The sequence below is a fragment of the Streptomyces sodiiphilus genome, from assembly GCF_039529215.1.
GTDB lineage: Bacteria > Actinomycetota > Actinomycetes > Streptomycetales > Streptomycetaceae > Streptomyces > Streptomyces sodiiphilus.
This window is the reverse complement of the sequence record NZ_BAAAMJ010000012.1, coordinates 65890-122136: the sequence shown is the minus strand read 5'-3', so window position 1 is coordinate 122136 and position 56247 is coordinate 65890. Positions and strand designations below refer to the sequence as shown.

General features: G+C 73.0%; 49 protein-coding genes and 1 pseudogene (1 of these 50 only partly in view). 25 read left to right on the top strand and 25 right to left on the bottom strand.

What is annotated here, in order from left to right; all coding sequences use genetic code 11:
- On the bottom strand, window positions 1-1445 hold the 5' portion of the coding sequence (locus ABD299_RS08430) for a hypothetical protein (protein ID WP_344259969.1). The gene continues 949 nt to the left of window position 1, outside the view; only the first 1445 of its 2394 coding nucleotides appear in the window; its start codon is at window positions 1443-1445; the stop codon falls past the left edge of the window.
- A gap of 207 nt (window positions 1446-1652) precedes the next feature.
- Here ABD299_RS08430 and ABD299_RS08425 point away from each other — a divergent pair, with 207 nt between their 5' ends.
- Window positions 1653-2471: a DeoR/GlpR family DNA-binding transcription regulator gene (locus ABD299_RS08425; protein ID WP_344259967.1), complete on the top strand. Its 819-nt coding sequence runs from the start codon at window positions 1653-1655 to the stop codon at window positions 2469-2471.
- Between the two features lie 17 nt (window positions 2472-2488).
- On the opposite strand, the gene cds1 is transcribed toward ABD299_RS08425, so the two are convergent.
- The 3 genes and pseudogenes from cds1 to ABD299_RS08410 form a co-directional block, all read right to left on the bottom strand.
- On the bottom strand, window positions 2489-3637 hold the full coding sequence (gene cds1, locus ABD299_RS08420; protein WP_425581284.1) for an L-cysteine desulfhydrase Cds1: 1149 nt from the start codon (window positions 3635-3637) through the stop codon (window positions 2489-2491).
- A gap of 95 nt (window positions 3638-3732) precedes the next feature.
- Window positions 3733-4947, bottom strand: coding sequence for an ROK family protein (locus ABD299_RS08415; protein WP_344259965.1), 1215 nt, complete (start codon window positions 4945-4947; stop codon window positions 3733-3735).
- An 81-nt stretch (window positions 4948-5028) separates the two neighbouring features.
- A pseudogene (locus ABD299_RS08410) lies at window positions 5029-6320 on the bottom strand (geranylgeranyl reductase family protein).
- A 111-nt stretch (window positions 6321-6431) separates the two neighbouring features.
- Between ABD299_RS08410 and ABD299_RS08405 the strand changes: the two are divergent.
- Window positions 6432-7811, top strand: a complete 1380-nt coding sequence (locus tag ABD299_RS08405) for a dipeptidase (protein ID WP_344259963.1) — start codon at window positions 6432-6434, stop codon at window positions 7809-7811.
- A gap of 36 nt (window positions 7812-7847) precedes the next feature.
- Here ABD299_RS08405 and ABD299_RS08400 read toward each other — a convergent pair whose 3' ends face one another.
- Window positions 7848-8867: an NUDIX hydrolase gene (locus tag ABD299_RS08400; RefSeq protein ID WP_344260019.1), complete on the bottom strand. Its 1020-nt coding sequence runs from the start codon at window positions 8865-8867 to the stop codon at window positions 7848-7850.
- 29 nt (window positions 8868-8896) lie between these two features.
- On the bottom strand, window positions 8897-9862 hold the full coding sequence (locus tag ABD299_RS08395) for an ROK family protein (RefSeq protein WP_344259961.1): 966 nt from the start codon (window positions 9860-9862) through the stop codon (window positions 8897-8899).
- Window positions 9863-10196: 334 nt separating this feature from the next.
- Between ABD299_RS08395 and ABD299_RS08390 the strand changes: the two genes are divergently transcribed.
- Window positions 10197-10415: a hypothetical protein gene (locus ABD299_RS08390; RefSeq protein WP_344259959.1), complete on the top strand. Its 219-nt coding sequence runs from the start codon at window positions 10197-10199 to the stop codon at window positions 10413-10415.
- A gap of 41 nt (window positions 10416-10456) precedes the next feature.
- On the opposite strand, the gene ABD299_RS08385 is transcribed toward ABD299_RS08390, so the two are convergent.
- The gene (locus tag ABD299_RS08385; RefSeq protein WP_344259957.1) at window positions 10457-11419 is read right to left on the bottom strand and encodes an electron transfer flavoprotein subunit alpha/FixB family protein; all 963 of its coding nucleotides are present in this window, start codon (window positions 11417-11419) and stop codon (window positions 10457-10459) included.
- A gap of 61 nt (window positions 11420-11480) precedes the next feature.
- The gene (locus tag ABD299_RS08380; protein ID WP_344259955.1) at window positions 11481-12266 is read right to left on the bottom strand and encodes an electron transfer flavoprotein subunit beta/FixA family protein; all 786 of its coding nucleotides are present in this window, start codon (window positions 12264-12266) and stop codon (window positions 11481-11483) included.
- A 479-nt stretch (window positions 12267-12745) separates the two neighbouring features.
- Between ABD299_RS08380 and ABD299_RS08375 the strand changes: the two genes are divergently transcribed.
- On the top strand, window positions 12746-13456 hold the full coding sequence (locus ABD299_RS08375) for a lysophospholipid acyltransferase family protein (RefSeq protein ID WP_344259953.1): 711 nt from the start codon (window positions 12746-12748) through the stop codon (window positions 13454-13456).
- Window positions 13457-13466: 10 nt separating this feature from the next.
- Here ABD299_RS08375 and ABD299_RS08370 read toward each other — a convergent pair whose 3' ends face one another.
- The 3 genes from ABD299_RS08370 to ABD299_RS08360 all read right to left on the bottom strand — a co-directional run bounded on the left by ABD299_RS08370 (window position 13467) and on the right by ABD299_RS08360 (window position 16787).
- A complete protein-coding gene (locus ABD299_RS08370) occupies window positions 13467-14546 on the bottom strand; it encodes a threonine aldolase family protein (RefSeq protein ID WP_344259951.1) in 1080 nt (359 codons plus the stop codon).
- On the bottom strand, window positions 14525-15295 hold the full coding sequence (locus ABD299_RS08365) for an SDR family NAD(P)-dependent oxidoreductase (protein WP_344259949.1): 771 nt from the start codon (window positions 15293-15295) through the stop codon (window positions 14525-14527). The genes ABD299_RS08370 and ABD299_RS08365 overlap by 22 nt, the downstream gene beginning before the upstream one ends.
- A gap of 97 nt (window positions 15296-15392) precedes the next feature.
- Complete coding sequence (locus ABD299_RS08360; RefSeq protein WP_344259947.1) at window positions 15393-16787, bottom strand: DUF6421 family protein; 1395 nt, start codon at window positions 16785-16787, stop codon at window positions 15393-15395.
- Window positions 16788-16999: 212 nt separating this feature from the next.
- On the opposite strand from ABD299_RS08360, the gene ABD299_RS08355 reads away from it, so the two are divergent.
- The 5 genes from ABD299_RS08355 (at window position 17000) to ABD299_RS08335 (ending at window position 20951) form a co-directional block, all read left to right on the top strand.
- Complete coding sequence (locus tag ABD299_RS08355; protein WP_344259945.1) at window positions 17000-17680, top strand: glycerophosphodiester phosphodiesterase; 681 nt, start codon at window positions 17000-17002, stop codon at window positions 17678-17680.
- Between the two features lie 140 nt (window positions 17681-17820).
- The gene (locus tag ABD299_RS08350) at window positions 17821-18333 is read left to right on the top strand and encodes a DUF5134 domain-containing protein (protein WP_344260017.1); all 513 of its coding nucleotides are present in this window, start codon (window positions 17821-17823) and stop codon (window positions 18331-18333) included.
- Between the two features lie 65 nt (window positions 18334-18398).
- Entirely contained in the window at window positions 18399-19346 is a 948-nt protein-coding gene (locus tag ABD299_RS08345; protein WP_344259943.1) for a M56 family metallopeptidase, read from the top strand.
- Between the two features lie 79 nt (window positions 19347-19425).
- Window positions 19426-20178, top strand: a complete 753-nt coding sequence (locus tag ABD299_RS08340) for an HAD family hydrolase (protein ID WP_344259941.1) — start codon at window positions 19426-19428, stop codon at window positions 20176-20178.
- Between the two features lie 86 nt (window positions 20179-20264).
- Entirely contained in the window at window positions 20265-20951 is a 687-nt protein-coding gene (locus ABD299_RS08335; RefSeq protein WP_344259939.1) for a TetR/AcrR family transcriptional regulator, read from the top strand.
- On the opposite strand, the gene ABD299_RS08330 is transcribed toward ABD299_RS08335, so the two are convergent.
- Complete coding sequence (locus ABD299_RS08330) at window positions 20890-21477, bottom strand: DUF6214 family protein (RefSeq protein WP_344259937.1); 588 nt, start codon at window positions 21475-21477, stop codon at window positions 20890-20892. The genes ABD299_RS08335 and ABD299_RS08330 overlap by 62 nt on opposite strands.
- 152 nt (window positions 21478-21629) lie before the next feature.
- Between ABD299_RS08330 and ABD299_RS08325 the strand changes: the two genes are divergently transcribed.
- From ABD299_RS08325 to ABD299_RS08305, 5 genes are all read left to right on the top strand, one after another.
- Window positions 21630-22982 carry an FAD-dependent oxidoreductase gene (locus tag ABD299_RS08325; protein ID WP_344259935.1) on the top strand — a complete coding sequence of 451 codons (1353 nt, stop codon included), beginning with the start codon at window positions 21630-21632 and terminating at the stop codon, window positions 22980-22982.
- A gap of 117 nt (window positions 22983-23099) precedes the next feature.
- Window positions 23100-24203: a WD40/YVTN/BNR-like repeat-containing protein gene (locus tag ABD299_RS08320; RefSeq protein ID WP_344259933.1), complete on the top strand. Its 1104-nt coding sequence runs from the start codon at window positions 23100-23102 to the stop codon at window positions 24201-24203.
- An 84-nt stretch (window positions 24204-24287) separates the two neighbouring features.
- Window positions 24288-24965 (top strand): uracil-DNA glycosylase, encoded by a 678-nt coding sequence (locus ABD299_RS08315; RefSeq protein WP_344259931.1) that lies wholly within the window; start codon window positions 24288-24290, stop codon window positions 24963-24965.
- Window positions 24962-25954 (top strand): N-acetylglucosamine kinase, encoded by a 993-nt coding sequence (locus ABD299_RS08310; RefSeq protein ID WP_344259929.1) that lies wholly within the window; start codon window positions 24962-24964, stop codon window positions 25952-25954. The genes ABD299_RS08315 and ABD299_RS08310 overlap by 4 nt, the downstream gene beginning before the upstream one ends.
- Before the next feature lie 141 nt (window positions 25955-26095).
- On the top strand, window positions 26096-26986 hold the full coding sequence (locus tag ABD299_RS08305) for a hypothetical protein (protein WP_344259927.1): 891 nt from the start codon (window positions 26096-26098) through the stop codon (window positions 26984-26986).
- Between the two features lie 7 nt (window positions 26987-26993).
- On the opposite strand, the gene ABD299_RS08300 is transcribed toward ABD299_RS08305, so the two are convergent.
- Together ABD299_RS08300 and ABD299_RS08295 are read right to left on the bottom strand one after the other, a co-directional pair.
- Window positions 26994-28037, bottom strand: a complete 1044-nt coding sequence (locus ABD299_RS08300; RefSeq protein ID WP_344259925.1) for a lactonase family protein — start codon at window positions 28035-28037, stop codon at window positions 26994-26996.
- 322 nt (window positions 28038-28359) lie between these two features.
- Window positions 28360-31356 carry a DEAD/DEAH box helicase gene (locus ABD299_RS08295; RefSeq protein ID WP_344259923.1) on the bottom strand — a complete coding sequence of 999 codons (2997 nt, stop codon included), beginning with the start codon at window positions 31354-31356 and terminating at the stop codon, window positions 28360-28362.
- A 125-nt stretch (window positions 31357-31481) separates the two neighbouring features.
- Between ABD299_RS08295 and ABD299_RS08290 the strand changes: the two genes are divergently transcribed.
- On the top strand, window positions 31482-34103 hold the full coding sequence (locus ABD299_RS08290) for an SNF2-related protein (RefSeq protein ID WP_344259921.1): 2622 nt from the start codon (window positions 31482-31484) through the stop codon (window positions 34101-34103).
- A 679-nt stretch (window positions 34104-34782) separates the two neighbouring features.
- Here ABD299_RS08290 and ABD299_RS08285 read toward each other — a convergent pair.
- The 5 genes from ABD299_RS08285 to ABD299_RS08265 form a co-directional block, all read right to left on the bottom strand.
- Window positions 34783-35001 (bottom strand): hypothetical protein, encoded by a 219-nt coding sequence (locus ABD299_RS08285; protein ID WP_344259919.1) that lies wholly within the window; start codon window positions 34999-35001, stop codon window positions 34783-34785.
- Window positions 35002-35057: 56 nt separating this feature from the next.
- Window positions 35058-35402: a DUF6247 family protein gene (locus ABD299_RS08280; protein ID WP_344259917.1), complete on the bottom strand. Its 345-nt coding sequence runs from the start codon at window positions 35400-35402 to the stop codon at window positions 35058-35060.
- 18 nt (window positions 35403-35420) lie between these two features.
- Window positions 35421-35855, bottom strand: a complete 435-nt coding sequence (locus ABD299_RS08275) for a hypothetical protein (protein ID WP_344259915.1) — start codon at window positions 35853-35855, stop codon at window positions 35421-35423.
- Window positions 35856-36123: 268 nt separating this feature from the next.
- Window positions 36124-36546, bottom strand: a complete 423-nt coding sequence (locus ABD299_RS08270) for a YjbQ family protein (protein ID WP_344259913.1) — start codon at window positions 36544-36546, stop codon at window positions 36124-36126.
- 11 nt (window positions 36547-36557) lie between these two features.
- Window positions 36558-37607 (bottom strand): LacI family DNA-binding transcriptional regulator, encoded by a 1050-nt coding sequence (locus ABD299_RS08265; protein ID WP_344259911.1) that lies wholly within the window; start codon window positions 37605-37607, stop codon window positions 36558-36560.
- A gap of 430 nt (window positions 37608-38037) precedes the next feature.
- On the opposite strand from ABD299_RS08265, the gene ABD299_RS08260 reads away from it, so the two are divergent.
- From ABD299_RS08260 to ABD299_RS08245, 4 genes are read left to right on the top strand one after another with little or no spacing between them, the layout of a single operon-like run.
- Window positions 38038-38760, top strand: coding sequence for a (Fe-S)-binding protein (locus ABD299_RS08260; RefSeq protein WP_344259910.1), 723 nt, complete (start codon window positions 38038-38040; stop codon window positions 38758-38760).
- Window positions 38757-40256 (top strand): lactate utilization protein B, encoded by a 1500-nt coding sequence (locus ABD299_RS08255; RefSeq protein WP_344259908.1) that lies wholly within the window; start codon window positions 38757-38759, stop codon window positions 40254-40256. Before ABD299_RS08260 ends, ABD299_RS08255 begins: the two co-directional genes overlap by 4 nt.
- Window positions 40253-40936, top strand: coding sequence for a LutC/YkgG family protein (locus ABD299_RS08250; protein ID WP_344259906.1), 684 nt, complete (start codon window positions 40253-40255; stop codon window positions 40934-40936). Before ABD299_RS08255 ends, ABD299_RS08250 begins: the two co-directional genes overlap by 4 nt.
- Window positions 40937-40975: 39 nt before the next feature.
- The gene (locus ABD299_RS08245; protein ID WP_344259904.1) at window positions 40976-41539 is read left to right on the top strand and encodes a TIGR03086 family metal-binding protein; all 564 of its coding nucleotides are present in this window, start codon (window positions 40976-40978) and stop codon (window positions 41537-41539) included.
- 28 nt (window positions 41540-41567) lie between these two features.
- Here the strand turns inward: ABD299_RS08245 and ABD299_RS08240 are convergent, their stop codons facing one another.
- Window positions 41568-42539, bottom strand: a complete 972-nt coding sequence (locus ABD299_RS08240) for an aldo/keto reductase (protein WP_425581286.1) — start codon at window positions 42537-42539, stop codon at window positions 41568-41570.
- A 78-nt stretch (window positions 42540-42617) separates the two neighbouring features.
- On the bottom strand, window positions 42618-43304 hold the full coding sequence (locus tag ABD299_RS08235) for a ThuA domain-containing protein (RefSeq protein ID WP_344259900.1): 687 nt from the start codon (window positions 43302-43304) through the stop codon (window positions 42618-42620).
- A 136-nt stretch (window positions 43305-43440) separates the two neighbouring features.
- Between ABD299_RS08235 and ABD299_RS08230 the strand changes: the two genes are divergently transcribed.
- The 4 genes from ABD299_RS08230 (at window position 43441) to ABD299_RS08215 (ending at window position 46001) form a co-directional block, all read left to right on the top strand.
- On the top strand, window positions 43441-44526 hold the full coding sequence (locus tag ABD299_RS08230) for a DUF2332 domain-containing protein (RefSeq protein WP_344259898.1): 1086 nt from the start codon (window positions 43441-43443) through the stop codon (window positions 44524-44526).
- 120 nt (window positions 44527-44646) lie between these two features.
- Complete coding sequence (locus tag ABD299_RS08225; protein WP_344259897.1) at window positions 44647-45075, top strand: PPOX class F420-dependent oxidoreductase; 429 nt, start codon at window positions 44647-44649, stop codon at window positions 45073-45075.
- Window positions 45076-45162: 87 nt separating this feature from the next.
- Window positions 45163-45552, top strand: coding sequence for a VOC family protein (locus tag ABD299_RS08220; RefSeq protein ID WP_344259896.1), 390 nt, complete (start codon window positions 45163-45165; stop codon window positions 45550-45552).
- Between the two features lie 47 nt (window positions 45553-45599).
- Window positions 45600-46001, top strand: coding sequence for an NUDIX hydrolase (locus ABD299_RS08215; RefSeq protein ID WP_344259895.1), 402 nt, complete (start codon window positions 45600-45602; stop codon window positions 45999-46001).
- 34 nt (window positions 46002-46035) lie between these two features.
- On the opposite strand, the gene ABD299_RS08210 is transcribed toward ABD299_RS08215, so the two are convergent.
- Window positions 46036-47844 (bottom strand): ABC transporter ATP-binding protein, encoded by a 1809-nt coding sequence (locus tag ABD299_RS08210; RefSeq protein ID WP_344259893.1) that lies wholly within the window; start codon window positions 47842-47844, stop codon window positions 46036-46038.
- A gap of 224 nt (window positions 47845-48068) precedes the next feature.
- On the opposite strand from ABD299_RS08210, the gene ABD299_RS08205 reads away from it, so the two are divergent.
- The gene (locus tag ABD299_RS08205) at window positions 48069-49619 is read left to right on the top strand and encodes a phytoene desaturase family protein (RefSeq protein WP_344259891.1); all 1551 of its coding nucleotides are present in this window, start codon (window positions 48069-48071) and stop codon (window positions 49617-49619) included.
- 206 nt (window positions 49620-49825) lie between these two features.
- Here the strand turns inward: ABD299_RS08205 and ABD299_RS08200 are convergent, their stop codons facing one another.
- Window positions 49826-50770: a ribose-phosphate diphosphokinase gene (locus ABD299_RS08200; RefSeq protein ID WP_344259889.1), complete on the bottom strand. Its 945-nt coding sequence runs from the start codon at window positions 50768-50770 to the stop codon at window positions 49826-49828.
- 226 nt (window positions 50771-50996) lie between these two features.
- Between ABD299_RS08200 and ABD299_RS08195 the strand changes: the two genes are divergently transcribed.
- Entirely contained in the window at window positions 50997-51590 is a 594-nt protein-coding gene (locus ABD299_RS08195; protein WP_344259888.1) for a lytic polysaccharide monooxygenase auxiliary activity family 9 protein, read from the top strand.
- A gap of 128 nt (window positions 51591-51718) precedes the next feature.
- Here the strand turns inward: ABD299_RS08195 and ABD299_RS08190 are convergent, their stop codons facing one another.
- Window positions 51719-53470: an ABC transporter ATP-binding protein gene (locus tag ABD299_RS08190; protein WP_344259886.1), complete on the bottom strand. Its 1752-nt coding sequence runs from the start codon at window positions 53468-53470 to the stop codon at window positions 51719-51721.
- Window positions 53467-55233, bottom strand: coding sequence for an ABC transporter ATP-binding protein/permease (locus tag ABD299_RS08185; RefSeq protein ID WP_344259884.1), 1767 nt, complete (start codon window positions 55231-55233; stop codon window positions 53467-53469). Before ABD299_RS08185 ends, ABD299_RS08190 begins: the two co-directional genes overlap by 4 nt.
- Window positions 55234-56247 lie beyond the last annotated feature (1014 nt).

The following is a 56247-nucleotide window of genomic DNA, read 5'->3' as shown; positions in this document are numbered from 1 at the left end:
TCCGGGTAGGCGTCCGGTACCAGCGGCGCCCGCTTCCGGCTCCGGCGGTACACCCCGACGGCCGCCAGCAGTCCGGCCACCAGCGCCACCCCCAGCAGCGAGGGCAGCGCCGCCGCCTGCCAGCTCAGTAGCAGCGGCGGACCGGGTATGGGGCCGTCGAGCCCGCCGGCCACCGCCCCGGGGGCGAGCCAGTCGGCGAAGCGCTGTACGACGCCGCCGGTCAGCACGCCGCCCAGCGCGCAGCCGAGCAACGCCACGGCCGCCCCGCCGAGCCCGGCGAGTGCCCCGCGCTCGCCGGCGGGAACCGAGCGGTGCATCCGGTGCGCCGTCAGGGCCAGGACCACCACCAGCACACCCTGGAGCACGCTGATGAACGGAAAGATCCAGCCTGCCGGGAGCTGTCCGGAACTCTCCCAGCCTGGCCGCTCCCAGGCGGCGTACACCGCGGAGAGCACCAGCAGCCCACCGGCCCCCCACGGCAGCAGACGCACCGGGCGGGGGACGGGCTTCTCGTCCATCTCGGTCTCGGTCCTCCCGTGCCGGGTGACCAGGACGATCACGGCCAGGCCGCCGGCGGCGGCCAGCCCGGTCAGCAGACCGCCGAGGAGGGCCGGCACCGGCCCGCCGGCCTCCCGGTCGTGGGGTCCGGCGGCGGTGAGCAGAGCGACCGTCACGGTGAGCAGACCGGCCGCGGTGTGCGCGGCACGGAGCCTGGAGACGATGCCCCGTCCGTACCAGAAGCCGGGCAGGCTGAGCAGCGCGGAGGCCTGCTCCCCGGTCCGGGCACGGACCGGCGGGGAGGCCGACTCGTACGCGCTCCAGGTGCGCCGGGAGAGCCAGAACAGCAGCATGGTCAAGGACACCGGCAGCACGGCCGCCAGCACCATCCGGCGCCCCGGGTGCTCCCATCCGCCCTCCTCGGCGGCCATGAACGCCAGCCAGGAAGTGTTCCGCGCACACGCGGGATCTCCGCCGCACTGCCAGGCGACCAGGTCGAGGGAGACCGCACAGGCACCCGAGACGAGCAGCACGGTGAGCGAGAGGGCGATCAGCCGCACCAGCCTGTCGAAGAGCTCATGGGCACGCCGGCGACCGCGGGCCGCGGGCCGCATCCAGTGCGCCACGTTGGCGATCATGAAGGGCAGGAGCAGCAGCCATAAGGCGCGCGCGCCGTTGCCGGAGGTGAGGTTGGACCAGGAGTAGGCCTCCCGCACCGGTCGCCGTTCGTCGAGGGGACGGTCCGGGGCGTCATCGGTGCGCCGGCGGATGCCGGCGGTACCGTCGCCGGTCACCCGGACCGTGCGCGGATCCTCCAGCATGTCCTGCGGTGTCGCACCACCCACCCCGTGCACGAGGAGTTCCATGGCGGGCTCCGCGGTCGCTTCCGTCCCCTCCGCGGTCCTGGGGTCCGGCTCCCGCGGTGTGCTCGTGCTTCCTGCCGTCATGGGCTGCGCCTCCCCGGGTCCCCACGCCTCACAGGCCGCCTCGCGCGCCCGCTGCCCGCATCCTTCCCTGCGATTGCCCGTTTCCCCCGTCCGGCAGGGCCGATGCGGCGGAGAGTAGCCGAATCGTGACAGGCCCTGCTCCGGGTGGCAACGCCGTGCGAGGATGGCGCGCACGGATGATCGCAGGTCGAAAGGACGGACCTCCCGGTGAGCGACAATCAGAATCTGCTGGCGGGACAGCGGCGCGCGCTCATCCTGGACGAGGTCCGCAGACGGGGCGGGGCGCGGGTCAGCGAACTCACCAGGCTGCTGCAGGTCTCGGACATGACGGTGCGCCGCGACCTGGACGTACTGGCCCGCGAGGGCGCGCTGCAGAAGGTGCACGGCGGAGCGGTGCCGGTTTCCGAAGGGCTGACGCACGAACCGGGCTTCGAGGCGAAGTCGGGGCTGGAAACGTCCGCGAAGAACGACATCGCTGCGGCGGCCGCCGCGCTCGCCTCCCCGGGGAGCGCGGTGGCCCTCTCCGGCGGCACGACCACCTTCGCCGTGGCACGGCGGCTGCTGGAAGTACCGGGGCTGACCGTCGTCACCAACTCGGTGCGGGTGGCGGACGTGTTCCACACCGCTGCGGCCGGCCCGGAGCCCGCCGCGGGAGGCACGACGGTGGTGCTCACCGGCGGGGTGCGGACCCCGTCGGACGCCCTGGTGGGCCCGGTGGCCGACGCGGCGATTTCCTCCCTCCACTTCGACCTGCTCTTTCTGGGGGCGCACGGCATCTCGGTGGAGGCCGGGCTCTCGACGCCGAACCTTGCCGAGGCGGAGACCAACCGGCACTTCATCCGCTCGGCGCGACGGCTGGTTGTCGTCGCCGATCACACCAAGTGGGGCAAGACGGGGCTGAGTTCCTTCGCCTCACTGGAGGAGGCGGACACCCTGGTGACGGACGGGGGCCTGCCCGCGTCCGCCCGGCAGCAGCTGGCCGAGCTGGTCCCCGAGCTCATCGTCGCCCCGGCGTCCGCGGGCTGACCCGGCCGCGGCGGCGGTCAGGCGGCCCAGCGGCCGGTGGCCAGAAAGCCGTCGATCACGGCCGCGTGCGGGGTGATGTCCAGCCCCTGACCGGCCAGCCAGGCGTCCGAGTAGTACTTGTCGAGGTAGCGGTCCCCGGAATCGCACAGCAGAGTGACGACCGAACCGGTCCGGCCCTCGGCCACCATCTCCGCCACGATCTTCAGCGCGCTCCACAGCCCGGTGCCGGTGGAGCCGCCCGCCTTCCGGCCGATGGCCTGCTCCAGCGCCCGCGCGGCGGCCACACTGGCGGCGTCGGGAACCTTCATCATGCGGTCGATCGCACCGGGCACGAAGCTCGGTTCCATCCGGGGACGTCCGATGCCCTCGATACGGGAGGCGCAGTCGCTGGCCGCGTCCGGGTCCGAGGTCACCCAGCCGTCGAAGAAGCAGGAGTTCTCCGGGTCGGCGACACACACCCGGGTGTCGTACTGCATGTAGTGGACGTAGCGGGCGATGGTGGCGGACGTGCCGCCGGTGCCCGCGGTGGCCACGATCCAGGCGGGCTCGGGATACCGCTCCAGCCGGAGCTGGCCGTAGACGGACTCGGCGATGTTGTTGTTGCCGCGCCAGTCGGTCGCCCGCTCGGCATAGGTGAACTGGTCCATGTAGTGCCCGCCGGTCTCCCGGGCGAGGCGGGCGGACACCTCGTAGACCGTGTGCGGATCGTCCACCAGATGGCAGCGGCCGCCGTGGAACTCGATGAGCCGGGTCTTCTCCGCACTGGTGGTGCGCGGCATGACCGCGATGAAGGGAACGCCGATCAGCGCGGCGAAGTACGCCTCGGAGACCGCCGTGGAACCGCTGGACGCCTCGATGACCGGCCGCCCCGGCCGGATCCAGCCGTTGCACAGCCCGTAGAGGAACAGCGAGCGGGCCAGCCGGTGCTTCAGGCTCCCCGTCGGGTGGGTGGACTCGTCCTTCAGGTAGAGGTCGATGCCCCAGTGCTCGGGCAGCGGGAACCGCAGCAGGTGGGTGTCGGCGCTGCGCCGGGCCTCCGCCTGGATCTTGCGCACGGCGTCCTTGAGCCAGCGCCGGTAGGCCGGATCGCTGCGGTCGACGTCCGGCGTTCCGGCGGCCGGGACGGCCGTGGCCTGGGAACCGGGGCGTGCCTGCGAAGTGCTCACCCAGCGATGATAGGCCGACCGGCCGGCCCGGGGCCCGTCTCCGGCGCGGAGCCGGACCGGCCGCGGGCCCCCGGCCCTCCGGCACCGGGCCGCCGCTACCCGGCCGTCACGGCCAGGGCCAGCGGATCGTCCAGGACCGGCTGCCAGGCCAGTTCGGCCGCCCCGACCAGGCTGCCGTGGTCCAGCGTGCACGGCAGGATCGCCACGCTTCCCCCGCGCCCCCACAGGCTGCGCTCCGCCACGACCGCGCGCAGCCGCGGGGCGTCCGCCAGCAGCAGGGCCCGGTGCAGGCCGCCGAGAACGATGCGATCCGGGTTGAGGATGTTCACCAGACCGGCCAGCCCCAGCCCCAGGCGGTCGATCAGCTGCCGGGTCGCGTCGCGCACCGCGTCGTCCGTCGGGTACTCCGCCCCGATGAGGGCGCCTGCCTGGTCCAGCAGCGAGCCTTCCGGCCCGGGCCGGCGGCCGGCCGCCTCCAGCAGGGCCAGCGGATCCGTCTCCACGTCCAGGCAGCCGCGGCTGCCGCAGTGGCAGGGGCGCCCCTGGGGGTCGACCGTCAGGTGTCCTACCTCCAGTGCCAGTCCCGAACTGCCGGTGTGCAGGCGGCCGTCGAGCACCAGCGCACCGCCGACCCCACGGTGGCCGGTGGCCACGCACAACAGGTGAGCCGCCCCCTGCCCGGCGCCGTGCCGGTGCTCGGCCAGCGCGGAGAGATTGACGTCGTTTCCGCAGTGCCCCTCGACCGGGACGCCGGCCTCCGTCAGGCAGCGGTTGAAGATCTCCCGGACCGGCGCGCCCGCCGGCCAGGGCAGGTGGAGCGGGTTCAGTGCGGTGCCCTCCGGTTCGGCCACCGCGGAGGGCACCGCGAGACCGGCGCCGATGCAGCGCCGGCCGGTCTCCCTCAGCAGCCCGGCGCCCGCGGCGACGACTTCGCCGAGAACCTGGGCGGGGTCCGGGTCGACGGCTTCACAGGCCGGCGCGGTGGCCACGATGCGACCGCCGAGTCCGACCAGGGCGGCCCGGTAACCGTCGGTGTGCACCTGCGCGGCCAGGGCGACCGGACCGTCCTCGGCGACGGCCAGCCGGTGCGAGGGGCGGCCCTGGGAGCCGGTCGCCGTCCCCGGGCGCGGGTCCACTGTGATCAGTCCGAGGGTCGCCAGTTCGGTGGCGACGGCACCGGCGGTGGCACGGGTCACCCCGAGCTCGGTGGTCAGCACGGCGCGGGTGGGCGCCCGGCCGGTGTGGACGAGCTCCAGCGCGGGTCCGAGGGCGTTGCGGCCTCTGTCCAGCCTGCTACGAGTGTGGGTCACCGTGCCATTCTCGCTTTGTGACGCCCGTGAACAAATCCGGTCACCGGCTTCCCGTCCCGGAGCACCCCGGAGGACGCGGTCTCACGACGGGTTCTGCTGCTGTTCCTGGGGTTCCAGAGCGGCCAGCGCGCGACGCGCCGCCGGGGAGGTGCGCATGATGCCCGCCAGCGTGCTCGACCCCTGGGTGATCTGGGTGAACGCGGACCAGACAGGCCGGAAGCCGATCATCGCCGTGTGCATCAGCCGCGGACGGCTTGCGAAGGCGGCCAGCATCCGGCGGCCGACCCCCATCTCCACGCCCAGTCCCGACTTGATGGCGAAGGTGTAGTTCAGCGCCTGACGCCGGGCGTCCACCGCGTCGGGGGCCTCGGCCAGGCGGACCGCCCACTGCCCGGCGAGCCGGCCCGAACGCAGAGCGAAGGAGATACCTTCGCGGGTCAGTGGCTCCAGCAGCCCGGCCGCGTCCCCGCAGACCAGGACCCGACCGCGGGACAGCGGGGAGTCCTCGGTGCGGCAGCGGGTGAGATGGCCCGAGGAGATGGCCGGCTCGAAGCCGGCCAGCCCCAGCCGGCCGGTGAAGTCCTCCAGATAGCGCTTGGTCGCGGCCCCGTCACCACGGGCGGAGATCACTCCGACGGTGAGGGTGTCGCCCTTGGGGAAGACCCAGCCGTAGGAGCCGGGCATCGGCCCCCAGTCGATGAGCACCCGCCCGGACCAGTCGGCGGCGACCTCCGGCGGGACGGGAATCTCCGCCTCCAGGCCCAGGTCCACCTGCTCCACGCGGACCCCGACATGGGCTCCTATCCGGCTGGCGCTGCCGTCCGCACCGACCACCGCGCGGGTCAGCAGCGTCTCGCCGCCGGCCAGCACCACTGCCACCGTGCGCCGGTCCGGCACCGCCGGACCGTGCTGCTCCACCCGGGAGACGGCCGCCCCGGTCCGGACCTCTGCTCCGGCCCGCACCGCCGCCTCGACCAGCCCTTGGTCGAACTCGGGACGGTTGACCAGACCGAAGAGCATCCGCCGGGAGCGGCGGGTGCGGGTCATCCTGCCGTTCAGCGAGAAGGTCACCGCGTGGACCCGGTCCCGCAGCGGGAGTTCGAAGCCGGGCGGCAGCGCGTCCCGGGAGGGGCCGATGATGCCGCCGCCGCAGGTCTTGTAGCGCGGCAGCTCGGATTTCTCCAGCAGCAGCACCCGACGGCCCGCCNCCCCGCCTCGGCGCCCGCCCGGGCGGCGGAGGCCCCGGCGGGCCCCGCCCCCACGACCACGACGTCCCACACCACGCCCTCCCCGGGGTTCCGGGCTCCGCTGTCGCTGCTCACGATGTGCTGTCGCTCCCGCTGCCTGCTCGTCCTTCGGCCACCGCACGGCATCCTACGGCGCGACGGGGGCGCGAACCCCGTTGTGGGATGATCGGCGGCACCCCGAATTCCCGCGCACCTGCCCGCAGGTGTGCGACACGCCGCGCCCACGAGGAGCGTTCCATGCAGGACACAGCCGAGGCCTCCGCCGTCGCCGCCACCGTCGCGTCGCTCATGCCCAGGGCCCGCGAGGAGCTCGCGGAGCTGGTGGCGTTCCGGTCGGTGGCCGACCCCGAGCAGTTCCCGGTCGAGGAGTGCGAGGCGGCCGCCGCCTGGGTGGCCGCCGCCCTGCGCGCCGAGGGCTTCGCCGAGGTCTCCCTGCTGGACACCCCTGACGGGACGACCTCGGTCTACGGCCACCTGCCCGGGCCCGAGGGTGCGCCCACGGTGCTTCTCTACTCGCACTACGACGTCCAGCCCCCGCTGGACGAGGCGGCGTGGACCTCGCCGCCCTTCGAACTGACCGAGCGGGACGGCCGCTGGTACGGCCGCGGCGCCGCGGACTGCAAGGGCAGCGTCATCATGCACCTGCTGGCGCTGCGGGCCCTGCGGGCGGGCGGCGGAGTGCCCGTCGGCGTCAAGGTGATCGCCGAGGGGTCCGAGGAACAGGGCACCGGGGGCCTGGAACGGTACGCCGAGCAGCACCCCGGTCTGCTGACCGCCGACACCATTGTCATCGGTGACACGGGCAACTTCCAGGCGGGCCGGCCGACGGTCACCGCCGTGCTCCGCGGCATGACAGCCGTCCGGGTCCGGGTGGACACCCTGGCGGGCAACCTGCACTCGGGGGCGTTCGGTGGTGCCGCGCCCGACGCACTGGCGGCCCTGGTGCGCATCCTCGGCTCGCTGCACGCCGCGGACGGCTCCACCACGGTGGACGGTCTGCCGGCCGACGGCACCTGGGAGGGCACGGCGTACCCGGACAAGCAGTTCCGGCAGGACGCCCGGGTGCTCGACGGCGTCGGCCTGATGGGGTCGGGGTCGGTGGCCGACCGGGTCTGGGCGCGCCCGGCCGCCACGGTACTCGGCATCGACTGCCCGCCGGTGGTGGGAGCCACCCCCTCGGTGCAGGCGAGCGCCCGTGCCCTGGTGAGCCTGCGGGTGCCGCCGGGCATGGACGCCGAGGAGGCGGGACGGCTGCTGGCGGCGCACCTGGAGTCCCGCGCCCCCTGGGGAGCGCGGGTGACCGTGGAACCGGTGGGGTCGGGCCAGCCGTTCCGGGCGGACACCGGCAGTCCCGCGTACGTGTCGATGGCGGCCGCGATGCGCCGGGCCTACGACGGCGCGGAGATGGAGGTCATCGGACAGGGCGGGTCGATCCCGCTGACCAGCACGCTGGCCGGGCTCTATCCGGAGGCGGAGATCCTGCTGATCGGACTGAGCGACCCCGCCGCGCAGATCCACGCGGTGGACGAGAGCGTCGACCCGGGGGAACTGGAGCGGATGGCGGTGACCGAGGCGCTGTTCCTGCGCGAGTACGCGGCCTCGGCGAGCCGCCGCTGAGCCCTCCTGGCGGGCGGGACCCGGCGGGGGTGCCGGTCAGCCGACGGGCCCCCCCGCCTCCAGGTTGAGGGCCCGGCCCTGCTCCCGGGCACGCAGCGCCCACTGCAGCCGGGCGAACCGGCCCGGCGAGAGCATACCGGCGGCCTCGTCCTCGCGGGCGAAGCGCCAGCCCCGAAGCTCGTCGCCGGGCAGCAGGACCTGCGCCAGCCGTTCGCGTTCCAGCCGGCCGCCGTCGAAGAGCAGCCGCAGACCTCCCACTCTCGGCGGCCGCGGCGGCTCCCAGTCCACGATCAGCAGGGCCGGCTCCTGCTCCAGGTCGAGCCCGAGTTCCTCGGCGACCTCCCGGACGGCGGCCCGGGCAGGGGGTTCACCGGCCTCCACCACCCCGCCGGGAAACTCCCAGCCGGGTTTGTAGGTCGGGTCCACCAGCAGCACCCGGTCCCGGTCGTCGAAGAGCAGGACCCCGGCGGCCAGGGTCTGGGCCCTGGGCGCGGGGGTCTGCACGATCTCGCACGTCGCATCGCCGGTCTCGGCGACGGCCGCCAGCCGCTCGGCGGTCTGCCGGGGGGTGAGACGGGTCGTCTCCACGGTGCAGGCATCCGCCGTGAGCCACGGCAGGGCCGCGGTGTACTCCGGCAGGCGTGCCAGGCACCAGCTGCGCACGGCCTCGCCGTCGGAGCCTGTCCTGGCATCGATGCGCTCGCGGAGGAACGTTTCTTCCACATGCAGCAGGAAGTGCTGCACCGGAATACCGCGGGCGGCGAGTCCTCCGAAGATCTCGTCCCGGTACTCCTGGCGCAGCAGCGTCATGGGAGCGATGAGGGGGCCGGGAATCTCTCCCAGCAGCGCGGCGGCGGTGTCGACCACCAGCCTCCGCCAGGCCGGGAGGTCCTGGCAGTCGTCCACCTCGGCCAGCCTCTCCTTGGTGAGCATCAGCCGCAGCCCGGCGCCCACCAGCCCCGGATCGTAGAGCGTGCTGCCCGGCAACAGGTCCAGCAGCTCCCGGGCCGCGGTGGATTTCCCGGCGCCGAATGCGCCGTTGAGCCAGATGATCACGAATTCCCCCTCCTCCATCCGCACGTGAGTCAGTTGCCCGCTGCACCCCTCACCGAAAACGTGTCCGGTTCGCTCCAGCCGGCGGCAGCGGCTCCCACGAGACCGGCATCGGTACCGAGTCCGGCCACCAGAACCTCCACTCCCCGGACGAACGGCAAGGTCGCGTACTCCCCCAGAGCCCGGCGCAGCGGCGCGAACAGCACCTCGCCCGCCAGGCTCACCCCGCCGCCGATCACCACCGCCTCGATCTCCACCAGTGCCGCGGTCGCGGCGATCCCGGCGGCCAGCGCCCGGGCGGACCGTTCGAAGGCGGCAAGCGGGACGGGCTCCCCCCGGCGAGCCGCCCTCGCCACCCCCGCGGCTCCGGCGTCCCGGTCCGCCCCTGCCGGGCGCCAGCCCTCCTCACGGGCCCAGCGGGCGATGTTCGTACCGCTGGCGATGCGCTCGACGCAGCCGCGGCTTCCGCAGGGGCACCGGTCGCCGTCGAGGTCCACACTGATGTGACCGATGTGGCCGGCATTCCCGGTCGGCCCCGGGCGCAACCGTCCGTCGAGGATCAGCCCGCCGCCGACCCCGGTGGAGACCACCATGCACAGCACGTTGTCCCGGCCCCTGGCGGCGCCGCGCCAGTGCTCCCCGGCGGCGATCGCCGCGCCGTCCCCGACCAGCGTCACCGGCAGCCCTCCGGTGGCCTCGCGCACCCTCTCCACCAGAGGGAAGTCCCTCCAGTGCGGGATGTTCACCGGGCTCACCGTTCCGGCGCGGGCATCCACCGGACCGGCGCTCCCGATCCCGACCGCTGTCACCCGCGGCCACAGCGGGCCCGCGGCCAGTTCCGCGACCGCGTCCGTCACCGTCCCGAGAACCCGCTCGGCGGGCTCACGGGCCGGAGTGGGGCGCTGCACGCGCTCCAGGATTTCTCCGCCGCGGCCGACCAGAGCCGCCGCGGTTTTCGTACCGCCGATGTCCACGGCGGCGACAAGATCAGTGGCCATGGACACGCAGCCTTGCCCGCACCGCTCCCCTTGTCCAGCCCTCCGGCCCTCGGCGGTACCTGCCGGGCCCACCCCGCCGGAGCCCCCGATGCGGACCGGCCCGGTCCCGGTGAAGCCGGTGACGTCGGCCTCGCGGAGGCGCGTTCGGCACTCCGTGGCACCGACGCCGACTCACGGCCACGTGGGACGTCTCGGGGGATCCGTCATCACCTGTTCACCGTCCGCGGGCAAAGAGCCACGCGGGTGTGACGGACGGGCAAAGGGGACGTCATGTCCGCACCGGAAGCTGATGGCCGGGCGGCGCCGCTGCCCAACGATGATCCGGGAGGACACCATGGACCACTTCTCGCTGCTCGCCGCGCTCACCGCCGAAGGCCTCCGGCCGGATCTGGGCATCGGCCCCCCGCCGCCGGTGCCCGGACACGAGTCGGACCGGCTGGCGAGCCTGGCACGGAGCGAGCCCGGGCCCCTGCCCGCCTCCGGTGCCGCACCGCGCCGGCGCCGCGGGCTGGTGCGCCGCGTACGCCGGGCGGCACCCGTCGCAGCCGCCTGAGGGCGGGCGACGGGTGCCGCGGGAAGGACCGGGGCTCCGGCTCAGCCCTTGCGGGCCTTGACCTCCTCGGTCAGGGCCGGGACGACCTCGAAGAGGTCGCCGACGACGCCGTAGTCGACCAGTTCGAAGATCGGGGCCTCGGCGTCCTTGTTGATGGCCACGATGGTCTTCGAGGTCTGCATGCCGGCCCGGTGCTGGATGGCACCGGAGATGCCGGCCGCGATGTACAGCTGGGGGGAGACCGTCTTGCCGGTCTGGCCCACCTGGCTGGAGTGCGGGTACCAGCCGGCGTCCACGGCGGCGCGGGACGCGCCGACCGCTGCGCCGAGCGAGTCGGCGAGAGCCTCGATGAGCGGGAAGTTCTCCGCGCCGTTGACGCCGCGCCCGCCGGAGACGACGATCGCCGCCTCGGTCAGGTCGGGGCGCCCGGTGGACTCGCGCGGGGTCCGGGAGACGATCCGGGTCCCGGTCGCCTGCTCGCCGAAGGAGACCTCGAGCTGCTCGACGGCCACGTCGACCGGGGCGGCCTCCGGAGCGGTGGCGTTCGGCTTGACCGTGATCACCGGGACGCCGCGGCTGACCCGCGAGCGGGTGGTGTAGGAGGCGGCGAACACCGACTGGGTCGCGACCGGCCCCTCCTCGCCGGCGGTCAGGTCGACGGCGTCGGTGATGATGCCCGAGCCCAGCCGGACCGCGAGGCGGGCGGCGATCTCCTTGCCCTCCGCGGAGGAGGGCACCAGGACGGCGGCCGGGGACACCGCGCCGGCGGCGGCCTGCAGCCCGTCGACCTTGGGCACCACCAGGTAGTCGGCGAACTCGGGTGCGTCGGCCGCCAGGATCTTCACCGCGCCGTACTCGGCGAGCACCGGCGCGGCGGTCTCGGCCCCGGGGCCCAGGTGCACGGCCACCGGGTCGCCCAGGCGGCGGGCAAGGGTCAACAGCTCCAGGGTCGGCTTGCGGACGGTTCCGTCCACGTGATCGACGTAGACAAGGACTTCAGCCATGGGGATCGGATCTCCTGCGAAAGAGTTGAGGACGGCTTGGGGGTGACGGGCCGGCCGGCCCTCAGATGAACTTCTGGCCCGCGAGGAACGCGGCGAGCTGCTTGCCGCCCTCGCCCTCGTCCGTGACGATCTCGCCCGCGGTGCGCGGGGGGCGCTTGGTGGCGTCCTCGACCGCGGTCCAGGCGCCCTCCAGGCCGACCTCCTCGGCGTCGATGCCCAGGTCGTCCAGGTCCAGCGACTCCACCGGCTTCTTCTTCGCGGCCATGATCCCCTTGAAGGAGGGATAGCGCGCCTCGCCGGACTGGTCGGTGACCGAGATCACGGCGGGCAGCGCGGCCTGCAGCTGCTCGGAGGCGGTGTCGCCGTCGCGGCGGCCGCTGACGGTTCCGTCGGCGACGGAGAGCTCGGAGAGCAGGGTGACCTGAGGCACACCCAGCCGCTCGGCCAGCATCGCCGGGAGCACCCCCATGACGCCGTCGGTGGAGGCCATGCCGCAGACCACCAGGTCGTAGCCCACGTGCTCGACGGCCTTGGCCAGCACCAGCGAGGTGCCCACCGCGTCGGTGCCGTGCAGGTCGTCGTCCTCCACGTGCACGGCCTTGTCGGCCCCCATCGACAGCGCCTTGCGCAGCGCGTCGTTGGCGTCCTCCGGGCCCACGGTCACCACGGTGACCTCGGCGTCGTCGGCATTCTCGGCGATCTGCAGCGCCTGCTCGACGGCGTACTCGTCGAGCTCCGACAGCAGCCCGTCCACGGCGTCCCGGTCGGTCGTCAGGTCATCGGCGAACTGCCGGTCGCCGGTGGCGTCGGGTACGTACTTCACACAGACAACGATCCTCAGGCTCACGCCGGCTCTCCTACTGCTATCGGTCCATGACTCGGCTGCCTTGCTCAGGCAGCATATGCGGCCTGACCAGCTGGCTCCGGGCGGCAGCGCGCGGCGGGCCCGCCCGACGTGTTACTCGTCAGTACACCCAGTCTATTCCCTGGCCCGGGGCTCCCCGCACTGTGAGCTTCCCTACTCCGCGCCGAGCGGATGTCCGCGCCGGCAGCGGGTAGCAGGTCCGGCCGGGGCGCGAAGGGCGGGCCCGTCCCGCCAGGGTACGTGCCCGCCTCCGGGGCGGGCTCCCGGGGATGCCGGCGCGTGGAGCCCGTGCGGCGTGACGAGGATCTCCCCGGACACCGCGCCCGGGGGTAGCCGCCGACGGCGCTTTGGGGCACGATGCGCAGGCGCGGGAAGTTACGGTGACGTAGGTTCGGGAAGCCTCGGCCGGGCAGCCCAGTCCCCGGCCGACGCATGAAGCAGAAGGAAGAGAGTCCCCCCGTATGGCAGAGCTTGTGTACCCGCCGGTCATCGGAGCGGCCCGCACCCTGTTCAAGGTGCTGGACCTCCGGTTCGACATCGCCGGCACCGAGCACATCCCGCGGACCGGCGGTGCCGTGCTGGTCAGCAACCACATCGGTTACCTCGACTTCGTCTTCGCCGGCCTCACCGCCCGTCCCGCGAAGCGGCTGGTGCGCTTCATGGCAAAGGAGTCGGTCTTCCGGCACAAGGTGTCGGGGCCCCTGATGCGCGCCATGAAGCACATTCCGGTGGACCGCGCCCAGGGCGAGGACGCCTTCCGGCACGCGCTGACCTCGCTGCGTTCGGGGGAGATCATCGGCGTCTTCCCCGAGGCGACGATCTCCCAGTCCTTCACCCTCAAGAAGTTCAAGACCGGCGCCGCCCGGATGGCGCAGGAGGCCGGTGTCCCGCTGCTGCCCGTGGCGCTGTGGGGCACCCAGCGGCTGTGGACGAAGGGGCACAAGAGGAACTTCGGGCGCAATCACTTCCCGATCACCGTGCGGGTCGGCGAGCCGATGCCCGCCGACCCCCAGGAGTCCGCCGCCACGCTCACGAGCCGGCTGCGGGAGCGGATGCAGGACCTCCTGGAGGCGGCTCAGCGCGCCTACCCGGACAAGCCGAAGGGCCCCGAGGACGCCTGGTGGCTGCCCGCCCACCTCGGCGGTACGGCGCCCCCGGCCCCCGCGGTGTAGTTCCCGCGGGTCAGCCGGCCATCTCCTCACGCAGCGCGGCGACGAAGCCGTCGACGTCCGCCTCGGTCGTGTCGAACGAACACATCCAGCGGACCTCGGCGGCCGCCTCGTCCCAGAAGTAGAACGGGTAGCGCTTCTGCAGGCGCTCCCCCGCCTCCTTCGGAAGCCGGGCGAAGACCGCGTTGGCCTGCACCGGGTGCAGGATCTGCACGCCCTCCACCGCCCCGGCCCCCTCTGCCAGCCGGCGTGCCATGGTGTTGGCGTGGCGCGCGCTGCGCAGCCACAGGTCCCCGGACAGGAGGGCCTCCAGTTGCACGGAGACGAACCGCATCTTGGAGGCCAGCTGCATGGACATCTTCCGCAGGTGCTTCATCCCCCGGACGGCGTCAGGGTTCAGCACCACGACAGCCTCGCCGTAGAGCATGCCGTTCTTGGTGCCGCCGAAGGACAGCACGTCCACACCCGCCACATTGGTGAACGCCCGCATGGGGACATCCAGGGAGGCCGCGGCGTTGGCGATGCGGGCGCCGTCGAGATGGACGCGCATGCCGCGCTCGTGCGCGTGGTCGCACAGCGCCCTGATCTCGTCCGGTGTGTAGACGGTTCCCAGTTCGGTGTTCTGGGTGATCGAGACCACCTGCGGCATCGCCCGGTGTTCGTCGTCCCAGCCGTACGCCTCGCGGTCGATGAGCTCGGGGGTGAGCTTTCCGTCCTCGGTCGGAACGGTGAGGAGCTTCAGCCCGCCCATACGTTCCGGCGCCCCGCACTCGTCGACGTGCACGTGCGCGGTATCGGCGGTGACGACCGCGCCCCAGCGGTCGGTGAGGGCCTGCAGGGCCACGACATTGGCCCCCGTCCCGTTGAACACCGGAAAGGCCTCCGCGCGGGCACCGAAGTGACTGCGTATGAGGTGCTGCAGGTGTGCCGTGTAGGCATCGCCGCCATAGGCGGGCTGGTGCCCGCCATTGGCCAGGGCGAGCGCCGCCAGGATCTCCGGGTGTGCACCGGCGTAGTTGTCACTGGCGAAGCCCCGGGCGGCGGGGTCGTGGCGGCGCCTGGCGCCGGTCGCTACGGCTGGGGTGTGAGCCACAGGCGGTGTCCGTTCACTTCCTCGGTCGGCTTGTTCCAGGTTCCGCAGATCGCCTCGGCCAGGTCACGGACGTCCGTGAAGCCCGCGAAGGCGGCGTCCGGGCGCTGGGCGCGCATCGCGTCGTGCACCAGCGCCTTGATCACGAGGATGGCGGCCGCGGCCCGCGGCCCGGCATCTCCGGCTTCCTTGCGGAAGCTGTCGGCCATGGCCAGCGTCCACGCCTCGGCGGCTGCCTTGGCCGCGGCGTAGGCGGCGTTCCCCGCGGTCGGGCGGCTCGCCCCGGCAGCGCTGATCAGCAGGTATCTGCCGTTGCCGCTGCGGCTGAGGGCGGGGGCGAATGCCAGTGAGGTGTGCTGGACGGTGCGCACCAGCAGGTCGTGCAGGACCGACCAGTCCCCCAGGTCGGTCTCGGCGAAGGAGCGAGAGCCCCGCCACCCGCCCACCAGGTGGACCAGGCCGTCCACCCGGCCGAACTCCCGCTCCGTCCGGGCAGCCCACTCCCGGGTGGCCGCGGGGTCCAGCAGGTCCACGGTGTCGCCCGTGACCGTGGCCCCGCCGTGCGCGTACCGCGCGGCGTCCACACCCTGCGCCAGCCGTTCCGCATCCGCGTCGGCGGCCACCACGACCGCTCCGGCCTCTGCCAGCCGCAGCAGCGCGGCGTGGCCCGCGGGCCCTCCGGCTCCGGCCACCGCGACCACCGCGCCCTCGAGCCGGCCGCTCTCCGCGTCACCGGCATGCTGCGTACTCATGCTCCTGCCTCCTCCTGGTCCCATGATGCCGTGCGAGAGCCGGCCGGGCGCGCCCCGGCCCCGGACAGGTGTCCGGGGCCGGGCGTCCGAGCTGCTCTCAGGCCGCCGCCGCGGTGCTGTCCGCGGTGATCCCTCTGGTGGATTCGATCACCTTGCGGAGCTTCTTCGCCAGTGCCTCGTAGAAGAGGCTGAGGGGGAACTCGTCCGGGAGCACCTCGTCCACCAGCTTGCGCGGCGGCAACGTGAGGTCGAGAGCCTCGGGGCCCTTCGCCCAGGTGGATCCGGGGTGCGGGGCAAGGTGACGGGACACCAGTTCGTAGGCCGCGAACCAGTGCACGAGCTTGGGCCGGTCGATGCCCTGGCGGTAGAGCGTCTCGATCTCCTCGCGGAGCTGCCCCGTCACCTCGCGGGCACGCTGCCAGTCCACGCTCAGCTTGTTGTCCCGCCAGCGCAGCGCGTCGTGCTGGTGGAGGTAGGCGAAGAGCAGCTGGCCGCCGAGCCCGTCGTAGTTGCGGTTGCGCTCGCCGGTGACCGGGAAGCGGAACATCCGGTCCAGCAGGACGGCGTACTGGACGTCCCGGCCCTGTTCCAGACCGTCGGCCTCCAGCCGTACCGCCTCGTGGAAGGCGGTGAGGTCACAGCGCAGCTCCTCCAGCCCGTACATCCAGAACGGCTGCCGCTGCTTGATCATGAAGGGGTCGAAGGGCAGATCGCCGTGGCTGTGCGTGCGGTCGTGGATCATGTCCCACAGCACGAACGTCTGCTGGCAGCGGTCCTGGTCGTGCAGCAGACCCCGGGCCTCCTCGGGGAGCTCCAGACCCGTGACGTCCGCGGCGGCGCCGATCACCCGGCGGAAGCGGGCCGCCTCACGGTCGCAGAAGATCGCGCCCCAGGAGAAGCGCTCGGGCACCTCGCGCACCGACACGGTCTCCGGGAAGAGCACCGCCGAGTTGGTGTCGTACCCCGCGGTGAAGTCCTCGAAGGTGATGCCGAGGAAGAGCGGGTTGTCGTACCGGGTGCGCTCCAGTTCGGCCAGCCACCGGGGCCACACCACCCGCACCACGACCGCTTCCAGGTTCCGGTCGGGGTTTCCGTTCTGGGTGTACATCGGAAAGACCACGAGGTGGCAGCGGCCGTCCGTCCGCTGCTCGGCCGGGCGGAAGGCCATCAGGGAGTCGAGGAAGTCCGGCACACCGAAACCGTCCTCGGCCCAGCGGCGCAGGTCCGCGACCAGGGCGTGGTGGTAGTCCGCGTCGTGCGGCAGCAGCGGGGACAGCTCCCGCACCGCGGCCGCCACACGCTCCACTTCGCGGAGGAGTTCCGTGCGGGAGGGTGCCCCCTCGGCCGAGAAGTCGACCGAGCCGTCCGCGGACTGGGCCGTGCGGATGACCTCCACCGCGCCCTTGAGCCGGGCCCACGCGGGCTGATCGACCACCCGAGCGGCAGATGATCCGCCGCTCGAAGTGGCGGCGGGAACCAAAGTTTCCGTCATGACCCATCCTTCACAGAAAAATCTCGCGTACTCGTACGCTATCCGGGCGATGCAGTACCGGCAAGCGGGGCGACAGGAGATCTTGCTGCGCACACCCCCTTTGAGTGCAATTTCTTCGGCACGCCGCTTCGGAGTTCGACTTCTTCCCAGGTTCCCGCGAAGCAAGCAGGCGTTCAGCCGGCGGTCACCGGAGGACGCTAGGGTCTGGCGTCATGCCACTGCTGACCGTCGGACACCGGGGACTGATGGGTGTCGAGCCGGAGAACACCCTGCGCTCCTTCCGCCGAGCCGAACGCGCCGGACTGGACGTGCTCGAACTCGACCTCCACCTGAGCAAGGACGGTGCACTGGTGGTGATGCACGACGCCAAGGTGGACCGCACCACCGACGGCTACGGCGCCGTGCGCGACATGACCCTCGCCGAGCTGCGCGGGCTGGACGCGGGCGGGGGCGAGCGCGTGCCGGTCCTGGAGGAGGTCATCGACTCCGTCTCGTCCCCGATCCAGGCGGAGATCAAGGACCGCGACGCGGCCGGCGTACTGGCCGGTCTCATCCAGCGCCGCGGTCTGCACGACCGGATCACCGTCATCTCCTTCCACGACGAGGCCCTGCGCGCCACCCGGGAACGGCTCCCCGCTCTTCCGGTCGGCCTCGTCACCGGCCGCTCCACCGCACTGGCCCCCGAGCGTGCCCGCGAGCTGGGCGCGGGTCTGGTGTCCGCCGAGCTGGCCCGGCTGGATGCCGGCGTGGTGGCCCGGTGCCGCGCACTGGAGCTGCAGGTCATCGCCTGGACGGTGAACTCCTCCGAGGACCTGGCGCGCGCCAGGGAGCTGGGGCTGGACGGAGTCGTCACCGATCTGCCGGAGATCGCGCGGGCCGCCGCCGCGGACTGACCCGGACGCGCCCGCGGTGCGCCCGTTCTGCCTCCGTGCGCTCCCGTGGCCCGGCCCCTGCCGGGCATCCTCCCGCACAGCGGACGGCGGCGGGCGGCGAAGCCGGGAGGGGCATGGAAGGGCCGGCACTGGTGAGCTGGATGACAGCGGCGGGGTGCGGAGCGACCGGCGCGTTCTGCCTGCTGCACGCCCGGCACAAAGACGCACCGCGACAGCGGACGGCGGACGGCGCCATGGGGCTGGGCATGGCCCTGATGGCACTCCCCTCCGGTGTGCCCGCGCCGCCACCGGAGACCCTGGCCGTCCTGTTCGCCGGACTGGCTCTGTGGCCGCTGCCGGGGCTGCCGCGCGGCCACCGCGCCCACCACACGACCGAGGCGCTTGCCATGGTGTACATGGCGCTGTCGATGGCGTCGGCCACGGGGGCACACGCGGCACACGGCAACGGACTGGGCGTCCCGGTGATCACCTGGGCACTTCTGGCGTACTACGCGGTTCACCTGGTGCGCAGCGGCCCCCGGCTGGTCCCGGCCACCGCACAGGGCTCGCCCCGCGGGAGCCCGGGGGACGCGCCCTGCGCGACCTCCGGGGTCACGGCCGCCTGCCGGACCTCCCTCTCCCTCGGCATGCTCGCCATGCTGCTGACCATGTGATCCGCGCAACCGCGGCGGCCCGGGCAGGGCGCCGGGGCCGCCGCGGGCGGTCGTAGGCTGGGGCCATGCTGATCTCGCTCACCCTTGTTGTGCTGGGCGGTTTGGCCGCGGCGGTGGCGCCACGGGTGATGGCCCGCCGTTCCTGGCCGGACCGGGAGCCCGTCCTGGCCCTGTGGGTGTGGCAGTGCGTGGTGGTCGCCGTGCTGCTGTGCTGCGTCCTGGCGATGCTGCTCTCCGCAGCCGCTGCCTGGGAGGGGGTGCGCGCCCAGCTCTTCGCCCCCGCGCCCGAAGGGGTGATCGACGCCTACGCCCTCCATCCGGAAGGCCCCTGGTGGGCCACCGCGCTGACCCTGCTGCTCGCCGCCGGCGGGCTGTGGACCGGGGTGATGTTCCTCAAAGAAGTGCGGGAGGCCCGTGGGCGGCGCCGCCGGCGGCGGGAAGGTCTGCTGGCCCGGTCTCCCCGGCTGCCCGGCGAGGAGACCCGGCCCGGCGACCGGCTGGTCGTCCTGGAGGACGACCGGCCGGACGCCTGGCTGCTGCCCGGTTCCGGCGCACAGCTGGTGATCACCACCGCGGCGCTGCGCCGGCTGAGCTCCCGGCAACTCGACGCCGTCATCGCCCATGAGCAGGGTCACGCCCGGGCCCGGCACGACTGGCTGCTGCGCTGTTCAGGCGCGCTGGCCTCGGGGTTCCCCCGGGTGCCGGTGTTCGCCGCCTTCCGGCGGGAGGTGCACCGGCTCGTGGAACTGGCCGCGGACGACGCGGCCTCCCGCCGCTTCGGGCGCCTGACGACGGCCCTGGCGCTGGTCGGGCTGAACGAGGAGCGCGGTGTCTTCGGGGTCCGCGCAACCCGGCGGGACGCGCAGGTCCCGCTGCGCGTGCACCGGCTGCTGGGCCCGGCCCGCCGGCTGTCCCCGCTCCGCCGGCTTCGGCTGACGGCCGCCGCCGCCCTGGTCCCCGCGGTGCCCGTCCTGGTGGCCTTCGCGCCCGGTCTGTCGGTCCTCAGCCGCTGAGCGGCCCGTCCCGTCCCCGCTGCCCCGTCACCCTGCGGGTTCCGTTGCGGCGCCCTCGGCGGAGCGGCAGGATGGCCCGATGGCCGAGGTGATCACGGGTGCGCTCTTCGACTTCTCCGGAACGCTGATGCGCGTGGAGCCGGCGGACAGCTGGCTGCGCGCGGCACTGGAGCGGACGGGCCTCAGCCTCCCGGACGAGGAGATCTCCGACCTGGCGGCAGCCCTGGAGGACGCCGGGGCCCTTCCGGGCGGCTCGTCCCCGCGCCACATCCCGGCAGCCCTGGAGGAGCTGTGGGAGGAGCGCGACCGGGACGCCCGTCGGCACCGCGCGCTGTACACCGGGCTCGCCCGCCAGGTGCCGCTGCCCGCGCCCGGGTTGTACGACGCGCTCTACGACCGGCACCGCGAACCTGCGGCCTGGCACCCCTACCCGGACACCGTACAGGTGCTGCGCGCCCTTCGGGAGCGCGGAATCCCGGTGGCCGTGGTCAGCAACATCGGCTGGGATCTGCGGCCGGTGTTCCGCGCTCATGGGCTGGACGGCTTCGTCGACGCCTATCTGCTCTCCTTCGAACACGGGGTCCAGAAACCCGGTCCCGAGCTGTTCGCCCTGGCCTGCAGGAAGCTCGGGCGCACGCCGCAGCAGGTGCTGATGACCGGGGACGACCGGGTCGCCGACGCGGGTGCGGCCCGGCTGGGCTGCGCGGTTCATCTGGTGGAGCATCTGCCGGTGGCCGACCGCCCGGCGGGTCTGCTGCCGGTCCTGGATCTCATCGGCGGACCGGCACCCGGTATCGGGCGGTCCCCCGCGCCGCCCGATACCGGAGCCTGACTCCCGGCACGCGCACCCACCGGGGCGGACGTCCGGGACCGCGCTGAGTATATTGGCTGCCAGCCAGTCAACGCAGGAGCACCAGGATGACCCCTCGAAGCGCTTCGGTCAACGAAGAGTTGCGCCGACGGTCGCGGGAGCGGCTGCTGGAAGCGACTGTGGAGATCGTCGGCGAGCACGGCTACGAGGCGGCCACGCTGGGCGACATCGCGGACCGGGCCGGCTCCGCCCGGGGGCTGATCTCCTACTACTTCCCGGGCAAGCGGCATCTGCTCCAGTCCGCCGTCCACCGGCTGATGCACCGGTCCCTGGCCGACGCCATGGCGCGAGAGCCCGTTCCGTCCGGCCCGGAGGCGGGCGACGAGATGCTGGCCCGGGCCGTCGACACGATCCTCGGCCTGGCCCGGGACCGGCCGGTCCTGATGCGCGCACACATGGCGGGGCTCCTCCAGCAGGAGGGCTTCATCCAGTGCGCCGAGCAGCAGCGACTGGCCGCGGTGCTGCGCGAGGCTGTCGTCCGCCGGGGCTCGGCCGATCCGGAGGCCGACTACCCCATGCTGCGCGCCCTGCTGATGGGGGCGGTGGTCGCCCTGCTCCTGCCCGGCGCCCCGATGCCGTTCGCCACACTGCGCGCCGAACTCCTGGCCCACTACGGCATCGGCTGGGAGCGCGGCTTCCCCCCCGAGGAAGAGCCGGGGGGCGGTACGGACGTCAGCGACGGGTCCGCCGCGGCGGCAGATACCCCTCGTCCCGGGCACTCGCGATCAGTTTGAGCGACCTGCGCCTGCTGCGGCCGGTCGCGCACATCACCGCCAGCACCGGATCACTCCCCTCCTCCTGGGCCGCGAGGTAGGCGGCCGCCGCCGTCCGGCGGCCGGGCCGGCTGCGCGGCCAGTTGCGCCGGGCGCGGTGCCGCGCCCGCGTCTTCCGGTAGCCGGTCCCGAATGCCGGCAGCGGCCGCCCGGCGCCGCGGCGCTGGTCCAGCACCAGCCGGCAGGCGTCCTGCAGGGGTTCCTCGATCCATTCGGCCAGAGTGGAGAAACCTTCCAGCGGAAGCGGCGGGTCGGCGTGCAGGTCCTCGATGGAAATCCGGTCGCCACTGACCGCGGCGACCACGTCGATGCGCGCGCCGTCGGCGAAGGACAGCCGGACGCTGAACCACGGCGGCAGCTCCCCGGTGCCGGCCCCCTCGCCTGCCGCGCCCGAGCCGTGCCCCTGGACCTCCCACACCGGCCACACCGACACCGAACTGCTCAGCCGGCTGCTCCCCGGAGGGGTGATAACGGTACTTTCGCCCACCGGGGAAACGTAGCGCCCTCCGGTAGCCCTGGGCGCTCCTCGGCGGTTCCCGGGCTCACATACCACTCCATTGGCGCAGTCTCCCCGTACACATGCCCGCAGTGGGATGCTGAGGTCTTCCGGCCCGGTTCGGCTGCGTCAGGAGAACTGCCATGCTGCGAGTAGCGGTTGTCGGCTCCGGCCCCAGCGGCGTGTACACCGCCCAGGTACTGACCGAGCACCGGGACTCCGGGTGCCCGGTGACGGTGGACGTCCTGGACCGCCTGCCCTGTCCCTACGGCCTGGTCCGGTACGGGGTCGCGCCCGACCACGAACGGATCAAGTCCCTGCAGGGCACCCTGCGCACGGTGCTGGAGCGCCCCGGCGTCCGCTTCCTGGGGAACGTCCACGTGGGCCCGCAGGGCGTCGGGACCGACGCCCTGCGGCGGATCTACCACGCGGTGGTCTACTGCGTGGGCGCGGCCGCCGACCGGCGGCTCGGCATTCCCGGCGAGGACCTGGCCGGCAGCCGCTCGGCCACCGAGTTCGTCTCCTGGTACAGCGCCCACCCCGACGCCCCGGCCGGATTCCCGCTGACGGCCCGCAGCGCGGTCGTGATCGGCGCGGGCAACGTCGCCCTCGACGTGGCACGCATCCTGGCCCGCGACCCGGCCGAGCTGACCGGCACGGACATGCCGCGAGAGCGCCTGGAGGCGCTGGCCGCCGGCCGGATCCGCGACATCCACCTGGTGGCACGGCGCGGCCCCGCCCAGGCCCGGTTCAGCACCAAGGAGCTGCGCGAACTGGGTGCTCTCCCCCACGCGTCGGTCCGGACCGACCCCGGTGATCTCGACGCCGGCCCCGCCGCGGCGCGTGCCGACGCGCTGCCGGCGGCCGCTCGCCGCAATCTGGCCGTGCTGCGCGGCTGGGCGGCCGCGGGGCCCGGGGAGGCGGCCCGCCGTATCCGGCTCCGGTTCTTCCTGCGGCCGGTCGCCCTGCTGGACGACGGCCGAGGGGCGGTGCGGGCGGTGCGCTTCGAGCGGACGACGCCGGACGGCACGGGCGGGGTGAGCGGCACCGGCGTCCACGAGGAGGTCGCCGCGCAGCTGGTGCTGCGCTCGGTGGGCTACCGGGGTCGGGCGCTGCCCGGGCTGCCGTTCGACGCGAGCACCGGAACGGTGCCGCACGCCGGGGGCCGGGTGCTGCGCGAAGGCTTTCCCTCCCCGGGCGAGTACGTGGCGGGCTGGATCAAGCGCGGTCCGACCGGGGTGATCGGCTCCAACCGGCCGTGTGCCAAGGAGACGGCGACCGCCCTGCTGGCGGACGCCGCAGCCCTGGCACGGCGCGCGGTGGCCGCCGGGGGCCCGGCGGGCGCCCTGCGGGCGGCGGGGGCCGACCCGGTCGGCTGGGAAGGCTGGCGGGCGATCCAGGCCGCCGAGGCGGAAACCGGCCGCCTGCTCTCCCGGGGGCCGGTGAAGATCCCGGACTGGACGGGGCTGCTCGCCGCGGCGCGCTCCGGGGGGTGACCGCCCCCACTCGGCCGGCCGGTGCGCGACCCGCCGGAAACCGCTGCCGGGCGGTTGTCAGTGGCCCAGGTCACACTGAGTCCACGTGAGAGGCCGAGGTACGGAGGCGGACGGACCATGACGGATGTGCTGCTGGCAGTGGGGACCCGCAAAGGGCTCTTCCTGGCGCGTCGGGAGGCGACCAGGCGCGCGGGCGGAGGATGGGAGCTGGACGGCCCGCACTTCACGGGGCAGGCGGTGTACTCCGTCGCGATCGACACCCGGCCGGCCGGCGGCCCGCGCCTGCTGGCAGGTGCGGACAGCGCCCACTGGGGGCCGTCGGTCTTCCGCTCCGACGACCTGGGGGCGAGCTGGCAGGAGCCCGCGCAGCAGGCCGTGCGGTTCCCCCAGGACACCGGTACCTCATTGGAGCGGGTGTGGCAGCTGACGCCTGCCGGGCCCGGGGATCCGGACGTGGTGTACGCGGGCACGGAGCCCGGCGCGCTCTTCCGGTCCGCGGACGGCGGGCGTTCCTTCGAGCTGGTGCGTTCCCTGTGGGAGCACCCGACGCGGGAGGAGTGGCAGCCGGGAGGGGGAGGGCTCGGGCTGCACACGGTGCTGACCGATCCCCGCGGCGGGCAGGCGCTGACGGTCGCGGTCTCGACCGGTGGCGTGTACCGGTCGGACGACGGCGGGGGCGACTGGTACCCGTCCAACAGCGGCGTGCAGGCCACCTTCCTGCCCGACCGTTACCCCGAGTCCGGCCAGTGCGTTCACAAGGTGGCCCGTGACGCGGGGGACCCGGACCGGCTCTATCTGCAGAACCACTGGGGCGTCTACCGCAGCGACGACTCCGGCGCCTCGTGGCAGTCCATCGGGGAGGGGCTGCCGTCCGACTTCGGCTTTCCCGTCGCCGCACACCCCCACCGGGCGGGTGTCGCCTACGTCTTCCCGCTCAACGCCGACGCGGACCGGGTGCCGGCCGGCCACCGGTGCCGCGTGTACCGGACGCCGGACGCGGGGCACAGCTGGGAGGAGCTGGGCGACGGGCTGCCCGCGGGCCCGCATCACGGCCCGGTGCTGCGCGACGCCCTCACCACGGACGACGCCGACCGGGCCGGGGTGTACTTCGGCAACCGCAACGGTGAGCTGTACGGCAGCGCCGACGAGGGCGACAGCTGGCAGCTGCTGGCGGCCCATCTGCCGGATGTGCTGTGCGTACGCGCCGCGGTCACCGGCTGAGCCGGCGGTACGGCCGCTTCGCGCGACGGACAAGACGGCGGGACGGCGGGACGGCACGGGCGTTGACCGGTAGGGTGACGGACCGTGGCAGCACGACCCTTGAACGAGATCGTCGAAGCGGGCTGGGCCGAGGCGCTGGAGCCGGTGGCCGGGAGAATCGCCGCGATGGGTGACTTCCTGCGTGCGGAGGTTGCCGCCGGGCGGACCTATCTGCCGGCGGGGAACAACGTCCTGCGGGCTTTCCAGCAGCCCTTCGACGACGTCCGCGTCCTCATCGTCGGACAGGACCCCTATCCGACACCCGGTCACGCCGTGGGGCTCAGCTTCTCGGTCGCACCCGATGTCCGTCCGCTGCCGGGCAGCCTGGAGAACATCTTCCGGGAGCTGCACACCGATCTGGGGCATCCCCGGCCGTCCAGCGGGGATCTCACACCCTGGACCGAGCAGGGCGTTCTGCTGCTGAACCGGGCGCTGACGACCGCGCCACGGCGGCCGGGGGCACATCGCGGCAAGGGCTGGGAGGAGGTCACCGAGCAGGCGATCAGGGCCCTGGTGGCGCGCGGAAAACCTCTGGTGGCGATCCTGTGGGGGCGCGATGCCCGCAATCTGCGGCCGCTGCTCGCGGGAGTTCCCTCGGTGGAATCGGCTCACCCCTCCCCGATGTCGGCGGACCGCGGGTTCTTCGGCTCCCGCCCGTTCAGCCGGGCGGACGGCCTGCTGCGCGAGCAGGGCGCGGAGCCGGTGAACTGGCGCCTGCCGTGACGGATTCCGCGGGACCGTGGGTGCTGGGGGTCGACTCCGGCGGTTCCGGGCTGCGGATCGCGCTGGCCCGCGTCGCCCCGGACGGGAGCGTCGAACGGTGCGGCGATCCGGTGGCGGGCTCCTCCCCGGTGCGCACCGGGGAGGGCGGCCTCGACCCCGCGCATCTGCTGGAGCAGCTGCTGCCCGCGGCCGGTGAACTGCTGGCGAGGGCCGGCTCCGGTGCCCGGCCGGCCGCCGCCTGCGTCGGTGCCGCCGGAATGACCACGCTGGGCACCCGGCTGCGGGCCGAGCTGCCCGGAGCCCTCGCCGACCGGCTCGGAGTGCGGCGGCTCGCACTGGCCGCCGACGCGGTGACCGGCTACGCGGGCGGGCTCGGCGAGCGGTCCGGGGCCGTGGTCGCCGCGGGCACCGGCATGATCGCGCTGGGCACGGATCTGACCGGCTGGCGCCGGGCGGACGGCTGGGGGCACCTGCTCGGCGACTGCGGCGGCGGTGCCTGGATCGGGAGATCGGGCCTGGAGGCCGCGCTGCGGGCCCACGACGGCCGGGAGGGCGGTTCGGCCGCCCTGCTGGCCCGGGCCGAGCGGCTGTTCGGACCGCCGGCCGGGCTGCCGGAGCGGCTGTACCCGCGGGCGGACCGGGCAGCCGTGCTCGCCTCGTTCGCCCCCGAGGTGGCCCGGTGCGCCGGGCAGGACGCCGACCCGGTGGCGGGCGCGGTCATGCGGGCCGCGGCACGGGAGATCGCCGTCACGGCGGCGGCCGTCTGCCCTGGGACCCGGGGCAGCCGACTGGCCCTCACCGGCGGGCTGATCCGGCTCGGCGACCCCTTGCTGGCACCGCTCCGGCAGGAGTTCGCGACGCGTCTGCCGCACGTGGCCGTGGTCGGGGCGGCGGGAGACCCGCTGGACGGGGCGCTGCTGGTCGCCGCCCGGCTGGCCACGGGCACGCTGCGGCTCCCGCGGCACCCGACGCTGCTGTCGGTGAGCTGACATCCCTCCTGGTCACCGGGGGTGCGACACGCATCACGCGGCGTGCCGCTCATCGCGACGCGCGGTGCAAACCCGGACAGAACCGGAGTGTACGGCCCCGGCCGAACAAGCCGCCTCCACGAGGCATTAACATGCGACGGCATGAGCGCCTCCACAGGGCCCACTCCCGGCCTGCCCGTACGAATGCCGCGACCCCGCCAGCCGGGACGTCACCGTAGACCGGAGCCTGTGACCGCGCCGGACGGTGCGCCCGCTCTGGTACTGGCCGTCCCCGGCGTTCCTTCCGACACGAGCCGCCGGCTCGCCGAGGAAGTCATCAGCATCGCCCGCTCCGAGCTGCCCGGTCTCGACGCGTGGATCGGCTACGCGGAGAGCCGGGACGAGGAGTTCCCACCTCTTCAGGAGGTCCTGGCGCGCGCCGCCGCGGAGCGCGGCGATGCCGCGGCGGACCAGCCCGCGGCGGTCGTTGTCCCGCTTCTCGCCGGCCCCGACAGTTCGCAGCTGCGGATCATACGGCAGGCGGTGCTGGCCAGCGGGTCCGGCGCCGAACTGACCGATGTCCTCGGGCCGCATCCGCTGCTGGCCGAGGCCGTGCACGTCCGGCTGTCCGAGGCGGGCCTGGCCCGGGCCGACCGCGCCCGGCTGTTCACCGTGGCCACGGCGGCCGACGGCATCGTACTGGCCACGGTGGGCGGCGACGAGGCTGTACAGGCCGCGGGGATCACCGGGATGCTGCTGTCGGCGAGGCTGGCCGTTCCGGTGCTGGCCGCCGCTCTGGACGAGGCAGGGGCGATCGCGGGGGCCGCCCGGCAGCTGCTGGAGTCGGGCTCGACCCAGCTGGCCCTGGCACCCTGCCTGATCGGGCCGGAGATCTCCGAAGGACTGCTGGCCGCGGCGGCCGAGGAGGCGGGCTGCCCGGCGGCCGAGCCGCTGGGCGCCTACCCCGGGCTCGGCAAGCTGGTGGTGGCGGCCTACTCGGCCAAGCTGGGTCTGCCGCAGCGCCCTCAGGAAGGCGCTTCGCCGGCCCGCTGACCGGCGGTCAGCTCAGAACGACGCAGCCGGGCGCCGGGACCCGCAGGCTCCCGGCGTGCTCCGGCAGGCCGTCCCGCTGCCCGGTGCGGAACCATGCGACATCCCCGGAGCGCTCGTTGGCGACGTAGAGCCATTCGCCCCCGGGAGCGAGGGCCAGCGCCCGGGGCCAGGCACCTCGGCACGGCACGGTGCCGACGAGTTCGGGGCGGCCGGCCCCTTCGGGGCCCAGGTCCAGGACGGCGATCGAGTCGTGCCCCCGGTTGGCCGTGTAGAGACGGGTGCCGCAAGGGGAAACAGCCAGACCGGACGGATAGTTCTCCCCGGCCGTGCCCGGGGGCAGGAGGGCGGTCTCCTCCAGCGGCTCCAGCTCTCCTGCCGTGGCGTCCCAGCCGCACCGCACGAGCGTGGAGTTCAGTTCGTTGACCACGTAGGCCATCCGCCCCTCCGGGTGGAAGGCCAGGTGGCGGGGACCGCTGCCCGGCCGCAGCCGCACCTCGCGACCGGGCGGATCACCCGGGCCGGGATCCACCGGGTGAATCCACACCGAATCGGTGCCCAGGTCCACCGCCAGCAGCCGGTCTCGAGCGGGCGCGAGCACCACCGCGTGGGCGTGCGGCCCGTCCTGGCGGCCCTTCACCGGGCCGCCGCCCCGGTGCGTCCGCACAGCCGCCGGTCCGGCCGGGGAGCCGTCCTCGCGCAGCCGCAGGGTGCTGACGCTGCCGGAGGTGTAGTTCGCGGTGTAGAGCCGCTCCGGCCCGACGGCCAGATGGGCGGGCCCTGCACCACCGACCTCCACGGGAGGGCCCAGCGGCTCCGGCGTCCCGGGACGGGCGAGGGAGAAAGCCGCGGCCCGGCCTTCGGCCGTCTCGCTCACCGCGTACAGCACCGGGCGCCCGGGGGCGAGGGCGAGGAACCCCGGATCGGGCAGAACTGCGGTGCGGTGAACCGGACTCAGCGCTCCGTCCGCCGCGCCGGCTCGGGCGGTGGTGATGCCCCACCCGCCCCGCGAGGTGTACGACCCGATGTACGCGTAGCGTGCGCCGTCCTTCACTGCCCTGCTCCGTCCGTCACCGGTGTGCACTGCCGCGCAGACGGTACCAGGCTGGTCCATACCAATCGGAGCCCTCGGTCGCGAGCTCCCCGGTCACCCCAGAAAGCTCAGCCGCACCTGGCACTGGGGGTTGTCCCGGTTGGTGTCCACCAAACTCCCTCAGGACAACCCCCGGTAAAGCCTGGCCTCACCAGGCCCCGTCCTGGTGAGCGGCTCAGCACGCGGCAACCGGTAGGCGCCGACAGGTGCTCGACCTGTTGCGGATCAGCCGAATCGTATGTCCGACGCTTCATGCCGTCCCGTGATCACACACGAGCGATCATCACTTGCGAGAGGGTGGTCCGGCGGCGCTCAGCACAAGCGCCGCGGCGAGTATCTGCGGCGGCTTCGTCGACATCGACTGCTGCTGGTCGAGCAGTGCGAGACGCTTCCGCAGCCGTACATCAAGCCCGGTAGCCTTGCGGTGGAGGCTCGCGGAGGACTCCTTGGGCTTCTCGCCCCTCCGTTCCTTCTCGGAGGCCGCCGCAGCATCGAGGAGCAGCCGCTCCTTCTCGGAGGTCAGGCGCTTGGTCACCAGCTCACGGGTCCTGACCAACTCTGCCAGGCGACGAGGCTGGACCTCGGCCAGATACGCGGGAAGCCTGTTCGCGATGATCCAGCTGGTCGCATTGGCCTCGGCATCCGCGAGCCAAGGAAGACCGCGCGCGATGTCGGCCGACGCACCGTCGGTCGCCTCAGCGCAGACGAGGTAGGGCGCGGGGCCGGCCGGCCGCACAGTGCCGCGGCTGTCGACGTAGACGTAGGCGAACCGTCGGGCCACCGACGCACCGGTGGCATCCGCGACCTCTTCGACCACCCCGACGAGTAGGTGCGGTTCTTCGAGGGTGGCCGAGACGAGGACGGTGCCCCGGTTGAGGGCTCCCCCGAAGGTCCGGATGGTCTCGGCCATGACGGCGTCGTGCAGCGGGTGGCCGGGGACGAGCAGGTCGACACGGGCGCGGGCGTCGGGCCGGACGCGGCCGAGGTCGAAGGTGACGTGATCGTAACTGGTGGCGATGGGCCCGTTGCCTGCCGAGCGGACGCACCGCGGCACGTGGGCTATCTCGTGGCGCCCTGGTTCGCGCGCAACGATCCGGCCGCCGAGCCGGGTGAAGGCGTCCTTGAAGGCCGTTGCGATGTCGTGCGGCTGAAGACGTCGGGCGCGGGCTTCGTCCATCGCGGCACGCAGGGCGCGGAGAGCGGCGTCCGAGAAGTGCTCCACAGCGAGCGCACGCTCGTGCAGGAGGCCTGCCAGGCCATCCCCCACGGTGCTGTCGATGACCTCGTCCATCCGATTCCTGACAGCCGGCTGCTCACCGTACTGGATAGCATCGAGGAGCAGGTCCCGCAGCGGGGTCTCGGCGAACGCCTGCCCCAGGACGTCGAAGACCTTCCCGCCGTACGTCTCGCGCATCTGGTCGAGCTTCTCCAGCAGGCGCGTGAAGACCTCACCCTCGCGGGTGTTGGAGGCGACGAGGTTCCAGAGCCGGCAGACCTCCTCCTGGCCGATGCGGTGGATACGGCCGAAGCGCTGCTCGATGCGGTTGGGGTTCCAGGGCAGGTCGTAGTTGACCATCAGGTGTGCGCCCTGCAGGTTGAGTCCCTCGCCGGCGGCGTCGGTAGCCAGCAGGATCTGCACATTACGGTTCTTGGTGAACTCGTCGGTGATCTGCCGCCGCTCCGCCCTGCGTACGCCGCCGTGTATGGCCCTGAGGGCATCGGGCTCGCCCAGCAGCGACCCGACCTTGTCCTGCAGGTAGCTGAGGGTGTCGCGGTGCTCAGTGAAGATGATGAGTTTCCGGGGCCGGCCGTTGATGTCCGTCACCAGCGCGTGGTCCCGGAGGAGGGCGGACAGCTCGGTCCACTTACGATCCGTACCTGCCTCCCGGACCCGCTGTGCCGTCTTCACCAACGCCCTCAGCTCGATGAGCTCGACGTCGAGTTCCTCGACCGTCCGCGCCGCCGTCGCGGCATCGAGCAGTTCCTCCTCCAGCTCTTCGATCTCTTCGGCATTCAGCTCGTCAGTATCGAAGTCGGCAGGATCGATGGCCGGCACGCTCTCGCGAGAGGTCCCGTCGAGAATTTCCTGCCTCTTGCGCTCCAGGCGCTCAGTACGCCGCACGAGGCTCCGGTAGATCGCCTCCGGGCTGGAGGCCAGGCGTCGCTGCAGAACGGTGAGTGCGAAACCGATCGTGTTCCTGCGCTTGCCACCGATGCGGCCGGCACGGTTCATCCCCTCACGGACATAGTGGGTGACGTCCTCGTACAGGTCGTACTCGAGTGCCGTGAGCTCGTAGGGGACGGTCTCCGCGATGCGCTCGGGGAAGAGCTTCCTGCCCTCGAAGGTGAGCAGGTCCTCCTTGATCATGCGCCGCATGATCCCGCTGACGTCGGCACTCCTCTTCTGTCTGCCCTCGAACCGGTCACGGTCCAGCAGGGTGAGGAAGAGCTGGAAGTCCTCCTCCTTCCCCGAGTGCGGGGTCGCCGTCATCAGGAGCAGGTGACGAGTGATCTCGCCCAGGATCTCGCCGAGCTGGAACCGCTTGGTCTTCTCCACCTTGCCACCGAAGTAGTGGGCACCCATGCGGTGCGCCTCGTCGACGACGATCAGGTCCCACTCCGTCTCCTGGAGCTGGGCCTTCAGGTGCTCGTTACGGGAAAGCTGATCCATGCGGGCGATCAGCAGCGGGTGGGTCTCGAAGACGTTGACATGGGGCTGGGAGTCGATGAGCTGGTTCGTGAGCAGGTCGAAACGGAGGCCGAACTTGAAGAAGAGCTCGTCCTGCCACTGATCGACCAGGCCTCCGGGAGCCACGATGAGGCACTGCTTGATGTCATCGCGCAGCACAAGTTCCTTGATGTAGAGACCAGCCATGATCGTCTTTCCCGCGCCCGGATCGTCGGCGAGCAGGAAGCGCAACGGTGTACGGGGCATGAGCTCGCCGTACACGGCGCGGATCTGGTGCGGGAGCGGCTGAACGTCGCTGGTCGCCACGGCGAGCATCGGGTCGAACAGGCCGGCCAGTGAGATCCGCTGGGCTTCCGCGGCCAACCTGAAATCGCCGGCGGGCGCGTCGAAGGCGCGGCTGCCACTGTGAGCGACGCTCAGCCTGTCCTCGTCCTTGCGGAAGACAACCCGCTGGTCGAGGCCGCCCCCAGCGGTCTTGTAGGTCAGTTCGACCGCGTTCGCACCGTGCCACTGGGCGGCGATGACCGTGGCTGCCTCCGCCGGCATGAGACCGCTGATCCGCAGCCCCGGCTTGAGCTCCTCGAGCAGCACGTACACAACCTCCTGCTTGGCGGCCGGCGAACGCTACTCGGACGTTCCGGCGGTTTCCTGATCCCCGTCGACTTCGTCAACCGGGGTCGCTAATCTTCCCAGAGGTCGTGCGAGTGGCGGGGGCAATGGAGCGAGAAGCACGTCAGCACCTGCGCGGTGTGGTGGAGGAGATCAGCGGGTGGCGCAAGCTCGCGGTACAGATCGTGGAGCAGCGTGAGCCGGTCGAGACAGCGGCGGAGGACGCCGCCAGGCGACTTCTCGGGCGCGTAACGTCACTCGGGACCGGGAGCAGCGTCGCATGGCGCGTACTGCAGCTCACGCCGTCCGATGCCGACCTGGTCACCTCCCTGGCCCGCCGCCAGGCCCTTCCGGAACTCAGTGCCCCTGTCCAGCAGGGCATCCACCAGTTGACCGGCGATGCCGACCGGGCGCTGACGGCCGTCCGGGCCCTGTTCGGTGCCCGCCGGATGTTCTCTGGCAAGAGCCGCAAGAACGAAGCGGGGCAGGCCGCGGCCTACCTGATGTCGCTGCACGAGCAGGTTGCGAGCACCCGGCTCGTCGCCGGGCTGGAAGGCCTGGCGGCTCGGGACAGAAGTGCCTTCCCCGCGGTCGGACTTCCGGCCGTCCTCGATGACACCGTCGGCTTCAGCCACCGCCTCGGCACCCGAGCCGAACTCGTCGAGCGGCACGAATTGGACACCGCCAGGACCGCGCTCGCCGCGATGGAACAGGCTCTGCACCGCGAGAGCGAGTTCAGGACGGCAGTGAGCGCCGCCGGCGATGCCGTCCGGCAGGCCGAGGTGCGCAAGCTGCTCGCCGAAGTGCCCGTCGAGCGACTCAAAGACGCAACCAGTGGTCAGCTGCGCATCAACGCGCTGATCGATGCCGGGATCGGGAACGTGCAGCAGGTCCTCGACCAGAGATCACGCATTCGATCGCTGCCCGGAGTCGGTGAGACGACGGGCAACCGAATGGTCGGCGCCGCGCGGACCATCTGGCAGACCACACTGGATGAGATGCCGGTCCGCATCGACATCAAGAACCGAACCCAGGCCACCACGAAGCTCCTCACGGCGATGCGGGCGTGGGACGCGGCACGCTCGATACGCAGCGCGACAGCGGACCTCGCCGCCGCCGACGCGGTACGACCGCTCCTCCAGAGTCTCGATCCCCAGGCCTCCCACGTCGTTCTTGTCCCCCAGGCTCGGACCGTCGCCGAGTTGCGTGCCGCACTGGCGGCCGTCGAGCGCCGCGGGACATTGCTCGACGGTGGGGTTGACGTCGCAGGCGGTGACCCCTGGGAAGATTTCAGCACCCGGCCGGCCGATTACTACGCGATGCTCGCGGAACTCGGATTCCTGGCAGACGACGCCGAGAAGAGTCAAGGGGACCTGCCGGCCGAGATCGTCGCCGCGGTCAGGGAGCTCAAGCTCGACACCAGCCAACTCAAGGCGTCTCTCCGCGGCTACCAGTCGTTCGGCGCACGCTTCGCGCTCGTGCAACGAAAAGTCGTCATCGGCGACGAGATGGGTCTGGGGAAAACGGTCGAATCACTTGCCGTGCTCGCCCACTTGCACGCCAAGGGCTGCTCCCATTTCCTGGTGGTGTGTCCCGCTGCCGTTGTGACCAACTGGGTGCGCGAAGTCCGGACGAAGTCCGACCTGCGCGCGTACCGCCTGCACGGGCCGGGCCGCGACGACGCGCTGAAGTCCTGGGTCCGCTACGGCGGAGTCGCGGTCACCACCTACGACACCCTCGGTTGGCTGGAGGGACGGATACCCGAACGCGCCACACCCGCATGCCTGGTGTTTGACGAAGCGCACTACATCAAGAATCCCGATGCCCGGCGCACCCAGCGCTCCACGGCCCTCCTCCACGCATCGGAGCGAGCAGTGCTCCTGACCGGCACCCCGCTGGAGAACAGGATCGAGGAATTCCGCAATCTCGTCGGCTACCTCCGGCCGGACCTGCCGGTCAGTGCCTCGGAGCTCGCTCCTCGCCAGTTCCGGAAGCAAGTGGCCCCGGCTTACCTGCGACGCAATCAGGAAGACGTCCTCACCGAACTTCCGGAGCGGGTCGAGGTCGACGAGTGGATGCCGATGTCCAAAGCCGACGAGCAGCGCTACCGAGCGGCTGTCGTCGAAGGCAACTTCGCGGCCATGCGCCAGGCCGCTGTACTCGCCGGCGTCAAATCCGAGAAAGTCCAGCGCCTCATCGACATCGTCCAGGAGGCGGAGGAAAACGAGCGCAAGGTGCTGGTCTTCTCGTACTTCCGTAATGTCCTCGACGAAGTGGCCTCGGTCCTCCCGGGCAAGGTTTTCGGGCCCTTGACCGGTTCCGTACCCGCAGCAAAACGACAGAGCATGGTCGACGAGTTCTCCCAGGCCCCCCACGGGGCCGTCCTCGTCGCCCAGATCGTGGCGGGCGGCGTCGGGCTGAATATCCAGGCGGCATCGGTCGTCGTGATCTGCGAACCCCAGCTGAAGCCGACGACCGAATGGCAGGCAATCGGCCGCTCCCACAGGATGGGGCAGCTGGAGTCGGTACAGGTGTACCGTCTGCTCTCCGAAGAAGGCGTCGACCAACGCATCATCGAGATACTGGCGCGTAAGCATCAACTCTTCGCGGAGTTCGCCCGCGTCTCCGAAACCGCCGACAGCGCCCCGGAAGCGTTCGACATCACGGACGCTGAACTGGCGCGGGAAATCGTGGCGGCCGAGCGCGAACGCCTGCTCACTGGCGGCTGACGAACACGGGACGGGGCCTACCGCCTGGCTCCGCCTCGACGGACTTCTCGACGCGTGACCGGAACACCTTGGCTCGTGCCTCCACTCAAGTAGCCGAACCAACGAACAGTGCCGACAGTCCTGACCAGCCCTCGACCCGTATCCGCGGCAGGGGGAAAGCACAGGAAGCTTCTACGTCCCCTTGCCGTCAGGAGGACACCGAAGCTGCCACCGCCCGAAGCCCGAGTACCTACAGCAACACACCGACTCGAAGCTGGGCGAGCGCGGACTGCGGGAGCCGGCCGACCCGTGCGCGTGGGTGATCGCCTTGCATTACACCTGGAACAGACGGCACCGGGGTCTGGTGGCCGTATGAACAAGCTGCCCGAGGCGACACAGGACTGACTGGCGGTCCCGGGCTCACCCCGCTCCGGGAGGCGGAAGACGCCTGGAAAGCACTGGATCCCTAACGGCTCACCTCGGTACCCGCCTCGGCCCGAACGGCAAGGGCGGCACGATCCACTCCGTTGCCGTTACCCCCCCGCCGAGTGAACGTGGCCATCTGCCACTCGGGCGCCCCAAAGGCTGCCTCAATTGCCAACCCTCAACTCCGCCGACCTCGGTGAGGACAACCCTCAGCGTACGCCGTACTTTCGGTGCGAAGGCGAGACCGTGCCCGACGGCGTCGCTCCGTGCGGGGTCACGTGTCGAGTTGCTGCACTCCGAAGTGCTGTGCGCGGAGGATCAGGACGACGTCGTCGCGGTAGTCCTCCTGGTACCAGAGCATCACGGCCCCCTCGGCGAACGTCCTGACGCCGGATGCCGACTCGGTGATGTCGAAGGGTTTACCGATGCGGCGGACTCCCACGGCATCGACGATCCGCTGCGCGATCGCCTCGACCTCCAGTCGCTGAGCCATGTCCAAGCCGCCAACGACATGTCCGGCGTCGGGTTCGTACTCCCAGGTCCAGTCGCTCACGCGGCGACAGCCTCGGCGAGGATGGACGCCAGCTCGGTCGCGGCGGCGCGGCGCTCGGCGCGGTCGTCCGACTCGCTGACGATGCGCTCGCACTCACGGAATCGGGCCAGGCGCTGCGGATAGCGTGCGACCCCGACCCATGACCACCAGTGCTCGACGAAAGCGCGGGGCGGCGTGAAGGTGTACTCGTCGCGGGCTTGGCGCATCGCCTCGTCCCACTGCTGATCGAACACAGCGAGGACAGCCGGGTCGAGGCGTCCGACCGCGACGCGGAGAGCGGCCGGCGTCTTCTCCGGCATCGGGATGAGTGGGTCGGCGGACTCGGCAGCAAGTTCGGTCATGGCGGACTCCGTAAGGTCTCAGGCTGCCGAGTGGAGCAGGGACGGGGTGACGGCGCCCGCGGCTTCTTCGCGCGGCTCGGCCTGCTGCTGGGCACGTGGCGCGGCGTCGAGTCCGGCCGAGACGCGTCCGGCGACGGTCTCACGCAGCAGCAGTTCGCACAGGACGCTCATGGACTGGATGCCCTCCCGTTCTCTGCGCTCGTCGGCGTGGGCCCAGGCGGCGTCTCCGATTGCGGCGAGGTGACCGCTGCGTCCACCCGCGCGCACGTCCTCCTTGGGAAGGGGAACATCGACGACGCCGGCGGCATACCGGTCCAGGAGGACGGTAAGCAGGTGGCCGACGGTCAGGGCGTCACCGGCTGCGATGTCGTCGGCGCTGTCCCACGTGGCGTCGTCCACGTAGGGGCGGCGAGAGGAGCGGGCGAGTACGGTCCGCTTCCTGCGAGGTGGCATGGCCCAGCCTCCGTAGGTGTCATTCAACGGCTCGTGAGCCACTCTAGCGCGGCCATGGCGGTCTCTCAGACCGAGTCTCGAATTGCGACTGCATCTGAGCTTCAGACCTACAGGTCCACGCCGGCGACGCCCTGAACCCTCACCTGCGGGGCTGCAGGTCACGCAGGCCGACCCGCGCAGGATCGTCGGGGGCGCACGTACGGGGCATCGCGGCCCGGAGCAGTTGGCGCGGCCGCAGATCCCGCCCACAATCGTGCAGCAGTGAGCGCTAGCCAAGGAACGACAAGCGGACCTGACGGTTGACATTGTCCCGGTTGGTGTCCACGAGGCAGACGGACTGCCAGGTGCCGAGTTCCAGCCGGCCGCCGAGTACCGGCAGCGTGGCGTGCGGCGGCACCAGGGCGGGCAGGACGTGGTCCCGCCCGTGGCCCGGGCTGCCGTGCCGGTGCCGCCAGCGGTCGTCGGCGGGCAGCAGTTCCCGCAGCGCCGCGAGCAGGTCGTCGTCACTCCCGGCGCCGGTCTCCAGCACCGCCACGCCGGCGGTCGCGTGCGGTACGAAGACATGGAGCAGCCCGTCCCGCCCTCCGGCGGCATCGGCCAGAAAGGCCTCGCACTCGCCGGTCAGATCGGTGACGGTCTCGGCCGAGCCGGTGTGCAGACGCAGGACGTGGGTCCGGAAGGAGGCGCTCATGCCTCCTCACACTAGAGGCCGGAGCCCGGGGCGGCCCGCCCTCGCCGGGCACCGCCGGTGCTCTCACGAACCACGAGTTGGGGGGCGAACACGATGCGCTGGTGCCGGTGCCGCCCGGAGTGCTCCCCGGTCTCCTCCAGCAGCAGTTCGGCCGCCTGCCGCCCCATCTGCACGGCGGGCTGGCGCACCGATGTCAGCGGAACAGCGGCCGCGGCGGCGAACTCGATGTCGTCGTAGCCGACCAGGGCGATGTCCCCGGGCACCTTCACCCCCGCCGCGAACAGCGCCTGGAGCACGCCCAGGGCCAGCAGGTCGTTGGCGCAGAACACCGCTGTGGGCCGAGGGCTGAGCTCCAGGAGGCGTGCGCCCGCCTCGCGGCCCGAGGGCACGTCCAGACGCCCGGCCTCGAACTGACGCAGTGACTGGTGCTCCAGTCCCGCCTCCGCCAGTGCCGCCAGCGCCCCCTCCCGGCGGTCCCGGCACTGCTTGAGCGACATCGGTCCGCTCACGTACGCCACAGCAGTGTGTCCCTGTTCGATCAGGTGCCGCACGGCCAAGGTCCCGCCCTCGACATCATCGACCGAGACCGAGCACCCCTCGACGCTGGGGAGCACCCGGTCGACGAACACGAACGGGATCTGGTGCCTGCGGAAGTCCGTGATGTTGCGGCCGGTCATGTCGGCCGGGGTCACCAGTACGCCGCGCACCCGCTGTTCGGCGAAGAGCGAGAGGTAGTCGGCCTCTTCCGAAGGGCTCTGCGCGCTGTTGCACAGCATGACGCCCAGGTCCGAGGCACGGGCCACCCGTTCGGCGCCGGAAGCCACGTCCACGAAGAACGGGTTGGTCATGTCCAGTACCAGCAACGCGATGATCCGGCTCTGCCCGGCGCGCAGCTGCCGGGCCGACTCGCTGCGGACGTAGCCAAGCTCCTCTATCGCCGCCTGCACCCTCTCCCGGGTCTCCTCGGCGACCATGTGCGGCCGGTTGATGACGTTGGAAACAGTGCCCACCGACACCCCCGCCTGCCGGGCAACCTCTTTGATCCCCACCGTGTGTGCCATCCGCCAGCCCCGTTCGTTCCTCGCCGCGCCCCGTGCGGCTGCCGGGCCATGGTATGCCCCACCGCCCGGCGGGCCCGTCCTGGAAGCGGCAGGCGGGGCCGTGGCCCGGCGCCGGGCCACGGCCCTTCGGTCGAGGGGGAAGACCTCGGTCAGCGGCAGCATCGCCTCGTCCGGCCGGGCGCCGTCCGCGTCCCGAGCAATCCGGCCGGCTCCGCCTGCCGGCGGGTGCTGACCTCGGTACGGGCCATGGCCTGCCGACGGCATCGAAGTCCTCGGCCTCCGGACAACCGACGAACAGTCCTTCCTCGGCGGCCGGAGCCGTGCGCGGCACCCTGGCCGGGCTGCGGTCCCTGGTGCGCTCGTCATGGCCTTTGCGGCACCATGAGCCCATGGGTGATCAGCGCGACTGGCAGCGGGGGGAGGCGGCGGCATGCGAGTAGCGCTTTTCGTGACCTGCGTCAACGACACGCTCTACCCGCGCACGGGGCGGGCCGTCGTCACGCTCCTGGAACGGCTCGGCGTCCGGGTGGACTTCCCCGCCGCGCAGAGCTGCTGCGGGCAGCCGCAGTTCAACACCGGCTACCGGCGGGAGGCCGAACCGCTGGTGCGCCGGCACGCCGCCGCCTTCGCCGGATACGACTACGTCGTCACGCCGTCCGGGTCCTGCGCCGCGATGGTCCGCGACCACCATCCCCGCCTCGCTCCGCGGGACACGGCGGCGGCAGCCGTGGCGGAGCGGACCTACGAGCTGACCGAGTTCCTGGTGGACGTGCTGGGCGTGACGGACGTCGGCGCGTACTACCCGCACACCGTCACCTACCACCCGACCTGCCACGGGCTGCGCGCGCTCCGGCTGGGCGACCGGCCCCGCCGGCTGCTGGCCGCGGTGGAGGGCCTGCGGCTCGCGGAGCTCCCCGGCGCCGAGGAGTGCTGCGGCTTCGGGGGGACCTTCGCGGTGAAGAACGCCGCGGTCTCCGCCGCGATGGGCGCCGACAAGGCGCGCAGTATCACCGCCACCGGCGCCGCGGCGGTGTGCACGGTGGACAGCTCCTGCGGGATGCACATCAGCGGCATCCTCGCCCGGCAGGGCTCCCCGGTACGCCCCGTGCACCTGGCCGAGATCCTGGCCGCCACCAAGGAGACACACCGATGAGCGGCGCCTCGCCCCGGCGGGCAGGACACACCTACCTCGGCATGCCCGCCTTCCCCCGGGCCGCGGCGGAGGCCGTCGCGGACGGCAGGCTCCGGGCGAACCTGCGCCACGCCACGCACACCATCAGGGACAAGCGGGCCGCGGCCGTCGCCGAGCTGCCGGACTGGGCGCAGCTGCGGGCCGCCGGCGCCGCGGTGAAGGACCGGACACTGCGCCACCTCGACCACTACCTTGAGCAGTTGGAGAGCGCGGTCACCGCGGCGGGCGGCCGGGTGCACTGGGCAGCCGACGCGGAAGAGGCGCGGCGCATCGTCACGGATCTGGTCCGTGCCACCGGTGAGACGGAGGTGGTGAAGGTCAAGTCCATGGCGACGCAGGAGATCGAGCTGAACGAGGCTCTGGCCGAGGCCGGCGTCCGGGCCTACGAGACGGATCTGGCCGAGCTGATCGTGCAGCTCGGGGACGACCTTCCCTCGCACATCCTGGTCCCGGCGATCCACCGCAACCGGGGGGAGATCCGGGACATCTTCCGCGACCGGATGGCGGACTGGGGACGGCCGGCCCCCGGGGGCCTGTCCGACCGGCCCGCCGATCTGGCCGAGGCCGCCCGGCTGCACCTGCGGGAGAAGTTCCTGAACGCCAAGGTCGCCGTCTCGGGGGCGAACTTCATGATCGCCGAGACCGGCACCCTGGTGGTGGTCGAGTCCGAGGGCAACGGGCGCATGTGCCTGACCCTGCCGGAGACCTTGATCTCGGTGGTCGGGATCGAGAAGACCGTGCCCACCTGGCAGGATCTGGAGATTTTTCTTCAGTTGCTGCCGCGCTCGTCGACCGCCGAACGGATGAACCCCTACACCTCGATGTGGACGGGAGTGTCCGGGGACGACGGACCGCGCGACTTCCATCTCGTCCTCCTCGACAACGGGCGCACCGACGCCCTGGCCGACACGGTCGGGCGCCAGGCCCTGCGCTGCATCCGCTGCTCGGCATGCCTGAACGTGTGCCCGGTCTACGAACGAGCCGGCGGCCACGCCTACGGCTCGCCCTACCCCGGGCCGATCGGGGCGATCCTCACCCCGCAGCTGCGCGGAGTGGGCAGCGAGCTGGACGCCTCGCTGCCGTACGCCTCCACGCTGTGCGGGGCCTGCTACGAGGCGTGCCCTGTCGCCATCGACATCCCGGAGGTGCTGGTGCACCTGCGCCGGCGGGTGGCGGAAGGCGGGGAGGCCACGGTGCGCGGCACCCGGACCAGGATCCGCCCGGCGCGCGGGCACGCCGCCGAACGCGCGGCGATGCGGGCTGCCCGCTGGACCCTGGATCACCCCCGGGCACTGCTGGCGGGCCAGCGCCTGGCGTCGCGCACCAGGCGCCTGCATCCACGCCGGCTGCCCGGGCCGGGCCGGGCCTGGTCGGCGAGCCGGGAGCTTCCGCGGGTACCCGAGGAGTCGTTCCGCGACTGGTGGCAGCGCACCCGCGGGGACGGGGGCACCCGGTGAGCGGCAGCCGGGCCGAGATCCTCGGCCGGATCAGGCGGGCACTCTCCGACGTACCGCGGACGGAGACTCCGCGGGACACACCGGTGCCCCGCGGGTATCTCACCTCGCACTCCCCCGCCGACCCGGTGGACCTGCTGGCCCGGAACCTGGCGGACTACCGGGCCCGCGTCCACCGGACGGATGCCGCGGGGCTGCCGGCGCTCATCGCCCGGCTGCTTGCCGAGCGGGGTTCGGCCTCGGTGATCGCCCCCGAAGGAGTGCCGGCCCACTGGCTGCCGTCCGCGGTGCGCCGGGTGGAGGACTCCGCCTCGCTGTCCGCGCACGACCTGGACGCCGTGGACAGCGTGGTCACCGGCTGCGCGGTCGCCGTCGCGGAGACGGGGACGCTGGTGCTGGACGGCGGTCCCGGCCAGGGCCGACGGCGTATCACGCTGATCCCCGACCATCACATCTGCGTGGTGCGGGTGCCGCGGCAGGTCGTGGACTCGGTGCCGCAGGCTCTGCGACGCCTTTCGCCTGCCAGTCCCCAGACCTGGATCTCCGGCCCCTCGGCGACCAGTGACATCGAGCTGGACAGGGTGGAGGGCGTCCACGGCCCGCGGACCCTGGAAGTGGTGCTGGCCGGGGAGGACAAGGCGGCCCGGCAGGTTTCGGACCGTCCCGGGCGGTGGAACCGGTGACGGCAGATGTCCGCCGATTCCCATGGATGGTGCCCGCACATGGAACTGCTCGACTGCTTCGACCGGGCGCTGGACGAGTTCGGCAGCCGGGTCCACGCGGTGGACCCCGGACGGTGGCACCACGGCACCCCCTGCGCCGAGTGGTCGGTGCGCGATCTGGTGAACCATGTCACCGGTGAGCACCTGTGGGCCCCCGTGCTGCTGAGCGGCGCGACGCTGGAGGAGGTCGGCGACCGCTTCGACGGAGATGTGCTGGACGACGATCCGGTGGGCACCTGGGACCGCGCGGCACACGCCTCGAAGGAGGCCTTTCACCGCCCCGGCGCCCTGGACCGCCCGGTGCACACCAGCGGCGGCCCGGTCCCCGCCGGGGACTACGCCCGGCAGATGATCTCCGATCTCACCGTGCACGCGTGGGACCTGGCACGCGGGGCCGGGGTGGACGACCGGCTGGACCCGGAACTGGTGAGCGAGGTCCACGCCTACACGGCCCCCCGCGCGGCGTCATGGCGCGGGGCGGGGCTCTTCGGCCCGCCGGTGGAGGTACCGCGGACGGCACCGCTGCAGGACCGGCTGGTCGCCATGCTGGGCCGGCGCCCGTGAGCCGCCGCGCGGCGCCCGCGGCCCGCCTTCAGTCCTCCCGCTCCGCTTCCAGGACCTCGTCGATGGCGGCCAGCTCGGCCTCGGTGAGGGGGCCGGCCTCCAGCGCCGCAAGGTTCTGGTCGAGTTGCGCGACGCCGGAGGCACCGACCAGCACGGACACCACCCTGGGGTCCCGCAGCACCCAGGAGAGCGCCAGCTGGGCCAGCGTCTGGCCACGGTCGGCGGCCAGCCGGTCCAGGGCGCGCAGCACGCTCAGCCGCCGCTGGCCGAGTGCCTCGGGCTTGAGGAAGTGGCCGATGGCCATGCGGGAGTCGCCGGGCACCTCTCCGGCGAGATACCGGTCGGTGAGCAGCCCCTGGGCGAGCGGCGAGTAGGCGATCAGCGCACAGCCGGTGTCTCCCACCGCGTCGAGGACCCCGCCGTCCTCCACAGTCCGGTTCAGCATGCTGTAGGGCGCCTGGTGGATCAGCAGCGGGGTACCCAGATCGCGCAGGATCTCCACGGCCGCGCGGTGCCGGTCCGCCGGATAGTTGGAGATCCCGGCGTACAGCGCCTTGCCCTGGCGCACCGCCGAGTCCAGGGCGCCGAGGGTCTCTTCGAGCGGTGTCTCCGGATCGAAGCGGTGGGAGTAGAAGACATCGACGTAGTCCAGTCCCATCCGCTCCAGGGACTGGTCGAGGCTGGCCAGGAGGTACTTGCGGGAGCCCCATTCGCCGTACGGGCCGGGCCACATGTCGTAGCCGGCCTTGGTGGCGACGAACAGTTCGTCCCGGTAGGGCCGGAAGTCCTGGGCGAAGAGGGTGCCGAAGTTGGACTCGGCCGAGCCGTGGGGCGGCCCGTAGTTGTTGGCCAGGTCGATGTGGGTGATGCCGCGGTCGAAGGCCCTGCGCAGCACGGCACGCTGGGTGGCCGGCGGGGTGGTGTCGCCGAAGTTGTGCCACAGGCCCAGGGAGACCGCCGGGAGCAGGACACCGCTGCGGCCGCAGCGTCGGTACGTCATGGTGTCGTAGCGGTCCTCGGCGGGCTGGTGGGTCACCGGTGTCTCCTTGCGGGGGCGGCGGGGCTGCCGCCCATGGTGTCACGCCGCCCCGGGGCCGGGTCCGGGCATCCGCAGCCCGGCCGCCCAGGCCAGGCCGCCCAGCAGGTGGCGCCGGTAGTCGGGGTCGGCGAACAGCGCGGCCTCGTGGCCCAGGGCCGTGTGGAAGACGGGACCTCCGGTGTTCCGGTGGCACCAGACCAGCGGGTGGTTCCCTCCTGTGCGGCCGCCGCGGTAGCTGTGCTCGTCGGCCGAGGCGAGGACGCGCGCCCCCGGGCCGGGGCCTTCGGCGAAGTCGTACCACTCGTCGGTGAGCCGCCAGCGCCGCGGCAGGTGTGCGGTGGCCGGGTGTCCGTGGTCCTCGACCACCAGTTCGCCGGGCTGCAGATCGGGGTGGCCGGCGAAGCGGGCGCCGATCAGCTCCCCGTACCAGGGCCACCCGGGCTCCGCGGTGCTCGCCGCGTGCACTCCCACGAACCCGCCGCCGGCGGCGCAGTGGCGGCGCAGGGCGTCGCGGGCGGCCGGGGTGAGCACCTCGCCGCTGGCGGACAGGAAGACCACCGCGCGGCTGCCCGGCAGTCGCGCCGCGAGCTCGCCGGGATCCTCGGTGGGCAGCACGGTGAAGCCGTGCGCGGCGCCCAGCGCGGCGAAGGCCGCGTGACCGTCCGGGATGGAATCGTGCCGGTAGCCGGTGGTGCGGCTGAAGACGAGAATCCGTGGTGCGGTCATGCCTCCCGATGCTATGTGCGGGCCGCGCGGCGCCGCTCGGGGCGGGGCGCGTGGTCCTGCTGTGGCACTGGGTGTCTTCCCTCCGGGCCCGATTCCGGTCATGATCTTGGGCACTCACACCCTTGAGGAGGCGCGGATGCCCACGGAGCAGGTTGCCCGAGTGTTCAGCCAGCAGGCCGGTGCGTGTACCCGGCTCGGATCGCCGCTGTACGGCGCGCTGCTGGAGCGGGCGGCACAGGACGTGAGGGAGGGCGGCCCGTGCGCGGCGGCGGTGGCCGGCCACGAGGAGGCCGATGTCTCCGCGGCCGTCCCCCTGCGTCTGCTGGGCGCCGTGCACGCCCTGGCGCTGGCCGGCCGGGCACCGGACGTGGCGGCCCACTACCCGAGCACGGGGGGTGTCTTCGACCCCGGACGGCCCGACGCGGCGTGGCCGGCGGTCAGGGAGGCCGTGGCCGGCGAGCCGGACTGGATCGGGGAGTGGATGACCAGGCCGCCGCAGACCAACGAGGTGGGACGGGCCAACCTGCTGCTGGCCGGGCTGCTGTACGCGGTTCCGGCCCCCCAGACGCCCGTCCGGCTGTTCGAGCTGGGTGCCAGTGCCGGACTGAACCTGCGTGCCGATCAGTTCCGTTGCACCGCCGACGGCTTCGCCTGGGGTCCGCAGGACTCCCCGGTCCTGCTGGAGAGCGCCTGGCGGGGACCGGTGCCGTCCTGGCTGAGCGAGGGAGGGCGGCGGCACGAGCATCTGCGCGTGGTGGAACGGCGGGGGTGCGACACCGACCCGGTCGACCCCGTCTCCGCCGAGGGATCCCTGGCGCTGCGCGCCTACGTGTGGCCGGACCAGACCGACCGGATGGCGCGGCTGGAGGGAGCCCTGAAAGTCGCCGCGAAGGTCCCGGCCACCGTCGAGGCCGCGGGTGCGGAGGAATTCCTGGCCGGGATCCGGCTGGAGCCGGGCACTTTCACCGTGGTGTGGCACTCGGTCATGCGCCAGTACGTGCCCGGGGAGCGATGGGAACAGGTGGAGCGGCAACTGGAGCGCCTGGCGGCCGCGGCCGGCCCCGACGCCGGCTTCGCCGTCGTCCGTTTCGAGCCGCAGGGGGTGGCGCCGGCGGCCGGCCGGTTCCGGGCCACCGTCCGGGTGGCGGGCGAGCCCGAGCGGGAACTGGCCGACGCGCAGCCGCACGGCCTGCCCGCCTGGTCGCCGGATACGCCGTCGTGACGGACCATGGGAGGACACCGCTTCGGGTCCCCCCTGGGCGGTCGGGCGCGGGCTCCGTCGGGGCTGGGAACGGCCCGGGACCGGCCTTCGGGGGGACCGTCACGCCCGGAGGTCCGCACCATGGCACACACGATGACGGAGTCGGAGTGGCGGTCGTACCTGGCCGACGGCACCCGCACCGGCAAGCTCTCCACCGTGCGCGCGGACGGCAGTCCGCATGTGGCGCCCGTGTGGTTCCTGCTGGAGGGTGACGACCTGGTGTTCACCACGGGCAGGGACACCGTCAAGGGCCGGAACCTGCGGCGCGACGGACGCGCGGCGTTCTGCGTCGACGAGCAGCAGCGCCCCTACAGCTTCGCCGTAGTGCGCGGCAGGGCGCGCCTGAGCGAGGACCTGCCGGAGGTCCGTGCCTGGGCCACCCGCATCGCCGCCCGCTACATGGGGGAGGACAACGCCGAACGCTACGGCGCCCGCAACGGGGTACCCGGCGAGATGCTCGTGAGGCTGCGCATCGACACGGTGAACGCGATGGCCGAGGTGGAGATCTGAGCAGCGCTGTCCCGTCGTCCCCGGTGGATCGCGACCGCAGGGGGCGGGACAGGCTTGGCCCGGCCCGGGCTGGTTAGGCTCTCCCGCATGCCGCCCGCACACTTCAAGGATCTCGCGCTGGAAGCCGTCGACCACCAGGCCCTGGCGGACTGGTGGTGCACCGTGCTGGGTTACGAACGGATCAGACCGCCCGAGGGCGAGGAGCTGCCCGAGTCCTGGCCGGTGCCGCTCCACGATCCCGCCGGCCACGGACCGGCACTGTGGATCGTGCCGGTGGACGAGCCGAGGCCGGCGCCCGGCCGGATGTATCTCACCGTATGGGCCGGGGCCCGGGAGCTGATGGACCTGGGTGCGACGCTGGTGCGGGCCGGGGACGACAGGCGCCCCTGGTCGGTCCTGGCGGACCCCGAGGGCAACGAGTTCTGCGCGTTCGCTCCCGGCCACCGGGGCACGGGCATCCCGTTGGGGCCGCGGTGAACGGGGCGGGATGTACCGGCCCTGCTGAGGTGGGTGCGGAAGCCCCGGTGACCGCGCTGATCGACACGGTGGCGTGGGTGGAGGTGACGGACGGCCGGATCCTGTGCACGCGCTCCCGCGGCCGGGAGCTGTTCTACATCCCCGGCGGGAAGCGGCAGGACGGCGAGAGCGATCTGCGGACCCTGGTGCGCGAGGTCCGCGAGGAGCTGACGGTGGAGGTCCTGCCGGAGACCGCGGTGCACCTGGGCACGTACCGCGCCGACGCGGACGGACACGGCCCGGGCGCGGTGGTCCGGATGGCCTGTTACACCGCCGCCTTCCGGGGGACGCCGGTGGCCTCCGCGGAGATCGCGGAGATCGCGTGGTTCCGCTACGCGGACCGGGACCGCACGGCACCTGTCGACCGGCATGTGTTCGACGACCTGGCGGCCGCGGGGCTGCTGCGCTGACCCGCCCCGCGCCGGCAGTGGCACCGGGTGCCGGTCAGCCCACGGTCTCCGCGGCCGTGTCGTCGCGCCGCAGCAGTTCGGCGTAGCGTCCGCCGCGGGCCAGCAGTTCCTCATGGGTGCCGCGCTCGGCGATCCGGCCCCCGTCGAGCACAACGATCTGATCGGCGTCCCGGACCGTGGACAGGCGGTGGGCGATGGTGATCGTGGTGCGCCCGGCCGACAACGCGTCGATGGCCCGCTGAACGGCACGCTCCGTGCGGGTGTCCAGCGCGCTGGTGGCCTCGTCCAGCACCAGCACCGGGGGATCACGGAGAATTGTGCGGGCCAGCGCCAGGCGCTGCTTCTCCCCGCCGGAGAAGCGGTACCCGCGCTCGCCGACCACCGTGTCGTAGCCGTCGGGGAGCGCGGCGATGTGTTCGTGGATGCGGGCCGCCCGGGCCGCCTCCTCGATCTGCGCGGCGGTCGCGTCCGGCCTGGCGAACCTCAGGTTCTCCGCCACCGACGCGTGGAAGAGGTAGGTCTCCTGGGAGACCACGCCGATGGCCCGGGCGAGGGAGGCGAAGTCCAGCTCCCGCACATCGACACCGTCCAGCGTCACGCGGCCGGCGGTCACGTCGTACAGGCGCGGCACCAGGTAGCCCAGGGTGCTCTTGCCCGAGCCGGTGGCGCCGACGATCGCCAGACCGGTGCCGGCCGGGACGGTCAGATCGATGCCGCTGAGGGCCTTGGGGGCGCCCTCCCCGTAGGAGAAGGACACCCCCTCGAACCGGATCTCGCCGCGGGGCCGCTCCAGCCGCACCGGGTCCGGCCGCTCGGTGATGTCCACCGTCAGGTCGAGGTACTCGAAGATGCGCTGGAAGAGCGCCAGGGACGCCTGGATGTCGACACCGGTCGACAGCAGCGACACGGCGGGGCGCAGCAGCCCCTGCTGCAGCGTGACGAAGGCGACCAGGGTGCCGATGGAGGGCGGGGAGCCGCCGAACTGGGTCAGTACCCCGGCCGACCAGTACAGGAGCGCGGGGATGGCCGCCATGATCATCCCTATGGTGGCCATCCGCCAGCGACCGGCCATGCTGGAGCGGATCTCCAGTTCCGCCAGCCGCCCGGACTCGCCGGTGAAGTCGCGGGTGAGGGACTCGGAACGGCCCATGGTCCGGCCCAGCAGGATGCCGCTGACCGACAGCGACTCGGTGACCTGCGCCGCCAGCACCGCCATCTGCTTCTGCCGCTGGGTGGTGATGCGCTTGCGTTCCCTGCCGACGCGGCGGGCGATCCAGACGAAGAACGGCAGCAGTGTCAGCGAGACCAGGGTGAGCCGCCAGTCCAGGGCGAGCATCGCGACGATCGTGGCGGTCACCGCGGTCAGGTTGGACACCAGTGAGGTGGCAGTGGAGGTGACGGTGGCCTGCATGCCGCCGATGTCGTTGGCGATGCGGGACTGGACCTCGCCGGTCCGGGTCCGGGTGAAGAAGGCCAGCGGCATCTGCTGCAGTTTGGCGTAGACCTCGGTTCGCAGATCGTGCATGACGCGCTGCCCGACGGTGGTGGAGATCAACGTCTGCAGCACGCCGAAGACGCTGCTCATCACGGCCGTGCCGATCATGCCCAGCGCCAGCAGCCCGAGCAGGCCGGTGCGCCGCTCGGGGAGCGCGACATCGATGATCTCCCGCAGCAGGAACGGCGAGGCGACCGCGACCAGTGAGGAGGCGCCCACCAGCAGACCGACCAGCGCCAGCCGTCCCCGGTAGGGGCCGAAGAGCGCCACGACCCTGCGGACCTGGGCGGGAGGCGGCGCCCCGGATTCACCGGGCAGTGGCTCGAAGGCGGGTCGGTCGGCGTGCATGGGCGGGGCGGGGCTCCTTCACGGGATCGCCACGGGCGGCTTGCCCGACAGCGTACGTCCGGTGAGAGTTCCCGTCCGGGAGACGCCGCGGATGCGGCCGCCGGCGCACACGCACGCCGGAGGGCACCGGAATCGCCGGCGGAGCAGACGTGCCGCGGGGCAAGGGCGGCACACGGGGCGGGCGCGGTGCGGACGGCTCCGGCCGGTCCGTGGTACCAAGGGGCATGCCCGCGCACCCCTTCTATGACGTCGTCGTCGTCGGCGGCGGCCACAACGGCCTGGTCGCCGCCGCCTATCTGGCCCGTGCCGGACGCAGTGTGCTGCTGTGCGAGCGGCTGCCGCACACCGGAGGCGCCGCGGTCTCCGCCCGGGCGTTCACGGGAGTGGACGCCCGGCTGTCGCGCTACTCGTACCTGGTGAGCCTGCTGCCGCAGCACATCCTGCGGGACCTCGGTCTGAAGGTCACGCTGCACCGGCGGCAGTTCTCCTCCTACACGCCCGCGGTGCGCGGGGGCCGGCCGGTCGGGCTCCTGGTGGGCGACGGGCTCTCCCGCACCCGGGAGTCCTTCGCCCGGCTGACCGGCTCCGAGCGGGAGTTCCATTCCTGGACACGTTTCTATGCCATGACCCGGCGGCTGGCCGGCCGCGTGTTCCCCACCCTCACCGAGCCGCTGCCCACCCGGGACGAGCTCCGGAGGCGGGTGGACGACGAGGAGGCCTGGCAGGCGGTCTTCGAGCGGCCGCTCGGCGAGGCGATCGAGACGGCCTTCCGGGACGACCTGGTACGGGGGGTGGCACTCACCGACGCGCTCATCGGCACTTTCGCCTCCGCGCACGACCCCTCGCTGCGGCAGAACCGCTGCTTCCTCTACCACGTCATCGGCGGCGGCTCGGGCGACTGGGACGTGCCGGTGGGCGGCATGGGGGCGCTCACCGGCGCGCTGGCCGACGCCGCACTGGGGGCGGGAGCCGAGATCGTGACCGGGCACGAGGTGACCGGCATCCTCACGGACGGCTCGACCGCCGAGGTGACCTATCGCAGCGGGGACGCCGAGGGCACGGTGGGGGCCCGGCACGTGCTGGTGGGCGCATCGCCCGACGTGCTGGCCGCGCTGCTGGGGGAGCCCGCTCCCCCGCCCGCGGAGGGGGCTCAGCTGAAGGTCAACATGCTGCTGCGGCGGCTGCCCCGGCTGCGCGACCCGGACACCGATCCCCAGGAAGCCTTCGCCGGCACCTTCCACGTGGCGGAGGGCTACGCGGAGCTGGAGACCGCCTACCGCGAGGCCGCCGAAGGGCGGCTGCCGTCCGTTCCGCCCTCGGAGATCTACTGTCACTCGCTCTCGGATCCGACGATCCTCGCGCCTGAACTGGCCGCGGCCGGTTACCAGACGCTGACCCTCTTCGGATTGCACACGCCCGCCCGGCTGTTCGCCTCCGGCAACGACGCGGCCCGCACGGCGCTGCTGGAGGCCACCGTCGCCGCGCTGGACGGGCATCTGGCGGAGCCGCTCGCCGACTGCCTGGCCGAGGACGCCGAGGGCCGCCCCTGCATCGAGGCGAGGACCCCGCTCGACCTGGAACAGGAACTGCGGCTGCCCGGCGGCAACATCTTCCACCGGGATCTCGCCTTTCCCCACCAGCAGGAGGGGACCGGCCGCTGGGGGGTGGAAACGGGCCACCCGAACGTGCTGCTGTGCGGGGCGGGTGCGGTCCGGGGCGGCGGAGTGAGCGGAATCCCCGGTCACAACGCGGCGATGGCCGTGCTCGGCCGCTGAAGCCGCCCCCGCCGGGGACTCACGGGCGCCGCCGAGGCGCCCGGAGCCGTCCCCGGAAACTCCCCCGGGATTCTTTCCGCCGGGCGGCAACCTCTTTGCCCTCGGCGGCAACTAACGGGCAGCGGCGGGGTCCTCCACGGTCGCCCCCATGCCGGAGGGCCCCCGCCGCATCCACGCTCCCCGTCACGGGGCGGGAGGCGCCGGACTCAGGAGGCGTCGAACAGGGCGCTGACCGATTCGCCGTTGTGAATACGGCGGACCGCCTCCGCCAGTGCGGGCGCGACCGACAGGACACTCAGCTTCGCGCTGCGCTCCCCGTCGGGGACGGGCACCGTATTCGTGCAGACGATCTCCAGAACGTCCTCGCGGGCGGACAGGCGCTCCAGCGCCCCGGCCGCGAAGAGGCCGTGGGTGCAGGCGACGCGGACCGAACGGGCCCCCAGTTCCCCGAGCCGGTCCAGGAGTTCGAGCACCGTGCTGCCCTTGGCGATCTCGTCGTCCAGGATGATGACGTCGCGGTCGGCCACGTCACCGATGACCGAGCTGATGACCACCCGGTCGTCGGCGAAGCGCTGCTTGGCTCCGGCGGCGACCTGCACGCCGAGCATCCGGGCGAAGGCGGCCGCCTCCTTGGCGTTGCCGAGGTCCGGGGAGACTACGGTGGTCCGCGAGAGGTCCAGTCCGCGGAAGTGCTCGGCGAGTTCGCGCAGCGCGTGCAGGTGGTCGACCGGCACCGAGAAGAAACCGTGCACCTGTGGTGAGTGCAGTGTCATGGCCAGCACCCGTCCGGCGCCGGCCGCCACCATGAGGTCGGCCACCAGCCGCCCTCCGATGGAGATCCTGGGGGCGTCCTTCTTGTCGGACCGCGCGTAGGAGTAGTGCGGCATCACCACGGTGATGCGGGCCGCCGACGCCCCGCGGGCGGCATCGCACATCAGCAGCAGTTCCACCAGATTCTCCTGGACGGGGGCGACCAGTGGCTGGATCAGGAAGACGTCCCGCTCGCGGCAGTTGGCCTGCAGCTGCACCTCCAGGCAGTCGTTGGCGAAGCGGCTGACTCGTACGGGGCTCAGCGGGACTCCGAGGTGCGCGCAGACCTCCTCCGCCAGCGCGGGGTGGGCACTGCCGCCGAACACGACGATGTCTCGCACGAACGCTCCTTCACGGGTGGGCCGCCTCTGGCCGCGCTCATGCTAGCGGCCTGCTGCTGACAGCCCGGCAGGGCACACCGCCCGTGCCGGGGCCTCGGCCGTGCCGTGAACGGGAGCCGGCCGTTTCGTGCATTGGTCTGGACATGACGGGTAACGGCGCACTACCGTTCGACTTGGTCTAGACCAGACCGGGAGCGCTCACCCCCCACTTCCTCGGGAGCGAAGCATGCGCAAAAAGATCACCACCGCCGTCCTGGGACTCGGCTTCGCCGCCGTGTCGGTGCTGGCGACCAGCGGGACGGCACACGCCCACGGGTACAGCACCTCGCCGACCAGCCGCCAGCTGCACTGCGCCCAGGGCACGGTCAGCGACTGCGGCTCGATCGTCTGGGAACCGCAGAGCGTCGAGGGGCCCAAGGGCTTCCCGCGAAGCGGCCCGGCCGACGGCCAGATCTGTTCCGGCGGCAACCAGCGGTTCGCCCAGCTCGACGACCCCCGCAACGGCAGCTGGCCGGCCACCCGGCTCACCGCCGGGCAGGGCTACACCTTCAGCTGGCGGTTCACCGCCCGGCACTCGACCTCCGAGTTCCGTTACTACATCACCCGGGACAGCTACAACCCCAGCCGCCCGCTCACCCGGGCCGACCTGGAGCCGCAGCCGTTCATGACGGTGCCGATGGGCGGCCGCCAGCCGGGGCAGACGGAGCACCACCAGGGCACGGTGCCCACCCAGAAGTCCGGAAAGCACATCATTCTGGCGGTGTGGGACGTGGCGGACACGCAGAACGCCTTCTACGCCTGCTCCGACGTGCAGTTCTGACACAGGGAACCGCGGCGTTCCGCGGGCGGGCGGTCCCCCGTCCGCCTGCGGAACGTCCGGAAGGGCCGGGAACCCGCTCCCCCGCGGGCCCGGTGCCCGGCCGGTGCCGGACGGTCAGCTTCCCCGGCTCACCGGANATCCGGCCGCCGGTCCGGTGCCAGTACCCGGGACAGGGCGCCGTCGCGGGCGGTCAGTTCCTCCCAGGTCCCCTCCTCGGCTATCCGCCCGTCCTCCAGCACCGCGATCCGGTCGGCCCGGCGGATCGTCGCCGGCCGGTGCGCGATGACCAGCGTGGTCCGGCACCCCGCTGCCAGCGCCGCGGCGAGTTCCGCGTCCCCCGCCGTGTCGAGCTGGGCCGTGGTCTCGTCGAGCACCAGCACCCGGGGGCGGGCGAGCAGCGCCCGGGCCAGCGCGACCCGCGCCCGCTGTCCCCCGGAGAGAGTGGCGCCCCGCTCCCCCACCACCGTGCGCATCCCGGCCGGCAGCGCGTCCGCGATGCGGTCCACGCCGCAGCGGGCCGCCGCCTCCGCGACCTCGGCGTCGCTCGCCTCCGGGGCGGCCAGCCGCAGATTCTCGGCGAGCGTCCCGTGGAACAGCGCGGTGTCCTGGCCCACCACCGCCACCGCCTCCCGCAGACTCGCCTCGGGCAGATCCCGCAGGTCCACCGGGTCCCCGTCCCTCGGCAGCAGCTGGACCTCTCCTGCGGCCGGGTCCCAGAACCGGGCCAGCAGATGCGCGCAGGTCGACTTCCCCGAGCCGGAGACCCCCACCAGGGCCAGCGTCCGGCCGGCCGGAACAGTCAGATCCACACCACGCAGCACCGGCGCCCCGCCGTAGCCGGCGTGCACCCCGGCCAGCCGGACGCCCAGCGGACCGGGCGGCAGCGGCAACGGGTCGGCGGGCTCCGGTGCTCCCGCCGGAGCCCGTATCCCGGCGCCCACCCGGGCCGCCGCGGCACGCAGCCCGCCGGCCCGGCCCAGAGCGGCTGCCGAGTCGGCCAGGGGCGCCAGGATGCCGAGGCCCAGAGCCATCGCCGCGGGAGCCCAGGCGCCGGTCAGCCGGCCGGCGGACACCGCCTGGGCCGCGGCGAGGACCACCCCCACGACGGCGGCGACCACCAGAAGGTCCCGGACGGCCGAGGCCGTGGCCTCGAAGGACGCCTCCGCGCGCTGTGCCTCGCCCAGCCTCCGTCCGCCCTCGGCCAGTTTCCTGCGGCGTTCCCGGAGGCCGCCGAAGGCGAGCAGCTCCCGCAGTCCGTCCACGGTCTCCACGGCGTCCGCGGACAGCGCGGCCGCCTCCTTGCGGGTGCGCGCCCCGCGCTCGGCCCGCCCGCGCGCCTCCAGGAACGGGGCGACGGTCAGCAGCGCGGCGACCGGCAGCACGGCCACCGGCAGCCACGGCTCGACACCGGCCAGCACCGCGCAGCCGGAAGCGAGAACGAACCCCGAAGCCAGCAACTGGGCGGTGGAGTGCGCGTAGAAGAACTCCAGTTCCTCCACGTCGCCCATCGCGGTGGCCGCCAGATCGCCACTGCGCCGCCCTGCGACGCGCGCCGGGGCGCTGCGTGCCAGGCCGTCGAAGACCCGCACCCTCAGTTCGGCCAGCACGCGGTAGGCGAGGTCGTGGGAGAGATCCATCTCGCGCCAGGTGGCCAGCGCCCGCACCGCTACCAGGGCGGCCAGCCAGGCGAGGACGGCGGGCCCCGGAGCGGTGCCGTCGATCACGGCGGCCCCCACGGTGTGGGCGGCGAGCGTCACCAGGGCGACCAGCGACGCCTGTTCGACCACGGCCGCCGCGCAGGTGCGGGCGACCATGACCCGGTGACCGGCGAGGACCGGGAGCAGCGAGCGCAGGGAACCGCGCGGGGGGTGGCCGGTCATGCGGCGAGTTCTCCTTCCGGGCTGCGCCCGGCCGCGACCAGCGCGGCGTACAGCCCGTCGTCGTCGAGCAGGCTGCGGTGGTCGCCGACCGCGTCCAGACGTCCCCGGTCCAGAACCACGATGCGGTCGGCGTGCCGCACCGACTCCAGCCGGTGGGCGATGACCAGGCAGGTGCGGCCACGGGCGGCGCGCAGCAGGGAGCCGGTGATGCGGGCCTCGCCTCGCTCGTCGACGGCGCTGGTCGCCTCGTCCAGCAGCAGCACCGGTGCGTCGGTGAGCAGTGCGCGGGCCAGGGCCAGCCGCTGTCGCTGGCCGCCGGACAGCGTGGTTCCGCGCTCTCCGAGCACCGAGGCATAGCCGCCGGGCAGCGCCATGATCTCCTCGTGCACCCCGGCGGCGCGGGCCGCGTCGGCGAGTTCGGCATCGGTGGCATCCGGGCGGGCGAGCCGCAGGTTGCCGGCGACGGTGTCGTGGAAGAGGCAGGTCTCCTGGGAGACGACGGCGATGCCGCGGCGCAGCGATTCCAGTGAGTAGGCGCTGGTCTCGGTGCCGTTCAGCAGCACCCGCCCGCCCCGGGGGTCGTGGTGGCGCAGCAGGAGCGCCAGCAGCGTGGACTTGCCCGCCCCCGAGGGTCCGACGACGGCGGTGACGCGCCCGGCCGGTGCCGTGAAGGTCACTCCGTCCAGTGCCGCGTTCCGTCCGTCGTGCGTATCCTCGCCGGCTTCACCGGACGGATAGCGGAAGGTGACGTTCTCGAACCTGATCTCGGGGGCGGCCGGCCAGCGGGCCGGGAGTGTTCCCCGGTCCGCCACCGCGGGTTCGGCGGTGCGCAGGGCGGCCAGGCCGTCGGCCGCGGAGACGCCCAGGTAGCCGGCGTGCCATTCCCGGGACAGGTCACGGACGGGGCGGAAGCACTCCGAGGCCAGCATCAGGGTGAGGTAGGTGGCGGTGGCCGTGGTGCCGCCGCCGGCGGCCGAGACCGCCGCCAGGACGGCGGCGGCGACGGTGCCGCCCTGGACGGCGAGATCGGTGAGACCGGTGTCGATGAGGGAGACGCGCAGTTTGGCCACGGTCGCCCGGTGCAGCAGTGCCGAGCGGCGCTCCAGACGGGCCCGGGTGCGGCCCACCGCTCCCGTGGCCCGCAGCGTGGCCATGCCCTGGAGGGCCTCCAGATAGTCGGCGCCCAGTCCTTCGTAGGTGTCCCAGTGCTCCTTCCCTCGCCGGGCCAGCAGCCGGTCCCACCAGCGGGGACCCAGAAGCGCCAGGGTGAGCGCGGGCACCAGGACCGCCAGCGCCCAGGGCTGCACCGCCGCCACCGCCAGCAGCAGCACCGGCGGCATCAGGCAGGAGACGATCAGCTGGGGCAGATAGCGGGAGACGTAGGCGTCCACCCCTTCGACGCCGTCCACCAGGGTGGTGCGGACGGCACCGGCGCGGGCGGTGGTCAGGTGGGCCGGTCCGAGCCGGCCGAGCCGCTCCAGCAGCACGTCCCGCAGCCTCACCCGCACCAGCGCCCCGGCCGCGGCGGCGATGCGCCGCTGCCGGCGAGCGAGCACGGCGCGGATCACGACCGCGGCGAACACGGCGGCGAGCAGCGGCGCGAGCCGGTCCGTCTCTCCCCGGGCCAGCGCGGCCAGGGCGAGGGCGAGCAGGACGGCCTGGGCGAGCCAGGTGACGGCCACCGCGGTGAGCAGCGCGGTGGCGGCAGCCAGCGGACCGCGGGCGGCGCGGGCCGCGCGGAGGAGTTCCGGGTGCGTCATCATCGTCGGGGGGTGCTCCTCTCGGTCCGGCCGGCGCCGAGCGCCAGGCCGTGGATGATCCATTCGCGGCGCCTCGGCCCGCCCAGTGCGGAGCCCAGGTCGGCGCGCTGCCAGGACCCCAGCGGCCGGGAGGGAAGCCCGAGACGAGCAGCCGCGGACTGCGCCAGCTGGACGGCGTGGCCGGCTCGCAGGTGTGCGCGGCGCACTTGGCCCGCAGCGGCGCCGGAAGGGCACCCCGAGGCGAGAAGCACGGCTCCGCAGCCGGCCACCCAGGCCTGGCCCGCGGCCCAGGCCGCGAGGGCGGGACGGGCGTCCCCGGCGGCGAGCCCGGCGAGCGCACCCGGGTGCCCTTGTCTCCGCTCCGGGGCCCCGGGTGTCACGCGCAGCAGGCACGGCTCCGGGTCTCCGACGGCGGCACACCAGCGAAGGTCCGGACCACCGGCGGCCTCGGCGGTGCGCAGCAGGGTGAGCAGGCCGTCCGGGGCCGGCACTCCGGGCAGCGGCGGAGTGGCGCTGCGGCGCTCGGCGGCCTCCCCAGGGGCCGCCGCCACGGACGGCAGCGGTCGATGGTCCCAGCGCTCGGGCCCCGGCGGGGTCCGGGCCGTCAGCGCCGTCAGCACGCGTTCGGCCTCCGCCTGCACGGCGGGCAGCGGAGCACCGGGCGGGCCGCCGGACGGGAGCGGCGGCTCTCCCGGCCCCTGCCGGGCCCACCGTTCCAGCGGGGCGGCGGGAGGACGGCGGCCGGGGGGCGTCAGGAGGACGGCGGCAAGCGGGTGTTCGGGTTCGGTGCGGGGCCACAGCCGGCGCCAGACGCGCGCCTCGGGCAGCCCGGCGGCGGCTGCCAGGAGCGGCCCACCGGCGTCCCACGCCACCGGTGCCCGGCCGGCCGCCACGCGGAGGGCGGCGACGGCGTGCCCGGTGTCCAGCAGCAGCAGCGGCCAGGCCCGGTGTCCGTAGTGGGAGACGGTGCGGCGTGCTGTCACCGTGAGCACCACGACCGCTCCCGGGGGCGCCCCC

What these genes read in the sequence shown, in the direction of transcription:
- ABD299_RS08405 (WP_344259963.1), top strand. Translation starts at nt 6,432, where the DNA reads ATGCAGGACACAGCCGAGGCCTCCGCCGTCGCCGCCACCGTCGCGTCG.
- ABD299_RS08395 (WP_344259961.1), bottom strand. Translation starts at nt 9,862, where the DNA reads ATGGCCACTGATCTTGTCGCCGCCGTGGACATCGGCGGTACGAAAACC.
- ABD299_RS08390 (WP_344259959.1), top strand. Translation starts at nt 10,197, where the DNA reads ATGGACCACTTCTCGCTGCTCGCCGCGCTCACCGCCGAAGGCCTCCGG.
- ABD299_RS08385 (WP_344259957.1), bottom strand. Translation starts at nt 11,419, where the DNA reads ATGGCTGAAGTCCTTGTCTACGTCGATCACGTGGACGGAACCGTCCGC.
- ABD299_RS08375 (WP_344259953.1), top strand. Translation starts at nt 12,746, where the DNA reads ATGGCAGAGCTTGTGTACCCGCCGGTCATCGGAGCGGCCCGCACCCTG.
- ABD299_RS08365 (WP_344259949.1), bottom strand. Translation starts at nt 15,295, where the DNA reads ATGAGTACGCAGCATGCCGGTGACGCGGAGAGCGGCCGGCTCGAGGGC.
- ABD299_RS08360 (WP_344259947.1), bottom strand. Translation starts at nt 16,787, where the DNA reads ATGACGGAAACTTTGGTTCCCGCCGCCACTTCGAGCGGCGGATCATCT.
- ABD299_RS08355 (WP_344259945.1), top strand. Translation starts at nt 17,000, where the DNA reads ATGCCACTGCTGACCGTCGGACACCGGGGACTGATGGGTGTCGAGCCG.
- ABD299_RS08350 (WP_344260017.1), top strand. Translation starts at nt 17,821, where the DNA reads ATGACAGCGGCGGGGTGCGGAGCGACCGGCGCGTTCTGCCTGCTGCAC.
- ABD299_RS08345 (WP_344259943.1), top strand. Translation starts at nt 18,399, where the DNA reads ATGCTGATCTCGCTCACCCTTGTTGTGCTGGGCGGTTTGGCCGCGGCG.
- ABD299_RS08340 (WP_344259941.1), top strand. Translation starts at nt 19,426, where the DNA reads ATGGCCGAGGTGATCACGGGTGCGCTCTTCGACTTCTCCGGAACGCTG.
- ABD299_RS08335 (WP_344259939.1), top strand. Translation starts at nt 20,265, where the DNA reads ATGACCCCTCGAAGCGCTTCGGTCAACGAAGAGTTGCGCCGACGGTCG.
- ABD299_RS08325 (WP_344259935.1), top strand. Translation starts at nt 21,630, where the DNA reads ATGCTGCGAGTAGCGGTTGTCGGCTCCGGCCCCAGCGGCGTGTACACC.
- ABD299_RS08320 (WP_344259933.1), top strand. Translation starts at nt 23,100, where the DNA reads ATGACGGATGTGCTGCTGGCAGTGGGGACCCGCAAAGGGCTCTTCCTG.
- ABD299_RS08305 (WP_344259927.1), top strand. Translation starts at nt 26,096, where the DNA reads ATGAGCGCCTCCACAGGGCCCACTCCCGGCCTGCCCGTACGAATGCCG.
- ABD299_RS08290 (WP_344259921.1), top strand. Translation starts at nt 31,482, where the DNA reads ATGGAGCGAGAAGCACGTCAGCACCTGCGCGGTGTGGTGGAGGAGATC.
- ABD299_RS08285 (WP_344259919.1), bottom strand. Translation starts at nt 35,001, where the DNA reads ATGGCTCAGCGACTGGAGGTCGAGGCGATCGCGCAGCGGATCGTCGAT.
- ABD299_RS08280 (WP_344259917.1), bottom strand. Translation starts at nt 35,402, where the DNA reads ATGACCGAACTTGCTGCCGAGTCCGCCGACCCACTCATCCCGATGCCG.
- ABD299_RS08275 (WP_344259915.1), bottom strand. Translation starts at nt 35,855, where the DNA reads ATGCCACCTCGCAGGAAGCGGACCGTACTCGCCCGCTCCTCTCGCCGC.
- ABD299_RS08270 (WP_344259913.1), bottom strand. Translation starts at nt 36,546, where the DNA reads ATGAGCGCCTCCTTCCGGACCCACGTCCTGCGTCTGCACACCGGCTCG.
- ABD299_RS08265 (WP_344259911.1), bottom strand. Translation starts at nt 37,607, where the DNA reads ATGGCACACACGGTGGGGATCAAAGAGGTTGCCCGGCAGGCGGGGGTG.
- ABD299_RS08260 (WP_344259910.1), top strand. Translation starts at nt 38,038, where the DNA reads ATGCGAGTAGCGCTTTTCGTGACCTGCGTCAACGACACGCTCTACCCG.
- ABD299_RS08255 (WP_344259908.1), top strand. Translation starts at nt 38,757, where the DNA reads ATGAGCGGCGCCTCGCCCCGGCGGGCAGGACACACCTACCTCGGCATG.
- ABD299_RS08245 (WP_344259904.1), top strand. Translation starts at nt 40,976, where the DNA reads ATGGAACTGCTCGACTGCTTCGACCGGGCGCTGGACGAGTTCGGCAGC.
- ABD299_RS08240 (WP_425581286.1), bottom strand. Translation starts at nt 42,539, where the DNA reads ATGACGTACCGACGCTGCGGCCGCAGCGGTGTCCTGCTCCCGGCGGTC.
- ABD299_RS08235 (WP_344259900.1), bottom strand. Translation starts at nt 43,304, where the DNA reads ATGACCGCACCACGGATTCTCGTCTTCAGCCGCACCACCGGCTACCGG.
- ABD299_RS08230 (WP_344259898.1), top strand. Translation starts at nt 43,441, where the DNA reads ATGCCCACGGAGCAGGTTGCCCGAGTGTTCAGCCAGCAGGCCGGTGCG.
- ABD299_RS08225 (WP_344259897.1), top strand. Translation starts at nt 44,647, where the DNA reads ATGGCACACACGATGACGGAGTCGGAGTGGCGGTCGTACCTGGCCGAC.
- ABD299_RS08220 (WP_344259896.1), top strand. Translation starts at nt 45,163, where the DNA reads ATGCCGCCCGCACACTTCAAGGATCTCGCGCTGGAAGCCGTCGACCAC.
- ABD299_RS08210 (WP_344259893.1), bottom strand. Translation starts at nt 47,844, where the DNA reads ATGCACGCCGACCGACCCGCCTTCGAGCCACTGCCCGGTGAATCCGGG.
- ABD299_RS08205 (WP_344259891.1), top strand. Translation starts at nt 48,069, where the DNA reads ATGCCCGCGCACCCCTTCTATGACGTCGTCGTCGTCGGCGGCGGCCAC.
- ABD299_RS08195 (WP_344259888.1), top strand. Translation starts at nt 50,997, where the DNA reads ATGCGCAAAAAGATCACCACCGCCGTCCTGGGACTCGGCTTCGCCGCC.
- ABD299_RS08185 (WP_344259884.1), bottom strand. Translation starts at nt 55,233, where the DNA reads ATGATGACGCACCCGGAACTCCTCCGCGCGGCCCGCGCCGCCCGCGGT.